This window comes from Agrobacterium sp. O3.4, assembly GCF_041414895.1.
GTDB classification, from domain to species: domain Bacteria; phylum Pseudomonadota; class Alphaproteobacteria; order Rhizobiales; family Rhizobiaceae; genus Agrobacterium; species Agrobacterium cucumeris.
Genome location: NZ_JALPZP010000001.1, coordinates 1,757,865 through 1,815,535 on the forward strand (window position 1 = coordinate 1,757,865; position 57,671 = coordinate 1,815,535).

A 57,671-nucleotide genomic window follows, 5' to 3' on the forward strand; every position below is an offset into this window, starting at 1 on the left:
GCCCCTGGTGACTTCGACGGTAACGGAATTGTTCATGTTCGCAGCCTCAAAAAGTTCTGATTTTATGCCGTTGATACCGCAATTGATTTTTCGATGCACGGGGCTATCAGTGAAATTTGCAAAACGTCTGCTGCTGGCGATTGCCATTATCTATCTGCTTCCCGCTCTGGCATCCGCCGGCTTGTGGGCCATGCGGGAACATCCGCAGGGCTGGCGCGATGCCCGCTGGTCCTCCTCCGGCACCCTTCCGCAAGCCGGAGCCGACAAGCAGGCTGCGGTTTACGTGTTTTCCGCCATGACCGGCGGCTTCAAGGGTTCCGTCGCCAGCCATGCCTGGATCGTGCTGAAAAAGCCGGGTGCGACGGCGTATGATCGTTATGACAAGGTGGGTTGGGGAACGCCCATCCGCCGCAATGGCTATGCGGCCGATGCCTATTGGTATTCCAACACGCCGCGCCAGGTGGTGGCCATTCATGGTGCTGAGGCGGAAAAGCTGATCCCCAGGATCGAACAGGCGATTGCCGATTACCCCTATGCCAAGCCGGGCGGCTACCGCATCTATCCCGGCCCCAACTCCAACACCTTCGTCGCCCATGTGCTGCGCAGCGTGCCGGAACTCGGCGTCGTTCTGCCGCCCGATGCGGTGGGGCGCGACTACCTGCCGAACGGCGCGTTCTATCACATTGCCGACGACTGGAAGGATGCGAGCGTGTCGCTCGGTGGCTTGTTTGGCGTTTCGGCGGGTGCGCGCAGCGGTTTCGAGATCAATTTTCTGGGTCTGGTCGCCGGGGTCGATTTCAGCAGGCCGGGGGTGAAGATACCGGGGTTGGGTTACTTTGGGGTGGCGGGGCCGGAGGCCTGAAATAGCGGGCTTTACGGCACCTCTGCCGAGTTTGAAATTGACTCCACCTCATAACTGAGACATCCTTCGCATCGCAATTGCAACGCATGGAGATGCGACATGAAAACGGCAACATTGCCTTCGCTGCGGGTAACGGCGGATTTTCGCGAGGCGGCGGAAAGCGTGCTGAAGGACGGCGAGACGCTCTCCTCCTTCGTTGAAGATTCCGTGCGCAGGCAGGTGGAGATCCGCAAATCACAGGCGGAGTTTATCGCACGCGGTTTGGCATCTCTCGAAGAGGCGGAGCGTACTGGGATTTATTATACCACAGACGATGTTCTCTCGATGATGCAAAGAAAACTTGATGCTGCGAAAGCCGCGAAGCGGAAATGACGTATGAGCTTCGCTATACTGAAGAAGCGCTGGGTGATTTTGACCGAATTTACGACTTTCTGATTGCCTATGATATCGATGTGGCGGAGAAAGCGATCCGCGCCATCAGGGCAGGATTAGAGATCCTTAGCGACTTTCCCTTCAGTTGCCGCAAGGCATCTGCGGAAAACAGCCTGATGCGCGAACTCCTCGTTCCTTTCGGCTCCTCCGGATATGTCGTGCTGTTCCGCATCGACAGCCCGGAAACCGTCACCATCGCCGCCGTCCGCCACCAGCGCGAGGATGATTACCATTGATCCTCACCGGTCGCTGACGGCCGCGCGCGGGTTCGCCCACGGTTCCTGATTGGAACGCGGCAACGGGGTTTTGCCGAGAATATGATCGGCGGCCTTTTCGCCGGTCATGATCGACGGGCCGTTGAGGTTGCCATAGGTCACATGCGGGAAGATCGAACTGTCGGCGACACGCAGGCCCTCCACGCCGATGACCCGGCATTCGGGATCGACGACAGCCATCGGATCGTCCCTGTCGCCCATCCGGCAGGTGCCGCAGGGGTGATAGGCGCTTTCCAGATGCTCCCGCAAAAAGGCGTCGATCTCATCGTCGCTCGCCACTTTTTCACCCGGCTGGATTTCCGGTCCGCGAAAATCGTCGAAAGCTTTCTGGCTGAAGATTTCGCGGGTCAGACGCACGCAATGGCGGAATTTTTCCCAGTCTTCCGGGTGGCTCATATAGTTGAAACGAATGACCGGATCATCCTTCGGATCGGCTGAGCGCAGCGTGACGTTGCCGCGTGATTTCGACAGGTTGTAGCCGACATGCACCTGAAAACCATGGCTTTTCGCCGCCGCCTTGCCGTCATAGGAAATGGCGACGGGCAGGAAATGATACTGGATATCAGGCTGCTTCAGGCCCGGTGCGGAGCGCAGGAAGGCGCAGGCCTCGAACTGGTTGGAAGCGCCAAGCCCGCCTTTCGACAGCAGCCATTGCGCGCCGGCCACGCCCTGCCAGAACCATGGCAGCCAGGAATATAACGAGACCGGTTTGGTGGAGACCTGCTGGAAATAGAACTCCATATGGTCCTGGAGGTTTGCGCCCACACCCGGACGATCCGCCTTCACCTCGATGCCCATGTCCTTCAGATGCGCAGCGGGGCCGATGCCCGACAGCATCAGCAGCTTCGGCGAATTGAATGAGGATGCGGACACGATGACTTCGCGATTGGCCTTGATGGTTTCGACCACGCCCTTGCGCTCGATCTCCACACCCACGGCGCGGCCATTGTCGATGACGATCTTGCGGGCGAAACCGCCAACCAGCGTAACATTGCCGCGCTTCAGCGCCGGCCGCAGATAAGCATTGGCGGCGGACCAGCGACGGCCGTTGTGGATGGTCTGCTCCATCAGGCCGAAACCTTCCTGCTTGGAGCCGTTATAGTCGTCGGTCAGCTCGAAGCCGGCCTGCGCGCCGGCCTGAATGAAGGCGTGGAACAGCGGATTATTCACCGGGCCGCGCTGCACATGCAGCGGCCCATCCGTGCCGCGCCAGCCTTCTTCGCCGCCATGGCTGTGTTCCATGCGCTTGAAATAGGGCAGCACATCCGCATAGGCCCATCCCTGCGCGCCGAGTTCTTCCCAGCGGTTGAAATCCTCGGCATGGCCGCGCACGTAGACGAGACCGTTGATGGAGGACGAGCCGCCGATGACCTTGCCGCGGGGTGCGGTGATGCGGCGGTTGTTGAGGTTCGGTTCGGGTTCGGAGTGGTAACCCCAATTGTAACGCTTCATGCTCATCGGCCAGGCGAGTGCGGCCGGCATCTGGATGAAGGGGCCGAAATCCGACCCCCCGGCCTCGATGACGATGACGGAATAACGACCGTCCTCCGACAAGCGATAGGCGATGGCGGAACCTGCGGAGCCGGAGCCGACGATGATGTAATCTGCTTGCATTACCGTTTCTTTCCCAAGGGTTCCGGTTTTGGGTGGGGCTTACCCCCCTCTGCCCTGCCGGGCATCTCCCCCACAAGGAGGGAGATCGGCAAGACGCGCGTTTGTCACTTCAATCTCAAACGTGGAGATGGGCGGGACCTCGCCGCAGATCGATCTCCCCCCTTGTGGGGGAGATGCCCGGCAGGGCAGAGGGGGGTAAGCCCCACCCGCCAACCGTCAATAAGGCGCGTCCACCTTCCCCGTGCTCACATAAACCGTCTTCAACTCGCTATAATGCTCGAGCGCCGCCGCCGAATTCTCCCGCCCGAAGCCGGATTGTTTCGAGCCGCCGAAGGGGATTTCCACCGGGCAGAGATTATAGGTGTTGATCCAAAGCGTACCCGCCTCGAGCGCATCGACCACACGGTGGGCGCGGGCAAGATCGGCGGTGAAGACGCCGCCGGCCAGCCCGAATTCGGTGGCGTTGGCGCGGGTGAGAACCTCATCCTCGTCATCGAAATCCAGCACACACATAACCGGCCCGAAGATTTCCTCACGGGCGATGGTCATGTTGTCGGTCACGTCGGCAAAAACGGTCGGCTGCACATAGGCACCCTCGCCCGAGACATTGTTGGGAATGCCGCCGCCGGTCACCAGCGTCGCGCCTTCCGCCTTGCCCTTTTCGATATAGGCGAGAACCTTCTCCTGCTGGGCCTTGGAAACCAGCGGGCCGAGATGGGTGGCATAATCGAGCGGATCACCGAGGATCATCGCTTCGGTGCGGCGCTTCAGATTTTCGAGGAAACGGTCCTTGGCCTTTTTCTGCACGAAGACGCGCGTGCCGTTGGAGCAGACCTGGCCGGAGGAATAAAAATTGCCGAGCATGGCCCCGCCGACGGCGCTTTCGATATCGGCGTCGTCGAAGACGATCAGCGGCGACTTGCCGCCGAGTTCCATGGTCACGTGCTTGAGATGCCCGGCGGCGGCGGCGGCCACCTTGCGGCCGGTCGGCACCGAGCCGGTGAGCGAGACCTTGGCGACATCGGGGTGATTGACCAATAGCGGGCCGGTATCACGATCACCCTGAATGACGTTGAACAGGCCCTTGGGCAGACCGGCCTCGATCAGGATTTCGGCGATCTTCAATGCGCCGAGCGGGGTGTTTTCCGAAGGTTTGAAGACCATGGCGTTGCCGGAGACCAGCGCGGGCGCCGCCTTCCAGCAGGCGATCTGCTGCGGATAGTTCCATGCGCCGATGCCGACGCAGACGCCGAGCGGCACGCGCTTGGTATAGGCGAAATCGCCGCCGAGCGGGATGTAATCGCCGTTCAGCGCGGAAGGCGCGATGCCGCCGAAAAATTCGAAGGCATCCGCGCCGGACGTCGGGTCGGCGACAATGGTTTCCTGGATCGGCTTGCCGGTATCGAGTGTCTCCAGCGTCGAAAGCGCATCGTTGCGTTCACGCATGATATCGGCGGCACGCTTGAGGATACGGCCACGGGCCATGGGGCTCATTGCCGCCCATTCCTTCTGGGCGCGTTTGGCCGAGGCGATGGCGCGCTCGACAATCGCCGGGGTTGCCGCATGCAGCCTTGCGATAACCTCGCCGGTGGCCGGAAAGATGCTCTCGATCACTGTGCCGGCAGTGTCTTCGACATAGGTGCCGTCGATGAAATGCGAGGCTTTGGGCTGCGCCTTGAGCGGCGTCGCGATGGTCATGTCGAAGTCTCCTTAAAGAACGCGGATGGACGGCTTGGGGCGCTGTCCATCTGGATAGTGTTTGAGCTGCATGTCGAAATAATCCTCGACAAGCGCCGGCGCGGAGGCGATGCCAAGCGGGGCCGAACGCAGGCTGTGCCTGATATAGAGCCCGTCGATCAGGGCCGCTGCCCCCTCGGCGATCCGCGCCGCGTCATCGGGCGGGCAAAGCCGGGAGAGGCTTGCCATGAGGTTGGAGCGCAGGCGGCGGGAATAAATCACCAGCAGCCGCCGGGTCTCCTCCGAACGCTGCGCCTCGACATAAAAGGCAAGCCATGCCGCCACCGTTTCCGGCGTGAACTGGTCGCTCTGGAAGGAGACGTGCACGATGGCGCTCAGCCTCTCGCGCGGGCCGGAAGCGCGGGTCAGCGCCGCCACGGCATCGCGCCTAAGGTCGCGCAGCAGGCTGCGGATGGTTTCCAGAAGAAGCTGCTGCTTGCTGCCGAAATAATGATGCGCAAGGGCCGCCGACACGCCCGCTTCCCGGGCAATGTCAGACATCGTCACATTCAGCGAACCATGGTGGCCGATGGTGCGCAATGCCGCATCCACAAGCGCCTTGCGGCGCAAAGGCTCCATTCCGATCTTGGGCATAGTCGTCTCCTTGACGGATGGCAAATTATTCTTGATTGATCGATCAATCAATAAAAAACGCGCCATTTTATGTCGCGGATTTGCGATGGATCATATTTTCCGCCGCCTTGTTCCGATAATCTCATAAATACCGAGCAACCTGATGAACCTTGCGCTGCGGCGCGGCTCGCATCCGGCTCGCTTTCCCTCCTCACAGGGGAAAAACTAAACCGTGATATACTGCGAATTGGGAATGAAACGCGTTTCGTGCTAATATGGGAAGTGATACAAATTTCGCTGGAAGCGGCGCCAGACGAAAAACGATAAAAACGCCCGCCATAGACCACGACGGTACCCGGTCCGCAAATTGGACATCAAGGGCTCGATCGCAGCGTTTAAAGAAGGGAGTGATATCATGCCAATGGTAACAGTATCGATTTCCCCGGAACAGGCAGCAAGAATGCGTGAAGCCGTGAATTGCGGCGCTTACGCATCCGGCAGCGAGGTCGTCAGGGCCGCGCTGCGGCTATGGGCGGCCTCTGCCCAACACAATAACGAAACAAGGCCTTCCGCCCCGGTCGAAGCGGACCGGGAACGCATGAATGTTGCGGAACTTTACGCCGCTCACACCGGGCATGCGCGCCGGGCCTGAGGCCCTGTCCGGCAACCCCGTTATATTGAGGGGGTTGTGACAAAACGTTCATCAAAGCTTCACAGTCGTGAAAGCTTTTGTTGACCTGTCATCTGCAATTGTTCGCCGTAAAAGAAACGGCCCCGTTGTGGCGGATTTTTCACGCCATGCAATAACGGGGGGCCGGCCAATTGTGGAGAACGAAATGCAGGCCGTCACGATGGAGAACGATGTCATAAGGCGGTTTGCCTCCGGGCATATGTTTCCCATGGCGAAACTTGCGCTCGAAACCGCGTTTCAGCCGATTGTCGAGGCGACGACGGGCACGATTTTCGGTTATGAATCGCTGATGCGCGGCCATGACCGGCTTGGTTTTGCCAATCCGCTGGCGCTTCTCGACCAGGCTGCTGCCGATGGCGAACTGAAGGCTTTCGAGCAGATGCTGGCAAGCCGGGCGCTGGCAAAGTTCTCCACCCTGCCCGACTTTTCCTCCACCACGCTGTTCCTCAATCTCGATGTGCGGCTGATCCCGCATGGCGATGCCATTCTCGACAAGCTGGTCGGCCATCTGGCGCGGGCAGGCATTCCGGCCTCCTCCATCTGCTTTGAGCTTTCCGAACGTTTCGACAATACCAGTGTGCCGGAATTCACGGCGCTGATTGCCCGCATGCGCAAGGAAGGCTTCAAGCTGGCGATCGATGATTTCGGCGCCGGTCACGGCGAGATGAAGCTTTTGTGCGACTATCCGCTGGACTACCTGAAGATCGACCGGCACTTCATCAGTGGCGTCGATCATCTTCCGCGCAAGCAGCACCTCGTGCGCAATATCGTCAACATCGCCCATGTTCTCGGTGTGCGGGTGATTGCCGAAGGCATCGAAACGGAAGCGGAGTTCCTGACCTGCCGCGAATATGGCGTCGATCTGGTGCAGGGCTGGCTGATCGCCAGGCCGACGGTCTTCACCAGCGAGCTACCGGAGAGCTTTCCGCATCTCAACCGCATGGGTGTGGCGCGGCGCAGCAGCCAGTCGCTGGACGAAATATTGATCCGCCGGGAAATCGAGCGTCTTCCCACCGTCTATGAACATGACAGCGTCGACAATGTCTTCGAGTTGTTTCGCAGAAACCCGCAGCAGGCATTTTTCCCGGTTCTCAACGCCAATGGCGAACCGCGCGGCGTCATCAACGAATATCACCTCAAGGAATATATCTATCGGCCTTTCGGCCGCGACCTGCTCAAGAACAAGATTTATGAGCGCACGATTTCCCATTTCGTCGATCCCGCGCCGATCGTCGGCCTCGATGCGGATGCCGACCAGCTGATGAACATGTTCGCCAGCATGGGCGGCAGCGCCTGCATCATCCTGACCGAGAACATGCGTTATGCCGGCATCGTCTCGGCGGCCTCGCTCATCAAGGTCATCAATGAGAAACAGCTGAAGATGGCGCAGGATCAGAACCCGCTGACCGCGCTGCCCGGCAACCGCGCCATTGGTGGCTTCATTGCCGACAGCTGCGGCGACGGCGACGAGACGCGGTTCTTCTGCTATTGCGACTTCGACAATTTCAAACCCTTCAACGATAAATACGGCTTCAACGCCGGCGACCACGCCATCACCCTGTTTTCAGCGCTGATGCGCCGCTACTTTTTCGCTGGCGACTGCTTTCTCGGCCATATTGGCGGCGACGATTTCTTCGTCGGCGTGCGTGACTGGACGGTGGAAGAGCTGACGGAAATCCTCGAACGCCTGCTCAGCGATTTTCACGACGACGTGGCGGAACTCTATTCGCCCGAGGACCGCGAGGCCGGCCACATGGTCGGGCTCGACCGCCGCGGCAATGAGCGGGATTTTGCCCTGCTGCGCTGCTCGATCGGTGTCCTCACCCTGCCGAAAGGCCTGATCATCGCCAATCCCGAGCGTATCGGCAGCGAAATCGCCAGTGTGAAAACCGCCGCCAAGGAAAGCGAAGGCGGGCTGGTCATCCGGGTGTTCGGCGAGACAAATTGAGAAACAAGGGGCGAGTTTAGAATCCGGTTGGCCCGGAGTGTGCGGCTTTACCCCCCTCTGCCCTGCCGGGCATCTCCCCCACAAGGAGGGAGATCGGCAAGCGGCTCTTTCTCTGTTCCATTCTCAAACTTTTTATAAGGGCGAAACCTCGCCGCGCATGGTCTCCCTCCTTGTGGGGGAGATGCCCGGCAGGGCAGAGGGGGGGTAAAGCCGCTCACTCCACGCCCATGCGAACCAACAACGCCCAACGTACCCCAGCGTCAAAGAGCCGCCTTCCCTAAAGGACGCATCCGGCCTACATTTTAAGGTAACGCCAATCCTCAGGGAGTTGCCCTCGCCCATGTCCGATCCCACGACCCTGCCCGAAACAATGCGCTTCATCGACCTTCCTTCCCATGGCGGCCCGGAGGTCATGCGGCTTTCGCAGATGGCTTTGCCGAAACCGGCCAAAGGCGAAATTCTGGTCAAGGTCGAGGCGGCGGGCGTCAACCGCCCCGATGTCGCGCAGAGACAGGGCATCTATCCGCCGCCCAAAGATGCAAGCCCGATCCTTGGCCTGGAAATTGCCGGTGAAGTGGTTGCGCTCGGCGAAGGTGTGACCGAATTCAAACCGGGCGATAAAATCTGCGCGCTCGCCAATGGCGGCGGCTATGCGGAATATTGCACCGTGCCGGCCGGGCAGGCGCTGCCCTTCCCCAAGGGTTATGATGCCATCAAAGCCGCAGCGCTGCCGGAAACCTTCTTTACGGTCTGGGCCAATCTCTTCCAGATGGCGGGCCTCACCGAAGGCGAAAGCGTGCTGATCCACGGCGGCACCAGCGGTATCGGCACAACAGCCATCCAGCTCGCCAAAGCCTTTGGTGCTGAGGTCTATGCGACGGCCGGCTCCGCGGAAAAATGCGACGCCTGCGTCAAGCTTGGCGCCAGACGGGCGATCAATTACCGCGAAGAGGATTTCGCCGCCGTCATCAAGGCCGAGACCGGCGGCAAGGGTGTGGATGTGGTTCTCGACATGATCGGTGCGGCCTATTTCGAAAAGAACATCGCCGCACTCGCCAGGGACGGCTGCCTCTCCATCATCGCCTTTCTGGGTGGCACGACGGCCGAGAAAGTCGATTTGCGCCCCATCATGGTCAAACGCCTCACCGTCACCGGCTCCACCATGCGGCCACGCACCGCCGACGAAAAACGCGCCATCCGCGACGACCTCACCGAACTGGTCTGGCCGCTCGTCGAAAGCGGCAAGGTCGCGCCGGTCATCAACCGGGTCTTTGCGCTGGATGAGGTCGTGGAAGCGCACCGGCTGATGGAAAGCAGCAATCATATCGGCAAGATCGTGATGCGAGTGTCTTGAACCACATGTGTTGTTTTCATTGACAACAAGCCTTCATGTTGTCATGAATAACAACATGAAGGCTGTTTTGCTCCAAAAGACGCGTAAAGTGATCGATGAAACGGCCTTCTTTGAGGTTGTCCTGTGGCATTTGCCTGAGCCTGTTCCCGGAAGTCTCCATCCGTTCAAATATCGGCTCGCGCTGGTGATCAAAGGGAGATGTGTTTTGCGTTATGACAATGAACGCGGCAAAGGCGATCATCGTCATATGGATGGACGTGAAGACGTAATCACATTCACCTCACTTGAAGCCCTGTTCGACGCTTTTGAAGCGGATATGGAAAGGATCTTGTCATGACAGCGCTTACTGTCCGTCTCAGCACGATCAAGGACATAAAGAGCCGCTTTGTTACCGCCGGAAATCTGGCGATGTCTGGAAAGCCGATGGAGGCGAAACCATCAGTCGAATTTTCCAGTTACGAGGATTTGCACCGCATTCTCGCGCCATTGCGCCTTGCCATCGTTAAGGCTCTCGCCGGACAGGGACCGCTTTCCATCCGGGAGGTTGCCCGTCGGGTCGGGCGGGACGTGCAGGCCGTTCATCGCGATGTGACGTCGCTCCTCCATGCCGGCATTATCGACCGGAACGAGACCGGCGTGGAGTTTCCCTATGACAGCATCCACTTCGAATTCGACGTGAAGGCTGCAGATGCGGCATAACTGTCCGGCGGCAGATTAAAGCAACACCTCTTGCATTACTCACGAATCGTACTACCTTCTAGTTATGTTCAACGTATCGGAAGGAGGTGATCCAATGTCTAGTGAGATTTCGGTCTCTGGTGCAGGCAATGGAAAGGGTGTGTTTTCGACGGGGCAACCCTCGTTGTAAACCTCTTCTGCCTTCGGAACGTTGAGAAACAGTCCCGGGTCTGTAAACAGGACCAAACTCATGGAAGGGTCGCTTCAGCGGCCCTTTTCCGTTTCTGCATTTGTGGGGCCGGTACGTGTGCCTGGCTCACCTCCGTGTAGCTTCTCCCCCTATCTGTGTGCATCCCCTCCCTCATCTCTGTGCTTGTCACAGAGATCCAGCCAGACCAAGTCTTTGGGCTGGAGGAGTCTTTTTCGTCGCGCAGACGCGCGTCGGCTGGATTCCTGTGACAAGCACAGGAATGAGGGTGTGGGTAATTTGGCGCTATAAATTCGGCGTCTTGTGTTGCTGGTTACATCTTTCCCGTCATGCCGGTCCCCGGACCAAGCCCGAAGATGACCCGGCATCCAGCTGGCGCGCATCTGCGCGGCGGGGAGATTCCTTTCAGCCCAAGGATTTGGGCTGGCTGGATACCGGCTCGAGGCCGGTATGACGGGGAACTGAGGGCGACTGCAGAACCAACGCCGCCAATCGCGCCGCTTCTGCCTACTTCTTCCCAAACACCTTCCACCGCGTCGGGCGGAAGCGCAGTTCCGCGCCAACAGCCACGGCGGCGTTGAGCGGCACTTCGATTTCGAGGTGATAGGGCTCGTGGCCGTTATTGGCGATGTCGATTTCGGCGATACGGGTGCCGGCAAGGCGGCGACAGGTGGTGACCTTGCCGTAAAGCGCGTCCTTCTCATCCGTCAACACCACATCTTCCGGCCGGAAGAACAGCTCGCCCTCGCCCGTGCCGCTCTCATCGATGCCGATGCTTTCGCCCTGGAACAGCACATGGCCATCGCGGATCGTCACCGGCAGGCTGGAGGATTCGCCGATGAAGGAGAAGACGAAAGGAGAATTCGGTGTGTCATAGACGTCATCGGCCGTGCCGACCTGTTCGATCTTGCCCTGGCTCATGACGACGACGCGGTCGGCCAGTTCCAGTGCCTCTTCCTGATCGTGGGTGACGAAAACGGTGGTGTGGCCGGTGCGGTCGTGGAATTCGCGCAGCCAGCGGCGCAGCTCCTTGCGCACCTTGGCATCGAGCGCGCCGAAGGGTTCATCGAGAAGCAGGACCTTCGGCTCGATGGCGACAGCGCGGGCCAGCGCCACGCGCTGGCGCTGGCCGCCGGAAAGCTGGGTTGGATAGCGCTTTTCAAGACCGGAGAGATGCACCATGTCGAGAAGTTCGGATACGCGTTTGCGGATCTCGACTTTCGGCGGGCGGTTGGCGGAGGGGCGCACCTTGAGGCCGAAGGCGATATTGTCGGCCACCGTCATATGGCGGAACAGCGCATAGTGCTGGAACACGAAACCGACGTTGCGCTCCTGCACCGTGCGGTGCGACGCATCCTCATCGCCGAAAAAGATTTGACCCTGCGTCGGCTGTTCGAGGCCGGCGATCAGACGCAGCAACGTCGTCTTGCCGGAGCCGGAAGGACCGAGCAGCGCGATCAACTCACCGGAACGAATGTCGAGCGACACGTCGTTCAGCGCCGGAAACCGATCGAACTGCTTGGTGATGCCGGAAACTTTCACTTCCATGAAGATGCCTTTCAATGCTTGCCGGCTGCGTTGCCCGCGCCAAAGCGTATTTCGAGAATGGTTTTGAGAACGAGCGTCACCAGTGCCAGACCGGCCAGCAGCGTCGCCACAGCGAAGGCCGCGCCGATATTGTACTCATTATAGAGTATCTCCACATGCAGCGGCATGGTGTTGGTCTCACCGCGAATATGGCCTGACACGACGGAAACGGCGCCGAATTCCCCCATGGCGCGGGCGTTGCAGAGCAGCACGCCGTAAAGCAGGCCCCATTTGATATTCGGCAGCGTGACATACCAGAAGGTCTGCCAGCCGGAAGCGCCAAGCGAAATCGCCGCCTCCTCATCGCCATTGCCCTGATCCTGCATCAGCGGGATCAACTCGCGCGCGACGAAGGGAAAGGTGACGAAGATGGTGGCGAGCACGATGCCCGGCACCGCAAACAGGATTTCGATGCCGTAACTCTTCAGCCATGGGCCAAGCACGCTGTGGGCGGAAAACAGGATGACATAGACCAGACCTGAAATAACCGGCGAAATCGAAAATGGCAGGTCGATCAGCGTGATCAGGAACGCCTTGCCCTTGAATTCGAACTTGGCGATCGCCCAGGCGGCGGCAACCCCGAAGACCACGTTGAGCGGCACCGAAATAGCGGCGACAAGCAGCGTGAGGCGAATGGCCGACAGCGCATCAGGCTCGACGACGGCTTCCCAGAAGGCTTCCCCGCCTTTGCGGAAGGCTTCGAAGAACACCGAGACAAGCGGCAGCACGAGGAAGGCTGCAAGGAACAGGAAGGCGACAGTTATCAGCGCCAGCCGGGCGGGAAGGCTCTCGCTGGCGGGATCGCGAAACGGCCGGGGCGAGGTGCGGGAAGCGGTCTCAGACATAACCGTACCTCTTGCGGCTCCAGGCCTGAATGAGATTGATGAGGAACAGCATGGCGAAGGAGATGATCAGCATGATGGTGGCGATGCCGGTCGCGGCCGCATAGTTGAACTCCTCCAGCCTGATGACGATGAGGAGCGGCGCGATTTCCGAGACATACGGAATATTGCCGGCGATGAAGATGACCGAGCCATATTCGCCGACGCCGCGCGCGAAGGCGAGCGCAAAACCGGTGAGGATGGCGGGCGTGAGGCTTGGCAGCAGAACGCGGGTGATGGTCTGGAAGCGGTTGGCGCCGAGCGTTGCCGCCACTTCTTCCACCTGACGGTCGATCTCCTCCATGACCGGCTGCACCGTGCGCACCACGAAGGGCAGGCCGATGAAGATAAGCGCGATGACGATGCCGGTCGGCGTGAACGCGATCTTGATGCCGAAGGGTTCGAACAGCGAGCCGACCCAGCCGCGATTGGCATAAAGCGTGGTGAGCGCAATACCGGCCACCGCCGTTGGCAGGGCAAAGGGCAGATCGACGATGGCATCCACGAAGCGGCGACCGGGAAACCGGTAACGCGTCAGCACCCAGGCGACGATGACGCCGAAAACGGCGTTGACCAAAGCGGCGATGAAGGCGGTGCCGAAGCTGACGCGCAGCGCATTCAGCGTGCGGCTATCGGTGGCAATCGCGATAAAATCTGCAAAACCAAGTTTCGCCGTGGACCAGACGAGGCCGCCGAGCGGAATAAGAATGATGAGAAACAGATAGGTGACGGTGTAGCCAAACGTCAGGCCGAAGCCGGGTATGACGCTCGACTGCCGCCATTTCCACCTGTTTCCGGATGTATTATTGCTCATCAAGGCTCCGGATAATCTTTGTTTTTGTACATTTCCAGGACAGGAAACCGGGGTCCGCTTTTCCTGGAAATGCCCTCTGGGAGCCGGCGTTCCCCGGCGTTTATTATAAAGTATCGACCGGCACGGCGTCCGGTCGATCAGGCTCTTATTGTCTTGTCCCTGCGGACGGGTGATCGCGTTTCACCCCATCATCCGCTTACTTTGCGGGCTTGTAAATCTGGTCGAAGATGCCGCCATCGCCAAAATGTTCCGGCTGCGCCTTGGCCCAACCACCGAAGATCGGATCATCGATGGTGACGAGCTTGATATCGGGCAGCTGCTTCAGCAGGTCCTTGGAGACCACGGCGGGATTGGACGGACGGTAGAAGTGCTTGGCCGCAATATTCTGTCCTTCGTCGGAATAGAGATATTGCAGATAGGCTTCCGCCGCCTTGCGGGTGCCCTTGGCGTCGACATTGGCGTCAACCACGGCAACCGGCGGTTCGGCAAGGATCGAGATCGGCGGCACGACGATATCGAAGGCATCAGCGCCGAATTCCTGGCCAGCGAGATAGGCTTCGTTTTCCCAGGCCAGCAGCACGTCGCCGATCTGGCGCTGTGCGAAAGTGACCGTGGAGCCGCGGGCGCCGGTATCGAGAACCGGGGCGCGCTTGTAGAGATCGCCGACATAGGCCTTGATCTTTTCCTGATCGCCCTTGAATTCTTCATTGGCCCAGGCCCAGGCAGCAAGATAGTTCCAGCGTGCGCCGCCCGAAGTCTTGGGGTTCGGCGTGACGATCTGGATATCGCCCTTCACCAGATCACCCCAATTATGGATGCCCTTCGGGTTGCCCTTGCGCACCAGGAAAACGATGGTGGAGGTGTAAGGCGAGGAATTATGCGGCAGGCGGGTGCGCCAGTCCTTGTTGATCTTGCCGGAATTTTGAACGATGGCGTCGATGTCGCTCTGCAGCGCCAGCGTCACCACATCCGCCTCCAGACCGTCGATGACCGAGCGCGCCTGCTTGCCGGAGCCGCCATGCGACTGCTGGATCGTGACATCCTCACCGGTATCGGCCTTCCACTTCTTGGCGAAGGCCTCGTTGAAATCCTTGTAGAGCTCACGGGTCGGATCGTAGGACACGTTGAGCAGCTTGGTCTGCGCGGCGGCCGAGCCAGCGCCGCCAAGTGCCAGTGAAAGGCCAAGCGCGACAACGCTCAAACCGGACAGAAGCTTGGACATCGGTATTCCCTCCTGATTGCGATGGCTTAACTCTACCGGTTGAGTAGAGTTGGTCAATGAGGCCGAATACGATCGAAAAAGTGTTTCCCGAGAGCGTTTTCCCGGGCAACAAATACAGCGCAGCATAAGCGAAAGGCGCAACAAGCGTCGTGTAAAACTTTGCTGAATGCAAAACCGTTTCACATTTTTGCCGATTTTTTGCCGCGATGGCGAAAAATATTATGGGGTTTTAGACGATTTTTTCGTTTGGGGGACGCAGGAGGGCGACAGCTAAGGGCTCTGCCGCCTGTTTCGTTGTTTGAGCATCCACCACTGCGAAACTCGTGTCACAAGTTGCAAGACCATGTGCCGACAGGCCGGTATCCCTCTCCCCCGGTCATCCTCGGGCGTGACCCGAGGATCCACAACCCAGCCTGACCATGGATCCTCGGGTCAAGCCCGAGGATGACGATGGAGGTCGTGGGTGGAGGTCGTGGATGGTGTGGTGCTAGGCCGTCAAAAGCTCGGGCACTTCGACACCCGCCACCGCATCGGCGATGGTGGTGTTGAAAAGGATGTTGCGCGTCGCGTCGGCCACGCGGGCAAAGACGTGGCGGATTTCGCACTGCTTTTCGCCATCGCAATCCTCGCAGCGGCGATAGGCGGTCTGCGACAGGCAGGGCAAGGGGGCAAGCGGCCCGTCGATGAGGCGCAGCACCTCGCCGAAGGTGATGTCTGCGGCCGGGCGCGCCAGAAGATAACCGCCCTGCTTGCCACGCCGGCTTTCGACGAGACGTTCCTTCTTCATTTCGAGAAGGATCTGTTCCAGAAACTTTTTCGGGATGGCCTGTTCGCGGGCAATGTCGGAAATCTGCACAGGACAGGCGCCGTCGGCCTTAGCCAGCGAAAGGAGCGCCCTTAGCGCATATTTTGCCTTCTGCGAAATCATTGTAAAACCAGTAGACCACAAGCCCGGAAACCCGGCAATTCCGGCTTAGCGTAGAAGTTGTCACAATTCAAATCCAAGCTGCGAAGAAGGTGAACGGGTATCTTTTGCTCATACCCTGCACGCGTGAGGCATTTTTGCTCTGAAGTGCAGCGCACAAAGACTGTCATTTCTGTTCGCAGGGCCGAATTTCCACAATAATCGGCCATGGAAATCCCGGACGTGACAATGACGATCAATTCAGCAAATGCCTTAGCCGATACCGCCTCCCTCGATGCCACGCTTGCCGGGCTCGATCTGGCGGGTCGGCTTTCGTTTATCGCCAGTCTTGGCGGGCGCGCCGTCTTCACCACCAGCCTCGGCATCGAGGATCAGGTCATCACCGCTGCCATCGGCACGCATCGCCTGCCGATCGATGTCGTGACGCTGGAGACCGGGCGGCTGTTTAAGGAAACCGTCGATCTCATCGATGAAACCGAAGAGCGTTTCGGCATCGAAATCCGGCGCTTCCGCCCGGAACAGGACGATATCGACGCCTATGCCGAAAAATACGGCCTGAACGGTTTTTACGAGAGTGTTGAAGCGCGCCACGCCTGCTGTCATGTCAGAAAGCTGATCCCGCTCGGCAAGGCGCTTGATGGCGCTGCCTTCTGGATCACCGGCCTTCGCCGCGGCCAGTCCGGCAATCGCGCCACGACGCCGTTTGCCGAATTTGATGCGGAGCGCAATCTCATCAAGATCAATCCCCTGGCGGACTGGGATATCGACCTCATCAAGGCGCATGTCGCCAAGGAAAACATCCCCGTCAACCCGTTGCATCAGCGCGGTTACCCCTCCATCGGCTGTGAGCCGTGTACGCGCGCCATCAAGCCCGGCGAGCCTGAGCGCGCCGGACGATGGTGGTGGGAAAACGACGAGAAGCGCGAATGCGGTCTTCACGTCGCCGGTGCGGAGCAGACATCCGCCATTTCCGCCATCCCGCAACGATAATCATTCAGTACATCTCCCGGAGTTCACAATGTCCAACGCAGTCCACGAGACGGACAGCAAGAATACTGTCGCATCCAAGCCGCCGCTCGATCCCCATCTGAAGGCGCTTGAAAACGAAGCTATTCATATTTTCCGCGAAGTCGCCGCCGAATTCGATAACCCTGTGATGCTCTATTCCATCGGCAAGGATTCGTCCGTGCTGCTGCACCTGGCGCGCAAGGCGTTTTTCCCGGGTCGCATCCCCTTCCCGCTGCTGCACGTCAATACCGGCTGGAAGTTCAAGGAAATGATCGAATTCCGCGACAACATCGTCAAGGAATATGATCTCGACCTGATCTCCCACACCAATCCGCGCGGTGCGGCGGAGAACGTCACACCTTTCTCGCATGGATCGGCGCTTTACACCGACATCATGAAGACCGAAGCGCTGCGTCAGGCGCTGGATGCCGGCCAGTTCGATGCCGCCTTCGGCGGCGCACGGCGCGACGAAGAAGCGAGCCGCGCCAAGGAGCGCATCTACTCCTTCCGCACGCCCGATCATAAATGGGACCCGCGCAACCAGCGTCCGGAACTGTGGAACATCTATAACGGCATGGTTCGCAAGGGCGAAAGCGTGCGCGCCTTCCCGCTGTCCAACTGGACCGAAGTCGATATCTGGCGTTACATCGAGGCGGAAAACATTCCGCTGGTGCCGCTCTATTACGCGGCCGAGCGCCCCTATATCGAGCGTGACGGCATGATGATCCTTGCCGAAGACGAGCGGCTGGAACTGCTGCCCGGCGAAGAGATCAAGCACGGCTCGATCCGCTTCCGCACGCTCGGCTGCTTCCCGCTGACCGGCGCCATCCGTTCCGAGGCGGCGACGCTTCAGGACGTGATCGCCGAGCTGGAAATCGCCACCGTTTCCGAACGGCAGGGCCGCGCGATTGACCGCGACCAGTCCGGCTCGATGGAGAAAAAGAAGCGCGAGGGGTATTTCTGATGAGTGCCGCCGCTATCAATCCCCCCTCTTCCGCCACCATTCTGCCGTTTGCCGAACACTCGAAGGCAACGCGCGATACGCGTCCGCTGCGCCTCATCACCTGCGGCAGCGTCGATGACGGCAAATCGACCCTGATCGGCCGTCTTCTCTGGGACACCAAGGCCGTCAAGGAAGACCAGGCCGCCACCCTGCACCGCGACAGCGGCAAGCAGAACGATCTCGGCCTGCCCGATTTCGCACTGCTGCTGGATGGTTTGCAGGCCGAGCGCGAACAGGGCATCACCATCGATGTTGCCTATCGTTATTTCGCCACCGACCGGCGCGCCTTCATCGTCGCCGACACCCCCGGCCATGAGCAATATACCCGCAACATGGCGACCGGCGCTTCGACGGCCGATCTCGCCGTGCTGCTCGTCGATGCGCGCACCGGCATTCTCGAACAGACCCGCCGTCACGCCACCATCGCGGCGCTGATGGGCATCCGGCAATTCGTGCTGGCGATCAACAAGATCGACCTGACGAATTACGACAAGGCCGGTTTCGAACTGATCGCCCATGAATTCCGCGAATTCGCCTCCAATCTCGGCATCAAGCAGATCACCGCCATTCCGATGTCGGCGCTGAAGGGCGAAAATGTCGTGCTATCAGGCAAGGCCTCCATGCCCTGGTATGAAGGCCCGACGCTGGTGGAAACGCTGGAGCTTGCCACCGTGCGCTCCGCGCAGTCCGGCGGCTTCCGCCTGCCCGTACAGCGCGTCTCGCGGCCGGGTGAGAGCTTCCGCGGTTATCAGGGCACGGTTGCCGGCGGTTCGGTGAAGCCGGGCGACAGCGTCGTGGTTTTGCCCTCTGGCATGGTCGCCAATGTCAAGCAGATCGTCACTTTCGATCTGGTGCGCAACGCTGCCGTCGCCGGTGATGCCGTCACCCTCGTGCTTGACCGTCAGGTGGATGTCTCGCGCGGCGACATGATCGTTTCCATCGAGGCGCAACCGCAGACGGGCCTTGCCTTCGATGCGCAGATCGTGGCCTTGCAGCCCGGCGGCATCGAGGCCGGCAAACGCTACTGGCTGAAAAGCGGCAGCCGCCGCCAGCGCGTCAGCGTACAGCCAATCAGCCAGCTGAACCTGAAGGAAGGCGAATGGCAGACGCATGAGACCTCGCTGCCAATGAATGCCATCGGCAAGGTGCGGCTCTCCTTCGACGAGACGGCGATCTTCGATGCCTATGAACAGAACCGGGCGACCGGCTCCTTCATCCTGATCGACCCCGACACCAACAATACGGTTGCAGGCGGCATGATCGCCGGTAAACGCAGCGTTGGTGCGACGGAAGAAAAGGGCGACCGGGTCATTCTCTCGCTGCCCGCCGATCTTGCGGAAAAGCTGCTGGCAAGCGAGCTTTTGGCCAGACACCGCGACGAGATCGACATTCGCCGCACGGATGTGGCCACGGCCTCGCGGCTGATCAGCGATCTGGACTGAGAAAGTTTCCGATACAAACAAAAAGGCGACCGCAAAACGGTCGCCTTTTTTCGTTGCGGGCCGTTGGTGTGAGGCGCCGCTTAAAACACGAACATATAAAGCAGAATGATCACGAAGATCGGAACGCCCATAGCCCACAATGCAATACCCTTCAGCATATTATCCTCCATCGTTGTTGTGAATGGATAACGGCTGAAGTGCTTTTGCGTTCCCTGCGGCTGAGCCGACATTGGCTTCCTCGCAGTTGATAACGTCAAAAGCATCAGGTTTGCGAAGGCGGGAAAAACCGAGAAGATGGCTCGCCATGGTACCCCGCCAAATCGGCGCTGGAGCCTGCGCCGTCATCCATCGCGCACCCACGGACCTTATCCTCAGGCAACCCCGTGGAACCGCGTTCAGGCCCGGTTAATGGCCGACACGTCACTCTCTCAACCATGGAACTACGAACTCCAGCGCGCGTTGGGGTTCGTCATTGGGAGATAAAGATCATGAAAATTTTAACCGCAGCGATCTGTCTGGTTTCGGTTGGCATCCTGAGCGGCTGTGTTGACGACAGAGGATACCGGAGCGGCGGATACTACACGACCGGCGTGTATTACCGCACCTATGACCGCGATCGCCACTACCGCGACTATGATCGTCGCGACTGGCGCGACCGGAGGGATTGGCGTGATCGTCGCGACTGGCGTGGTGACCACCGCTACCGCTGATAATGGTCGACTGGATTAGACCTACTGCCTCTTACCGGCGTCCCGCCGTTGTTTACCTTTCTCATTCTCGCACTGACGAGAATGAGAAATGCTCGTGCAATTGCTAATCGAGGGCACAAGCGGGCGTCGGTACCGAGCAGTCGGCGACTGCATACCAAACGGCCGGGGTCTCAAACGTCAGTTCGACACGAGACTTTGCATCAGGGATTTTCAGGAAATATCGGGATGAGTTGCAAGCCATCGTAAATACAAGGCTTTCAGCTGGTCGGAGTGAGAGGATTCGAACCTCCGACCCCCACGTCCCGAACGTGGTGCGCTACCAGACTGCGCTACACTCCGTGACCAGCGGCGCTTCTATAGACCAGCCTCCGGCATTCGACAAGCGGCTTATTGCATTTTTTATGACAAGTTTCCTCCCCGCAGTGAAGCAGCCTCGCCAAGCGCTTGCGGCAAGGGGCGCAGGGCCGAAAAACGTTACAAAAAAGCAATTGTGGCAGGAAATTTTCGTCAAGCCGCATACCTCCCCTGCCCGCCGCCGCCAAATCTGCTAGGGGAACGGTATGACCGGCGGGATGCCGGACACGGCACAAAGGACATTTCACCATGCTATTTCGCAGCGTAACGCTCGCAGGGCTCGCCATTGCGCTCTCCGCCTGCACGACATCGGAAGGCTCCGTGCCTTCCTTCACCCAGAAGAGCCCCGTGGAAACACGCTGGGTCGGTCAGTCGGCAGGCATTTTCTTCGCAAAATTCGGCCCGCCGCTGAGCGACACGGAATCCGGCAGCTCCACCGTCTATAACTGGCGCGGCGGTTACAAGAAGGCCACCATTCCGGCGAAGTTCGAAGAAGGCAAGGACGGCAAGAAGGGTCGCCAGATTTCGCCCGCCCGTACCGCCTCGCTCTCCTGCACGGTGCAACTGGTCGTTTCCAGCAATTATACGATCACCTCGGTGCGCACGGTCTCCGACCGCCCCGGCGTCAACGGCCCCAGCTACTGCGCGGAATTCCTCGCCGCAAACTAAGATTTCGGCCCAAAACCGAACGAACGAGGCCCGCCCGCAACGGCGGGCCTTTTCACTTTTTCGGGATTATTGTCATTTTCCTGAAAAAAACTTTTGCCTAAAATCACGGGGCCCGTTCCATTGCGCCCCGCAGGCACTGGATTGTGGGCCGTTCCGCGATATTTGGCCCAGAGACCGCTTTCAACCGTTTGAAAGACCTGTCTGGTCTTCGCAGTCATAAAACTGACAATCCGCAAGACCGCAAAAAATGCCGTTGCGACCATATGTCCCGACGAGCCACCTGCAAAAGTGCTTGAACTGGAGTGAAAAAGTCCGGGTTGTGCCGCTTTGCGCTTTGCTATAACGGGGCGGTCGGGAGGAATGTTTTTAACACAAAACAAGAATCAGGTATGGCCGTGACTCCCATCAATCAAGACAAATCCCAGCTCACTGATCTCTCCCAGGACACTTCCCTTTCCCACGCTTTGAACCGCCGTCAGGTTCTGGGTGGCGCGCTTGCCGGGATTGCCGCAGCGGCGCTGCCCTCCTCTCCGCTTCTCGCCAACACGACCGCCAAGAAGGTCGATGTGCTGTTGATCGGCGGTGGCATCATGAGCGCGACGCTCGGTGTGTGGCTGCGCGAACTGGAGCCGACCTGGTCGATGCAGATGCTGGAGCGGCTGGATGGCGTGGCGCTTGAAAGCTCGAACGGCTGGAACAATGCCGGCACCGGCCACTCGGCGCTTGCGGAACTCAACTACACGCCGGAAGACGACAACGGCAACATCAAGATCACCCAGGCGATCAACATCAACGAATCCTTCCAGATTTCCCGGCAGTTCTGGGCCTGGCAGGTGCGCAACGGCGTCTTGAAAAACCCGCGTTCCTTCATCAACCACACGCCGCATATGAGCTTCGTCTGGGGTGATGAGAACATCGCCTATCTGGAAAAGCGCTATCAGGCGCTCAAGGCCAGCCCGCTTTTCGCCGGCATGGAATATTCCAGCGACCCCGAGCAGATCAAGAAGTGGGTGCCGCTGATGATGGAAGGCCGCGATCCTTCCCAGAAGATCGGCGCGACCTGGTCGCCGCTCGGCACCGACATGGAGTTCGGCGAAATTACCCGCCAGTTCGTGTCGCATCTGCAGGGTGACCAGAATTTCGACCTGCAGGTCAATAGCGAAGTCTCCGACATCCAGCGCAATGCCGATGGCAGCTGGCGCGTGACCTATGCCAACACCAAGACCGATGCCGAACAGGTGGTGGATGCGAAATTCGTGTTCATCGGCGCCGGCGGCGGCGCGCTGCATCTGCTGCAGATGTCCGGCATTCCGGAAGCCGATGATTATGCCGGCTTCCCGGTGGGCGGTTCGTTCCTCATCAACGAAAACCCCGATGTGACGATGCAGCATCTGGCCAAGGCCTATGGCAAGGCCTCGGTCGGCTCGCCGCCCATGTCGGTGCCGCATCTCGACACCCGCGTGCTGGGTGGCAAGCGTGTCATTCTGTTCGGGCCTTTCGCCACCTTCTCCACCAAGTTCCTTAAGGAAGGCTCCTATTTCGATCTCGTCTCCTCCGTCACGACCAGCAACGCCTGGCCGATGGTGCGCGTGGGCATCGATGAATATCCGCTGGTGGAATATCTCGCCGGCCAGCTGATGATGTCGGATGACGACCGCTTTGCCGCGCTGAAGGAATATTTCCCGAATGCCAAGCAGGGCGAATGGCGCCTGTGGCAGGCGGGCCAGCGCGTGCAGATCATCAAGCGCGACGAAGAAAAGGGCGGCGTGCTGCGGCTCGGCACCGAAGTCGTCTCCGCACAGGACGGCAGCATCGCCGGCCTGCTCGGCGCTTCGCCGGGTGCATCGACCGCAGCCCCGATCATGCTCAGCGTCCTGGAAAAGGTGTTCAAGGACAAGGTGGCGACGCCGGAATGGCAGGCCAAGATCCGCCAGATCGTGCCGAGCTACGGCACCAAGCTCAATGACGATCCGGAAAAGGTACGTGAGGAATGGGCTTACACCGCCGAGCACCTGCAGTTGCCGACCCCGCCGCAGATCGATCTTGATGCGCTGAAGGGTGCCGGCGCGACCCCTGCGGGTGCGCCAGTGAAGAAGGTGCCTGATATCGCGCTTTAAGGCATCGTCGCGAGATTTAAGATTGGACGCCGCGTGTCTCTGGATGCGCGGCGTTTTTTATGAAATCTATACAGAAAACTCGGTGCCTAGATCACATGACTTCTTATGAGGCTATTATCGCTTGATAAACTTGAAATAGACAAAGAGCATCGCGGCAATTCCCCCTCCGATTATAAACGCCCATTTCCAGTCACCGAGATATGCAATTACGGCAAACACGATGATGGGAAGCACCCAGAAAATCCATTCGAAATCGGGCTTGTTTGGGAGTTCGTTGTGGGATGGACTTGGTTCTAATGTTTGGGTCACTACTGTACACTCCTGATATCTGAATTAGAAAATCATAAAAGTGTTGCGGAATCTGCAATATTCAATCTAAAATTGTTTCTATTTGCACATTCTCGCAAAAAGCGTGAAAACTATATATGATAAAAGTCAGGAATGGCTGGGGCGCCAGGATTCCCAGCTAGGGATTTCGCCCTCTTTCAAGCCTCTGAGAAGGTTAACAAATCTTGATCACCTAATATGCTTTTACGACACTCTTGTACGACATTCCAGAACGGCAGTCCGGGGAAATATGGAAGCATGCGGAAATTATTTCCGCGGGGCGACAGTCGTTCGCAGTCCCTATAGCCCCGATAGCGGATCAAAGGCTAAAGCTGCTCGACATCGCCAGCCAAGACGGGAAGTCTACGTCGTCTTTTTCATCAGCCATGCTTCGTAGCGTTCGTCTTTTTTTGAAATCCGCGCCAAGTGCCGGGCTGCCTTTTCTGCCTTTTTGCGCTCACGCTCTAATGGGGCGCTTCGTTCCCGCTCGCGATGGCTACGTATGCGCTTCTGGACTGCTTCATAGTGGGCCCGCATTTTGGCCAGGACAGTTCCCGCCCACGATTCTTGGAGCATCTCATCGAGTCGATTTTCGTCTCCTCGCCGCGAATAGGCGCTGTGAAGACCAAGGATAACAAACATTGTAGTCTCAACCGAAGCGGTCTGTCCGGGGTGCGGACGTACAGCTGCTAGGCTCTCTGCCAGAAATTCGAGGACTTTTGGCTCCAATTGAGGAAGATGCTGCGCGAAAATCATCTCGGAAGTCTCCCGGCTTGAAGTCTCCCGGCAATAATAAGCTTTGCGCAATTCGCCTATAAGCTTAGCGCGGATTGGATAATAACATTTTCCGCAGGCAAAATTTGAGCATCCCCTTTCATTCAACAAGAATTCAAGTAGCCAATCACCGCGAGATTGTCTGCTGCTCATCTTCTTTTCCAAATAAATAGTAAGGGTCGTGAAATAGCTGCATCCGGGAAAGGTATAACCCCTAACAAGACAACGTCAACCAAGAGAGCCTGCCTCACCTCACCGTAGGATGCGAACTCTGTAACTGTAGGGCGCTCCCTCTTCGACGATAACGCGGTCGCCGATACGCGCACCATTGTAACGGAAGAAGGAGCCTAGCCACCCCCTTGCGCGAAAGAACCTTTTCGAGCCATCCAGATCAGTAACAACAAGGGGCCCGCCATCCCACATGATCGATATTTCGCGAGAGGCCATCTCCGCCTTGTTCGAGCCCCCTACTGCATCTTTCGGGAAGCGATGGAAAAACTCGCGTAGATAGATGTGATTGTGATCGAGATTGCCTTGGGTCAGCACGCTTTCGCCGATTTGACGCCACACGGCTTCCGATTGCATGCCATGGGCTTCCAGTTTGACCACCGGCGCCGGCTCCGGGAGGGGCTCCTGTAGCGCTGCAATCTGATCCTTGATCGCAGAGCTTACATTCTCGCTGAATTCGACCCAGGTCACGGCACCGTTTGGGTGCTTGTAGCGCACTGGCGTGGGAAGCCTTATGACGTCAGCCAGAAACCAGGGCCTGTTCCATTTAGCAACCGCACCCGAACGGATCATCTCTTCTGGAATACGGTGGTGTTCAAAAGCCTCGATCATTTCCTGCGGGCTCATAGGACCGCCGGCGCCGGCCAATCGTGCGACGCCATAGACGCTCCCCATCCCCTTCCAGATCAAGCCAAACCATCCGCGGTGGCTTGTACCGGTGGAGCGCATCTCCCAATCTTTCTGGCCACTCAAGATCAAACTGATCCAAGGCGCGTCGATGACCAGCCCTTTGCTCACCCAAATGTCATTCATGAAAATCTGCCATTCTGTATCAATGGATGGGGTAGGAACCGTCAGCTTCTCGCGGCGGCAGCTCCAGCTCGTCGCGGGCAAACATGGCCGCCATGGTCTTGCCAAGAGGGTCAGCCTCCATGCCTAACCGCTCGGACGCCATGCCCTTCTGAAGGCCAGCAACGTCGTCATCGACGTCCCCCATGGGCCAAAGCGCCGAACTGGCGAGGCGACGCTTGCGCATCATCAAGCTCTGGAGGAGGCAGTCAAAAGACTGCTCCCGATAGCCTTCGTGAATGGCCATGGGCAAATGCACTGTAACAGGCCGCGTCTGGCCAATCCGGTGTACGCGATCGTTGCACTGTTCCTCAACTGCCGGATTCCACCATCGAGATAAGTGGATGACGTGGGTCGCCGCCGTTAGCGTCAGCCCGGTGCCCGCTGCCTTCGGACCGAGAACTAGAAGGTCAAACCCCTGGTCGTCATCCAGATGGCGCTGGAACCGGTTCACAATTGCCTGACGTTGAGGAATGGGAGTGTCGCCGTTGATGAGATCGACTCGCGGCAGACCTAATTCACTGCGAACCAACTCGATGAAGCGATACTGCATCTGGCGGTGCTCGATGAAGACAAGGGCACGTTCGCCATTCGCTTTGATGCGATTCAGGATATCCATGGCAGCCTGTAGCCGCGCAGACGATACGACGAACTCATCGTTACTTGCTTTGATTTCCAGCGCCGGGTGGACGGAAACGCTGCGAATGTGATGAAGCATTTTGAGCTGCGCGCCCATGCCTCCTCGCGCAAGCTTCAGTCGGGCATCGTCATATGCCAAGGCCTGAACATCCGGCATCAGGCGGGGGTGAATACGACGGGATTTGGCGGGCAGATCGGTTGCGACCGTTTCCTTCAGGCGGCGGACAGCAAGAGGCGGCGTGCCGCCACGGGGCAGAAAAACCCTGCCGTGCAGCTCGGCCATGTTGTCTTCCTCTGGCTTCGCATAGCGTTGACGGAAATCTTTGAGGCTGTCGAGCGATCCCGGTGCGAGCTGGTCCATGATTGCCCAGAGGTCAACAGTGGCATTCTCGATGGGTGTACCGGTGAGGCCAATTCGAAAATCAGCATTGATCGAACGGGCAGCAACTGCGCGGAGGCTGACAGGGTTTTTCAAGGCCTGGATTTCGTCAAAGACAACGGCGGAAAAGGGTATGCGAGCCAGAGAATGCTGATAGTTCGTCAGCGTCGTATAAGTGGTGAGAAGCCAGTAGCGATGCGCCCGCCCCTCTGCCACGGCTTCATGCAGCGCGCCCAAGTCAAGCTTGGCCTCCCCATCGTCCGTGTCCTTTCCCTTCGCTCCCGTCAGCTTGCGTCCACCGATACTCGACCCATAGAGGCGGATCAGATGACCCAGCCCAGGCTCGTGCATGTGTCGGGCGACTTCCTGCTCCCAATTTTCGAGAAGGGATGTTGGCGCAACAACGAGAACAGGCCCCCGGCTCTCGGCTTGAGGACGAGCGATCACTTCCTTGAGCCAGGCCAGGAAAGAGATGGTTTGGAGAGTTTTGCCGAGGCCCTGCTCGTCGGCATTGAGGACGCCCGGCAATCCGGCCCGCCACGCGCCAACCTGCCAGCTGAAACTCTCCTTCTGATGCCCTTTCAACGGCGTTCGAATGCCCTCGGGTAGGGTGTCCGGCAACTCGGACATGCGCGGCCTGAGCTTAGCGAGCCATTTGAGATCGTCGTAGTTCACTTCGGTATCGAGAACGAATGGGCCCACCTTTTCTGGTTTTGCCTCATCCTCGCCACGGTCGTCAGCGTCTCCCGACACCATCCGCTCGTCGATGAGCTGCAGCATTTCCGGTCGAGCGGGGACCTCCAAATCCTCGAAATCGACGGTCGGCCTTCCAGCCTCAATTGCTTCCTGGACGCGCTCGCGCAGGGTCTGCAGCTCGGCAGTACCCTGCCTATCGAGGATATCGATCAGGCGCGCGCTGAAGTCCTCCGGCAGCCAGCTTGTCCCGCTATCCTCGAACTCGCCGAGACCCGGCTTTTCATACTTGACGACGCCAGTAACCCGTTCGGAAAATTCCCGGGTTTCAACAAGTACGGGACCAACCGCTGCCTCTATGGCTTCCTGCTCGGCCTGGGGCGACAAACCATCCAATTGCCCGGAAGAACGGAGCTGCGCCTCCACTGCTTCCGTTACTCGTGGCAAGGGATTACGGATGAAGGCGCGCCGCTCCTCGGCTGCTGCCTTCTGCATTTCAGCCATCACGGCAAGGGCCGGTGACGCTGACTGTTCTACCACCACGTAACGACCAGGAGATAATCGATAGGCGGGCAGGGCCCCCCTTCCTCTTACCAATGTCTGAAATCGCTGCAGGTCTAGTCCCTGTACCTCGCTCATGGACTCGGAAACCTCGGCGGCTTCAGAAGCGCTACCATGCACCTCCAAGGTATAACCAGAGAACGGCACCACGTCGAAGTCCGTCTCCCCCTTTGGCGAGAGTGAGAAGCGGTCGACGAGACGCACCTCCAGACCGCTCAGAAAATCTGTCATCGAGATACGCGACGCCTCGTCCGAGGCTCCGCTGACAGCACCAGGATCAAGTGCCTTGCGGAAACGTCCTAGCGCCTCCCAATCGGCGGCGTCGTTTCCATCCGGCCGGTAGGCGTCGGCGATGGCGATGGCGTCCATCATCCACATAGGAATTCGTCGCAAACCGTTTGCGGTTTCCAGAATGGCTCCAGTTCGACGTGGCATTTGCCGTTGGCCATTGCGCGACCATTCGTACCTAAGTCGGAAACCTGACGAACCGACAATTCCCTCCGCATCGGTTTTCAGCGTCATCTCTACCAAAGGCGGCAGACCGAGTACTGCGCCTGTTTCACCGGTGACGGACGCAGCGATGCGATGGGACATGACGATGCGATCAGAATCGATCGAAAGTTGTTCGCCGAGCGTGTCCGCTGCGGCCCGTAGATCGGCAATTGCAAAGGCCAGTGAACGTTCGTCGGGACTCAGGTTCTGAAGATCAGATTTGACACTACGGCGCACCAACCGGTGCAGTAGACCCGCGCGCTCGTTCTTTGCGGACAGAGTGATTGCATCTGGAGAGAAAGAAGCTTCCAAGTTCATTTTTTCACCTAGATGTGTTCCAAGACCCAACTCTGCCAGTCGCCGTTGTGCGATTTCGCATTGGAGCCGGGAATGAACCTGATTGCTTCACAGTCATATCGCCACTGGTAGAGCGCAGGCGCACGCTGGTTGGACTCGTCGAAAATGTGGACCTTATAGCTGTGAGAGCCCTCAACGACGATCTTCCTGCCGATCTTCAGTATAAGCAGTGATGTATTCGCGCGACCGTAGCCTGCCGTTTGAACGCCAAATCTCAACGTCCCCTTACCTCCCGCCCCGCGTCGCCTTGCCTCTTTCGCGGCGGAATCGCTGAAAGCAACCCAGGCTGCATCGATACGGCCACGATCATGCAGGCCGAGCCAAAATCTCCTGCGAGGCTCCCACATGTGGCTGTCTTCCACCTCAGAGACGACATCAAGGAAGAACCGGATGTTCTCGCCCGTCAGCCAGCGCAGGATAACCGCCATCCTGTCTTCCGGTACTGCTGACCAAACGCCGCCACGCTGGACACGAGGATCACCGTAAATGCCGATGATGTTCTCTGTGAGGTAGCGTAGGTCATCGGGCTTCGGAGAATGCTTGACCCAGTGTCCAAGCAGAGCCGAGATCGCTTCGCCGGCGCCGGTCGTCTTCGCCTCCCTGCCCTCCGGCTTCAACCACTCGATCAGCCGCTCCATCTCCACCCGCTGATCGAGGTGCGGCTCGATCTGCTTCACATAGGCCAAGTGGACGGCATTCATCAGACCGGGTGCATGAGGGCTGCGAATACCGAGCTTCTGCAGTCCGATCCAGAGGTCGTCCATCAACACCATCTGTCGGCCGACGGCCTCTGCCACAGCGTCGGGTGAGAGCATCTCCGGGATGGCATCGAGCATCATACGCCAGCGAGCTCCGAGACGCCCCGCCGCTGCCGACAATGCACCGGCCAATTGCCACGTATGTTCCGCCTTGGCATCAAAGCTGTCCATGTAGATGGAGAACATTCCGCCGAGAAACCCCGCCCGTGTCGAGGCGCGGGTCTCGCTGTAATAAAAATCTCGCATCTCCACCAGGTCAGGTCTAGTGCGACGATCCTCGTCGAACAACGCCCTGCCAGCGCTTGTAATCAGCGAGAGCTTCGTGTCCTCCCAGCTATTATTCTCCAGTTTGTCCCGCACAATGGCCACGAGTTTTTCACGGTCTTTCTCGGGCGGATTGGCGACAACATCCGGCCAGCGGGATAGAATTCTCTCTGTCCGAGATGCGAGTGAGTTCAAAGCTGGCAAGGCGGGCCTGGCGAACTGAAGGTTCTGGGAGAGGCTCTTGCTGAGGGTCAATTCGCGACACCCCCGGGGTTGTTTTCATTCAACGCCTGCCGAATGCGGTCGATTTCCGCAGACTGGCTTGGTGTGTACATGATGATTCGCAGGTCGACGCGGCGGTTCGTATCTCGTCCCTCCTTCGTCGAGTTGTCCTTAACCGGGCGCATTTGGCCGTATCCTGCGACGGACAGAACGGGTTGATGTCGGAAGTTCAGAAAATCGACTAGCTCGCCCGATTTGCCGAGAATTGTAGAAAAAGTGCTGTTTGCGCGATTGGTAGATAGAGCCAGGTTGGCCGTAAAATCCCCGGTCGAGTCGGTATGTCCCTCAATCTGCAAAGCTTCAATAATCGCATTGCCTGGATTGCATTCGGCCGTCCACTTCGAACGCGGGCCAATCGTATAGCAGGGCAAAATCTGCGATAGCCTCGTTGCGACAGTTTCCACGATTGCCCTCCGGTCGGGGCGCAACGTGGACGATCCGGTTGCAAACAGGCCGTCGCCCTGAAAGCGCAAAGCGTCGGTTTCTTCACTGATAACCACCTCGAGATCAGGAAAATCAATCTTCAACTGGTCGCGTAGAGTTTCGAGAATTCGTCGTCTCTCGATCGCCGACGTGGCTAGGTAGGCTTCCAGTGGGTCAACTTTCCGAAGCTTTTCGAGCGCCTCTTTTAGCTCTTTGATCTCGGCCTGCAGTTTCGCGATATCAGCCTGCAACCGCTCGATCTCCACCTGCTTCTCGTTAATCTCCTGCTTGAGGGTAGCGATCGTTTTCTCATGAACAGCGATGATTGCCTGCAGTCGGACTATCTCCCGTTGCGCGTCATTCCTTTCTTTAATGACCTCCTCATGTATGGGTCTGGGGACGGTGTCCTTTTCGCTATATTGCTGGGCGAAGTAAGCCAGCAAAAGGATGATGATGAAGAGGAAGCTGACGGTCATGTCCGTCATGGACACAAATGCGCTCTCCTCCTCTTCCTCTTTGTAACGCGTCCGGAAACCGCCGCGCATCAGGCTCTCCGCGACTCCGGAGCGAATTGCTCGGCCTGTTCAACGATTTCACGCATGGTATCGAGGGCAGGATTTAGCCTTTCCTGCAGATCGCGCACGTGGCCGAACATGCCTTGGACGGCCTTCTCCACATTTTCCGTGTAGAGATCGAAAGCCTGGCCTAGCTTTCCATCCATCTCATCCAGGCGGTCACCCTGCCCCTTTAGACGTTCCAGCATCACGGAGACACCGCCCAAAGCGTTCTCGATGGATTTCGCTTCCGCCTGGAGGATTTCCTTCGCAGCGGCAAGAGCCGAAGCGGCAGACTCGGCGGTCGCCTCCGCAGACCTCGAAACAGTGCTCGCCGCGTGTTGTGTGCTGTCGGTAAGTTGCCGGATCGAACCTTCCATGCGATCCACGACGGCTTTTACTGGAGTGACAGCGGCAACAAGGGAGCTAGCCGCTCCATTGAAGGTACCTGCAGCCTTTTCTGAAGCGTCGGCACCCGCCTTCACCCCATCGGCCATGCGTCGCATGTTGGACGTACCGTCGTTCAACTGCTTGACCAGCCCCTCCAACCTGGAGCCTATTTCAGCCAGCGGAGCGAGCAAGCCGGCGCCGGCTTTCTCGGAGACCTCTTCCGCAACCCGAGCAATCTCCGCACTGGTGCGGCTGAACACTTCTGCCACGTCCTTGCCGGCATCGCCGATAGCCGAGCTCACCTGCTGACCTGCAAGTTTCATGCGTTCCTGCGCGGCTTCTGTACCTGTTCGCGCTGCGGACTCGATCTCCTGTTTGAAGGATTCAGCCGCCTGGCGCATGTCCTCAGCCGCTGCCGACATGGCGCGCGCACCTTCGCCCGTATTGTCGCGAATTCCCTCAAGCGTACGGTTCATGACCGCAAGGAGCTTCTCGGCACCTTCGTTAAACGTCCCCCCGGTTACCTCAGCCGTATTCGTGATAGCCGCACGGAGGTCTTCCACAGCTTGAGCGACACGTTCTGTCACGCCCTCCATCTCCGAGCCTATCCGCCCCGAGCTCTGATCCAGCCGATCAGCAAGCAACCCAAGCCTTTCACCTGCATCAGAGATTTTCTGGCTCGCCTCGGTCAGCGCGATACCGATAGAATCCGTTAGCTTGTCCGAAATCCCGGACACCATATCTCCGACGCCCTCTGCGCCGAGTTTACCCACTCTTTCTACAATAGGCGCCATGGCCCCAGCAATCGAGCTCTGGATCGCCGCTGGGAGCTCCTCCCTCAAGGGACGGCCAATCTCCGCGACCAACTCCATGCCGATCAATCGGAAATGTTCCCGCTGTTCCCGGGTTGCCTTCAGTTGTTCTGTGGCAAGGGCCTCCAGACTGATATAGGTGAGACGCTGCTCAATGGCGGCACACAGTTCATGGATCGACTGCTCCAGTCGCCCGTAGATGCTTCTAAGAAGGATCGTGAAGACGATTGAGCAGAAAAGCCCCGTCAACGACATGATAAACTTCGCCGAGGCCACAGAAAGCAGCTGTCGCATGACACCGCTATCGATCTCGGCTCCTTGCGCCATAGTCGAGAGAGCGGCAATCAACCCCAGGAACGTCAGAAAAAGCCCAACCGAAACAAAGAGACCGGGTACGATGCGCCAAAAGCCAACCCCAAAACCCAAGTCCTCTGGATTGAGAAACATGGACGGTCGGACGGCATTGCGAAGCACAACCTTGCCGTCTTCCTCGTGAGGTACAAGGGTCTCTCTGTATTTCTCCCACGCAGCCGCCAATTGCCGGCGATACCTGTTCGTGCCTGTCTTCTTGATTGAGGCGGAAAGAACGTCGATATCACGACTAAAATCAGCGCCTGTCGGGCTGTTCTGAATTTCACGTTTTAGCCACTGAACTGCTTTCCTGCGCTGAACGACTTCTCGAAAGAAAGCCGCAGTAAAAACTACCAGGAGAACGACAATTCCTAGAGCGACAATACCCGGAGCAGCCGCATCCTTTACAAGATAATTCGCCGCGCCAAGAATCGAGGCAACGACGAAACTTCCAATTTCCTGAATCACTTAATCCGATCCCCAACCACTACCCTTGAGTGGTAACGAATTGGAAACTATTAGAGGCACGGCCTTGCAATCAAGCGGACCTGGGCGGTTTGGCCAAAACTCCACAAAATTGAACTGCGATGTGATTTAATTTCCACAACTTACGAAAGAGTGCGCGACCCGCGCATGTGAAGCCCGCGAAACCGCGCCATTCCCATGCGACTACCGGGATGCAAGTCCAACTTCTTGAATACCGTTGCAATGAGGAAATAATTTCCGTGTGCAATTCTTCGCGACATGCAGCAATCTGCATCGTAAGAGTTGCATCACCCTCGCGGGGGCGATTGAATGGCGATGCCGATTCTGGGACAGATTGCATGACCAAGCCATTTTACGCCGAGCCAATTCTCAATTCGCCGTATGACGTTCCCACGCGCCATCATGCGCTGTCTGAAAGTGGCGAGCCGCTCAATCAACCGCCCATTGAAGGCCGGCGCCGGTCGAAATACGTGACCCCCGTTCCGAAGAGCCGCAAGATCAAAGCAGACGCCAAAAAGCAGGCTACGCTTGATCTCGACCAGACCAAGGACGGTAGCAGCCACTACAACCCCACGCCGATCATCAATGAAATTCGCGGCCACATCGCGTCATGGCGTTCAATTCCCAATCCAAACGACTGGGGTGTCACGCCCGTTACCCAGCGATTGCTCCAATATTGGCGAAGTGACAACTTCTCCGGCCCCCGCCCCTTTTATTGCCAGGTGGAGGCCGTAGAAACGGCGATCTGGCTTGCGGAGGTGGCACGCAAAAACAAGCAGTACGCTCACATCTTCCGCCATCTCGAAGAAGCAAACCGAGATGCTAACCCAGAAATCTTTCGCCTTGCGCTGAAGTTGGCCACCGGCGCCGGCAAGACAACTGTCATGGCCATGCTCATTGCCTGGCAGGCGATCAATGCCGCTCGGCAGCCGAACTCCAGTTTGTTCTCGAGAGGTTTCCTTATCGTTGCGCCCGGTATCACCATCAAGGACCGACTGCGCGTACTGAAGCCTTCTGACGGCAATAGCTACTATCGTTCTCGGGAACTTGTTCCACAGGACATGATGCCCGACTTGAACAAGGCGAAGATCGAAATCGTCAACTATCATGTTTTTCAGCGGCGCAAGGCTCACGAGCTGAACGCAGTGGGTCTCCGTCTGATGAAGGGCTGGAAAGGCGAAGCAATCGAGGAACTCGAAACCGAGGGACAGATGCTTCAGCGGGCCTGCGGCGATCTCCTGCAGATGAAGAACGTCGTGGTGATCAACGACGAGGCACACCATTGCTATCGCGAACGTCCGGGAAGCCACGAGGAAGATGAACTGAAGGGGGAGGAAAAGGACGAGGCCAAGGAAAACAATGAGGCTGCACGGCTTTGGATTTCCGGCATCGAGGCTTTGAAGCGGAAAGTCGGCGTTCGCGCGGTCTATGATCTCTCGGCGACACCGTTCTTCTTGCGCGGGTCGGGTTATGAGGAAGGCACCCTCTTCCCTTGGGTTGTCTCCGACTTCTCTCTCGTAGATGCAATCGAGTGCGGCATCGTAAAGCTGCCCCGCGTTCCGGTATCGGACAATGCCGTCAATGCCGCCACTCCGGTATTTCGCAATCTATGGGATCACATCGGCAAGAAGATGCCGAAGAAGGGGGCGGGCAAATCCGGCGATCTTGATCCGTTGAGTATACCTGCCGAACTGCAGACCGCGCTCTACTCGCTCTACTCCCATTACGAGAAGGAATACGATGCCTGGCAAAAGGCCGGCATTGGCGTCCCCCCGGTGTTCATCGTCGTCTGCAACAACACTGCCAGTTCGAAGCTCATTTTCGAATGGATTTCGGGCTGGGAACGGGAAGTTGAAGGTGAGCGCCAGACAAAGCACTACGGGCATCTGGAGCTGTTCCGGAACTACGATGACCGCAATGGCAATCGGCTGCCGCGCATGAACACGCTGCTGATCGACTCGCAACAGCTTGAGTCCGGAGAGGCGCTGGATGCCAAGTTCCGCGACATGGCCGAGGCAGAAATCGAGCAGTTCCGTAGGGAAATCAAGGAGCGCGAGGGTGCCGCGGCGGCCGACAAGCTCTCGGACTCGGAGCTATTGCGTGAAGTGATGAACACCGTCGGGCAGAAGGGCCGTCTCGGCGAACAGGTGCGGTGCGTTGTCTCCGTGTCGATGCTGACGGAAGGCTGGGATGCCAACACGGTCACCCACATACTTGGCGTCCGCGCATTCGGAACGCAGCTCCTCTGCGAGCAGGTGATTGGTCGAGGCCTGCGCCGCCAGTCCTACGAGCTGAATGACAACGGATTGTTCAATACCGAATACGCCGACATCCTCGGCATTCCCTTCGACTTTGCCACCGAGCCACAGGAAGTGACGCGCACGCCGCCGAAGCCAACGACACGTGTCCATTCGCTCAAGGAGCGCAACGACCTTTCCATCCGCTTTCCGCGCGTTGCCGGCTATCGCGCCGAGCTCCCCTCTGAGAGCTTTTCGGCCAATTTCTCGGCGGACTCAATCCTCGACCTGACGCCAGAATTGGTCGGCCCCTGTACGGTCCGTCTCGAAGGGCTGGTCGGCGAAGGCCATGACATTTCTCCGGATGCGCTCGATGACATGCGGCCGAACACCGTCGCGACGCATCTCACCAAGAAGCTCATCGAGATGTATTTCCGTGAGCCGGATCAAGACGTTCCCTATTACCTCTATAACCAGCTCCAGCCCATTACGCGACGCTGGATTGCCACTTGCCTGAAGCTCACTGGTGGCACCAGGGCGGGCATGCTGACCTATGCCGAGTTGGCGGAGAAAGCATCCGAACTCATCTACCAAGCCATAGTCCGCAGCGCCGGTGAAGATGGGGAGAGTGTCGTGAAGGCCATGCTCGATCCGTACAATCCGCACGGCTACACCGACCACGTGTCCTTCATCACGACCAAGCAGACGCTCTGGGAAACCCGGCTTTCCCACGTGAACTACGTCGTCTGCGATAGCGATTGGGAGGCGGAATTTGCCCGCGTCGTGGAAGCGCACCCAGCTACGATCTCCTACGTGAAGAACCAGGCACTTGGTTTCGAAGTACCCTATCGCTCAGGCAGCGTGCCGCGCCGCTACCTGCCGGACTTCATCATACAGGTTGATGACGGTCACGGACCGGATGACCCGTTGAACCTGATCGTCGAGGTTAAGGGCTTCCGCGGTCTCGATGAGCAGATCAAGGCTGAGACAATGACGAACTTCTGGGTCCCCGGCGTCAACAACCTAAAGGTCTATGGCCGCTGGGCCTTTGCCGAATTCCGCAATGCTTTTGCGATGGAAGAAGACTACAGCAAGTTAGTAGCTAACTTTAGCGCGAGAATCCCCGAGGAGGCATGATGACTGGCGCAACGTTTAAGACGAATCCATTTTCGCTGCACGAATTGCTCAGCAACTGCCAAAAAGGCAATCTCCAACTTCCTGACTTTCAACGCAGTTGGGTATGGGACGAAGATCGCATTAAAAGCCTGATTGCTTCCGTCTCGCGCGCGTTCCCGGTGGGCGCACTAATGACGTTGGAGACCGGCGGCGAGGTCAACTTCAAACCTCGCCCCGTTGAGGGCGCGCCGGATTCAGCAAAGCATGTTTCGCCTTCTTCTCTCCTTCTCGATGGCCAGCAGCGGATGACGTCGTTGTACCAGGTCACCCTTCGTAACAAGGTGGTCGAGACCGTCACACCGAAGAACAAGCGAGTGAAGCGGTGGTTCTACATCTATATCGAAATGGCGCTCGATGCAGAGGCCAATCGAGAGGAAGCCATCGTAGGCGTGCCTGAAGATAGGATTGTTCGGACTGATTTCGGCCGGGAGATCAAGCTCGACCTCTCGTCGCGGGAACACGAATATGCGTCGATGATGTTCCCGCTGACTGAAGTATTCGATTGGGACGACTGGCAGGACGGGTTCAACGACCATTGGCAGGGTGACGAGGGCAAATCCGCAAAGGAGAAATGGAAAGCCTTCAAGAAGGATGTCCTCGATAATTTCAAATCGTACCAGGTGCCGGTTATCACCCTGGACAAGGCCACGACCAAAGAAGCTGTTTGCACCGTCTTCGAGAAGGTCAATACCGGCGGCAAGCCGCTCGACGCCTTCGAGTTGGTAACAGCCATGTATGCAGCGGATGGTTTTGAGCTACGCAAGGACTGGTATGGGGCCGACGGGCAAAAGGGCCGCCACCAAAGGCTTGCAGAGACTCTACGGCCGGCTGGGCGGGACACGGGCATCCTCGCCAACGTGACAAACACCGATCTCCTACAGGTGATTTCGCTCTTCCATACACGCGACAAACGACGTGCCGCCGAATCTGAGGGAAAGCAGGGCAAGGACCTGCCCCAGGTGACGGGCAATCGACAAGCCCTCCTCAATCTACCGCTAAGTGCGTACACCGCCTATTGCGACAAGGCCGAACAGGGTTTCGAGCGGGCTGCCAAGTTTCTGTTCGAACTGAACATCTATAAGGTCGAGGACCTGCCTTATCAGTCGCAGATAGTGCCGCTGGCCGCGATCCTCGCAGAAAACGAGGGAGCTCTTCACCACGCCACGCTGAAACAGCAGCTTCAGCAGTGGTATTGGAACGGCGTCTTCGGCGAACTCTATGGCTCGGCCGTCGATACCCGGATAGCGAAGGACTTCATGGAGGTACCTGTGTGGCTGCAGGGCGGCGCAATGCCTTCAACTGTCAGCGACACAACGTTCCGGTCCGATCGCCTGAAAACCATGCGCATGCGCCTCTCGGCGGCCTACAAGGGCATGAACGCCCTGCTGATGAAGGAAGGCGCTCTCGATTTCCGATCCGGTCTGAAATTTGACCATATCGTCTTTTTCGGCGAGAGCGTCGACATCCACCATATCTTTCCGAAGAAGTGGTGTGAGGACAACAAGATCAAACCGGAAGTTTACGACTCCATCATCAACAAGACACCGCTGACCTATCGCACCAATCGCATTATTGGCGGCGTTGCCCCTTCGGACTATCTGGCTACCCTGGAGAAGGGCACCAGTGCCACCCCACCGATCGAGGCTGCGGAGCTCGACACTTATTTGTCTTCACACCTTGTCGATCCGTCTTTGTTACGGGCAGACAGGTTCATCGAATTCATGGCCGAGCGGCAGAAACAGCTTCTCGCGCTGATCGAGAAGGCAACAGGCAAACAGGCTTATCGCGGCAATCAGCCGGAAGAAGGGATCGACGCCGAGAGCGAGGGCGATGAGGCCGAAGCGCAGCTGACAATCGCGGCGGAGTAGCAGATGAATACGTTCATAAGGGTCCAGCGGGAAAGTCAATCCAAGTTCTTCGCCGACTCCGAGCCCGGGCACGGAGGATACCGTGGTTCAGCCTATCGCCTCGATCCGGTGAGCTTTGAGCGGAATCTCGCTCCGTCGATCAGGAGCGTCGTCCCCGCGTATTTCACACACAAAGGCATCCAGTGGCACACGCACAGCAATCATGGTCTGTCATCGCAGGTTTGCTGTCTGAATTTTCTGGCACCTCTGGCTCGAAAGCCAGAAATGCTTGCGCGTCTAGTTCAGGCGGCACTTGGGGGTGAAAAGCCGACCATGCGGCCGATCGAAGAAGGTCCGGATGGTGAGTGGTTTGTCGGATTTGAGTGGATCGGCGGAGACTATCTGAACGAGTCAGGTAAAAATGGTTCTCGCTCGCGTGGCGCGAACGCGACATCCGCTGACGCGGTGTTGATGTTCGAGCGAGATGGCAAACTGGAAACGCTGTTGATCGAGTGGAAGTACACCGAGTGCTACGGTGCTCCGATCAGCGCGAACGGAAATGCTACGCGTCTGAAGCGCTACGAAAAACTCGCCTTTTACCCAGAGGGACCAATCCGTGCTGACCTTGGCTTGGCATTGGAGGATTTTTTCTGGGAGCCGTTCTACCAGCTTCTCCGTCAGCAGATGTTGGCATTCCAGATGGAGAAGGCCCGAGAATATGGCGCGGACATCGTGCGAGTGCTGCATCTCTCGCCCGCCGGCAATTCGGCTTTGAAAGCGGTAACCGCTCCCAGACTTCGGGAGTACGGATCGGATTTCGCATCGGTCTGGCCGAAACTGCTGCAGTCCCCCGACCGGTTCACAAGCCTCGATATTTCGTCAGCCTTCAAGCCGATCCTGCAAAGTGCAGGTGGCGCGGAATGGGCTGCATACATGACATCGCGCTACTCGAGCCTCTTCTCCGCCTCGACGGTGAGCCAGATTCCGACATGAAACAGCTCGAGCAACCACGATCAATCGCAACAATGACCGGGAACTGAAAATGGCAAACTTCAAGGACGGTGTGATCCGCGACGGAAACACCATCGGTTCTGGCAAGGCGCTAGGCAATCTGAAGAATGGTGTGATCCGGAATGGCTCCACGCCCGGCGCGGGAACCGCGCTTGGCAATGTCAAGGATGCCGTCATTCGAAGTGGCTCGACGCTTGGCGCAGGAAGCCCTTTGGGGAACGTCAAAGATGGTGTTGTAAGAAATGGATCGACACCCGGTACCGGTACGATCCGGGGAAAAGTCTCCGATTTCACCATCAAGGGTATTGAACGAGAGTATGACGCCGAGATCGTCGCCGTCCATCATTCCTGATCAAGAAATTTCTCTGAAAGAACATCGTCCACATGGCCAAGACCCCGCGCGAAAAAGATGTCTCCACCCTCACACACGACAAGGCGGTGCGGCTGAACAACCCGACGGCCGAGATGGCGTCGCTCTATGAGCAGCAGATGGAAATGCTGGGCGAGAGTTCTCGCGAGATGCGCATCCCACGCGATCGGCCGCTGGCGCATGGCGAGGAGCGGGATCGGGACATGGACCGCGACCCCCAGGTCATCTGGAACGGCGCGAAGATCAGGATCACGCAGGCGCAGATGAGAAAGCTGGCCGAGACAGGCGAGATCGAGATCGGCGACGCCCAACTTGTCTGGCGCGGCAAGGACCGTCAGGACTGGTCCGATCTCGTGGTCAATGCGCCGCCGCTTTACATCCAGGAAAAGGTGCATCCCAAGGCGATCATCGACGATTTGAAGCGTCGGACGAACAAGGCCCGCGAGGAGAAGTCGGACGCGCCGGACCTGTTTGCCGATTTCAACGGCATTGCCGATCCGGAGGCTCGGGCGGAATTCTACCAACACACCAAGCATTGGCAAAACCGCATGATCCTCGGCGACTCGCTGCAGGTGATGGCGAGCCTTGCCGAGCGGGAGGAGATGCGCGGCAAGGTGCAGAGCATCTTCTTTGATCCGCCCTATGGCATCAAGTTCAACTCGAACTGGCAGGTCTCGACCATGAGCCGGGACGTGAAGGACGGCAAGAAGGAGGATGTCTCCAGAGAGCCAGAACAGGTGAAGGCCTTCCGCGACACCTGGAAGGATGGCATCCACTCTTACCTCACCTATCTTCGCGACCGGCTGATGGTGGCGCGGGAACTGCTCGCCGAAAGCGGCTCGATCTTCGTGCAGATCGGCGACGAGAACGTGCATCGAGTGCGGGCTCTGATGGATGAGGTATTTGGCGAGGAGAATTTTGTCAGCGAGATCACCTTCCAAAAGACTGGCGGCCAAACAAGCGACCTCCTACCCGCTGTTCAGGACTATCTGATTTGGTACTGCCGAGACATCAGCAAGATCAAATTCCGCAGACCCTATTTTACAAAGGAACTTGGTGTTGGTCACGGTTCGGGCGCTCGATACGATCAAATGGACGAGGATGGTCGCGCCTTTCAGCTCACGAGCCTAACTTCAAATAGGCCGCCTGGTTCATTTCCGGTTAAATTTGAAGGAACAACCTTTGGCCCGAGCGGAGGATACTGGAAGACAGGACAAGCTGGCTTTGAAAAGCTTCTAAAGGCAAGCAGGATCAAGAAGGCGGGGCGCACTCTACGTTATGTGCGCTACATCGATGATTTTCGCGCCTATCCCGTGTCAAACATCTGGACTGACACGGCGGGCAGCCCAGACAAAACATACGTAGTCCAAACCAGCCCGTCTGTTTTGCAGCGATGCATTCTGATGACCAGTGATCCAGGCGATCTGGTCTTTGATCCTACCTGCGGCTCGGGCACGACAGCCTATGTCGCCGAACAGTGGGGCCGACGCTGGATCACCGTTGATACATCACGTGTGGCGCTGGCTCTTGCCCGCACGCGGCTGATGAGCGCGCGCTTCCCCTACTACCTTTTGGCTGACAGCCGCGAGGGTCGCGCCAAGGAGCAGGACGTCTCCGGAAAGATTCTAGCCGATACCCCAGTCACGGGCGATATCCGGCAGGGCTTCATCTATGATCGTGCAGCTCGTGTGACGCTAAAAAGCATCGCCAACAATGCCGAGATCGACGTGATCTGGGAAAAGTGGCAGGACGTGCTGGAGCCGCTGCGGCGGCGGCTCAACGAGGCGCTGTCCACCGCCTTCGAGGAATGGGAAATCCCCCGCGATCTCGACGCCTGGCTTGACAGCAAGGACGGGCAGGCCAAGGTGCATCTGGTGACCGACGCGGTGCGCAAGCTGCATGCCGCCTGGTGGGAGGGCCGCATCAGCAGGCAGCAGGAGATCGACGGCTCGATCGCCCGCGCCGCCGATGTCGAACTGCTCTACGACCGCCCCTATGAGGACAAGAGCAAGGTGCGCGTCGCCGGGCCTTTCACCGTCGAGAGCCTGTCGCCGCATCGCGTCGTCGCCGCGCGCGAGGACACGCTGGGCGCGGAACTGGCCGCAGCCGGTGCAATCACGTCCCGCGCGTCCGCCCCCGCTAATATGCCGGAGGCCGATTTCGGCGAGATGGTGCTAGCGCATCTTCGCAGCGCCGGCGTCCACCAGCAGGCAAAGGCCGATACGATCCACTTCAATTCCATCGAGCCCTGGCCGGGCAACTATATCGCCGCCGAGGGCCGCTATACCGATGGCGGCGCGGCGGAGAAGCGCGCGGCGATCCTTGTTGGACCTGAATTCGGCACGCTGACCCGCAGTCAGATCACCGCTGCAGCTCGGGAAGCCTCCGACGCCCGCTTCGACGTGCTGATCGCCTGCGCCTTCAATTTCGATGCGCAAGCGACCGACCTCAACCGGCTCGGCCCACTCGCCATCCTGAAGGCACGCATGAACCCCGACCTGCACATGGCCGAGGACCTGAAGAACACCGGAAAGGGCAACCTCTTCGTCGTCTTCGGTGAGCCGGACGTCGAAATCCTCGATGCGCCCAGCGGCGAGATCAGGGTGAAGGTCCACGGCGTCGATGTCTTCGACCCCTCCACCGGCGAAATCCGCTCCGACGACGTCAAGGGCATCGCCGCCTGGTTCATCGACACCGATTACGACGAGGAGAGCTTCTTCGTCCGCCACGCCTATTTCCTCGGCGCGAACGATCCCTACAAGTCGCTGAAGACCGTGCTGAAGGCGGAGATCGACCCGGATGCGTGGGGGACGCTTTATGCGGACACGTCGCGGCCGTTCGCTCGGCCGAGCACGGGGAGGATCGCGGTGAAGGTGATCAACCACTTCGGGGACGAGGTGTTGAAGGTGTTTGGGGTGTAGGCGATGAGGGAAGAACTGTGTCTCAACGGAAACGAAGAAAGCGTGGTCTAAAGACATCGTCACTGGTAAGCAAACACGGCCTGCAAATGACCCCGGACAGAGCTTTGGCCATCCGGGTGAGCAGAGCCCTTAACAAAAAGAATGTGCCTTCTCCCAAGGCTCCTCAACGATTGCGGCCGTTGCCTGAGCTGACGAAGCAAATACTCGTTTTCAATCGAGATGAGTTCCGTCACCTGATGCACGGTTTCGTTCTTCTTAGGATGCCAGATGGAGAACTAGGTGTATCGAGCCGCAAGGTCGTTTATCCCATCCGGTATTCCGGCGAGTATCTGTTCATCGATGTTTCTATCCGGGGGAAGCCAAAGACGAGTTGCTCGGTTGTCAGTTCTACTGCAATCGCTTCCGAGCGCTTCCCTGTCACTCCCTCACGTCCCTTTCAGACGTTAGCAAAAGAACATTCAGACCACGCGGACGGCGCAAAGCTGGAGACGCTTGCCTCCAAGTTCCCGTCAGCCCCAGACGCAAAAAGAACGGCCAAGGTCAGTACAAAAATCTCTGCCATGAGCTTTGCTGAACGCTGGTTAAGGCAGTTGAATTTATCTCTTAATCAAACAGCAAGTGAGGAGGTCAGAAAGAAGGCGCTCGAGCAGCTTGCGAGGATTGAGGAACAACTACTCGCACTCGACGGGGAATATTTCAAATGGCCGTCCACAGACGCTCTAAAGGGCAACGGAAGCTTAAACTCGTTTGATGCGCCTGAAGATGGCGTTCTATCCTTCTTTGGATACAAAGTAGGCCAACTAAGCGTGCTTACCCCTTCGATGAGATACGCGATACTCGATCGGGTATTCAGAATTGCTCTGCCTCCTGTCCTGCCGAGTCCGCATATGGCACTCTGGGGCACGCCAAATTCGCTACGCAGGCTACACAAACTGGCGGAAACCATCGCCGCGTTTGTTCGAAACGCCAAGCGCCGGCAAAACCCCTCCTATCGTCGGGCGATTGGCGAATGGGAACATGATCTGCAGCGTCTGCATGACACGCTATACGTCGGCCGATTTGATTTTTCATGGCCAGCAACCCACTGATCGGCTCACGTTTGCGTTCGGTAGAGAATAGTCAACTGCGGCAGTGGCGGCGGTACGAGGCGTTCCAAGAGGATTATATCTTAACGGATTTTGATCAATCCTAAGATGCGATTGGTCTGGATATATAAGGTCTGATGTTTAGGGATGGAGGAATTTCCCCAATTACCTGTTTCAATCCCCGACTGGCGAGAGCCGAGTCACCCTTTCTCCCGCGGTCAGAACCCAAAATTCTACACTCCAGAGACGCTCGGGGATAAGGCGCTTGGGAAAACGGCCCGAACCGACTTCTTCGAGAAGGTTTTCGTCGGCCTCTTCTGGAAGCTCGGCGCTCCCGTCCCCTATGCCTTCAGGACGATTGACGGCGAGGTACGATCCCTCGATGCCGGCTGTATCAAATTTCTCGCCAACCGTGGAAGCGAACACATTCATTTTCACTTATCGTCAGATCGGACGATCTTGGCAGCGACTCCAGGGCCCCGCCTCCTGTCGAGACTCGAACTTCTACGTCGCGAGTTGGTGCGGCGGGTGTCGCCAGGACCACTCCCTCTTCTATCCGGCCTGGATTTCGACTTGGCTGATCCAGTGGATGAACGCAGGCGAACCGAGTCTCTCAACGTTGTTCGCGAAGGCCAGCGAGATTTCCGCAAGCAGGTACTATTGGCCTGGAAGCGATGCGCAGTTACTCGGTCTCGGACCTCAGCAGTTGTCGAGGCCGCACATCTCTTCAGATACCTTGGTCCGAAGACAAATGACGTCCGCAACGGGATTGCGCTCCGGGCAGATGTGCATGTGCTCTTTGACAAACAACTGATCGGCTTTGAGCCGATCAACAATCGCCTGAAGGTGGTTGTTTCCAAGCGCATCGCGCGATCTGAATACGCAGCTCATGATGGGCTGTTGGTAAATGCGATCAACGATGAGGCATCTCGCCCCGATCCAGACATTTTACTGTATCGATTCGAAGAGTTTCGAAAAGCCGAAGAATCACGGGGACCATACTGATGCCCACCATCCTCGCCGACAGCTTTACCGCATCCTTGGCCAAGCTGACCAATGACGAGCAGAAACAGGTGAAGCTGACGGCGTTCGACCTGCAGACCGATCCGAACCGGCCAGGCCTGCAGTTCCACAGGATCGATGCGTCCAAGGACCCGAACTTCTGGTCGGTCCGGGTCAATCGCGATCTCCGGATCATCATCCATAAGACCGGCGACAGCGTCATGCTCGCCTATGTCGACCACCACGACGACGCCTACAAATGGGCAGAACGACGCCGGATCGAGACCCATTCGCGCACAGGTGCACTTCAGATCGTCGAAGTGCGCGAACGGGTCGAAGAGATCGTGGTCCAGCCGGCGCCGGCACGACAGCCAGAGTTGCCGTTCCTCGTTCCAGCTACGCCGTCGGTTTCGACACTGCCGCTTTTTTCGAAATTATCCACCGACGACGCACTGTCGATCGGTGTCCCAGAGGACTGGATCAGGGACGTCCTCGACGCAAGCGAAGACAAATTCTTCACGCTCGCCGGTCATTTACCGCAGGAAGCCGCCGAGGCCTTGCTGGAATATGCCGCAACAGGTGTTCTGAGTAAGCCGGCGCCGGTTACCACCGATCCCTATAGCCATCCTGATGCGCAACGGCGGTTCCGTATCCTGGAAGGGCATGAGGAACTGGCCGCGGCGCTCGACCAGCCATTCGAAAAATGGTCGGTGTTCCTTCATCCGTCACAGCGGGCGTTGGTGGACCGGGACTTTTCTGGACCGGTGCGCGTGGTCGGCTCGGCTGGCACCGGAAAGACCGTGGTCGCCTTACACCGGGTCGCACGCATTCTCCGCAACGAGCCTCAGGCGAAGGTGCTCTTGACGACCTTCTCGGAGCCGCTTGCCACCGCGCTGAAGCGCAAGCTTGGCGTGCTCCTTGCCGACAGCCCCTCTCTCGCCGACAGGGTGACCATATCGTCATTCGAACAAGCGGCAGCTGACCTGTTCGCGCTCATGACGGGTCGGAAGGCCTATCTGGTCGGCCGAGAAAAACTGAGGGCACTTATCGCCGACTCCACGAAGGCGGTGAACGTGACGAGGTATACTCCTCAGTTTCTCAATTCAGAATGGGAGCATGTGATCGACGCTTGGCAGATCGACAGCGCCGAAACCTATGCAACAGTACCGAGGATGGGACGTAAGAACCGGCTTGGCTCGAAGCAACGCGAAGAGCTCTGGACAGTCTTCTCGGAGGTCTGCAAGCAGTTGCGAACGAAAGCTCTACTGACCTCTGCGGACCTGTTCACCGTGGTCACCAAGCATTTCGAAGACCGCACCGAAAAGCCTTACACGCATGTAGTCGTCGATGAGGCCCAGGACCTCGGCGTCGCCGAACTGCGGTTCCTGAGCGCCATCGTGCCCAACCGACCGGACTCGCTCTTCTTCGCCGGAGACATCGGCCAGCGCATCTTTCAGCAACCATTTTCCTGGAAGGGGCTGGGTATCGACGTGCGCGGGCGGTCTTTCACGCTCAAGGTCAACTATCGCACCTCGCATCAGATAAGAAGGATGGCGGACCGGCTGCTTCCCGAAAGTGTCCGAGACGTCGACGGTGAGGAGGACCTGCGCAAGGGTACGGTATCGGTATTCGATGGCGTCGAGCCTGTTATCGTCGTCGCACCAACAATTGAGGAAGAGGCTACGGCTGCCTCGCAATTCCTTCGCAACCTTCTGGAACAGGGAATTAAAGCAAACGAGATCGGCATCTTCTGCCGATCAAACGAGCAGATAGCTCGTGCATCGAAGGTCGCCGAACTGGCAGCCGTCGAGACAGTTTCATCGCTTGCTGGGCGAGGCCCTGAAGAGGCAATGCTCATCGGTACGATGCATCTCGCAAAGGGATTAGAATTCCGTGCTGTATTAATCGTCGCCTGCGATGAAGGTGTGTTGCCGTTGGCGGCGCGCATCGATGACGTCGCCGACGAGTTCGAGTTGGACGAGGTCGTGGCGACAGAACGACAACTGCTCTACGTCGCCGCAACCCGCGCCCGGGATCATCTCTTCGTCTCCGCGGTTGGGCCCGGTTCAGAGTTCCTGGAGGACTTGCTTCACGTTTGATCGGATTGTCTCCGCCCGCGATTCCTCTGCAAACGCCGTGATCGGGAGTAATGGGGGGAAGACGTTGGGCAATAAAGGAACGCCGTTTGCGGGAGGATGCTGCAAGCCTTCAGGGAAAGCGAACTGACATCGCGGCACCGCGCCATCAACGTCATGGCTGGCAGACCGTAGGCTGAGACTTGAGATGCCATTTAGGCCGGAACGGAAACAGGCCATCCGAGTACCGATCGGCCAGCTCCTCGAAGACATCCTCGCTTTCGCGGGCATCGAATCCCTGACGTTCCAGTCCGCCGACGATGGCTTCGCTGAGCTTATCCAGGGCGAGCCGCGCATCTTCTCGTCCGTGAGCGGCCGTGATCATCTGCCAGAGCAGCACCCTCGCGAAATCGTCGCGAGACGGCCGACGTCGGACCTTGGCCGCATCCCTCACTCGCTGCTGCCGGGCGACCTGTTCTGCATTGCGTTGTTTCTTCGATTTCCGGGGCATTGCCTGTCTCCTTGTTGTGGAGCCTCAGCCTCGGTGCCGGCCATGCAAGGGACAAGCGTCGTCTGCCTATGTTGACATTTCGGACAGGGAGGGCTGGCTCGTCTCTAATCGCCAGCCAGACGGCTTCGGCCTGCAAACGCGGTTTGCCGGAATCACTGATTGGGACGTTGGCAACGAGAAAACTGGAACAGGAATCGCGGAAGCGTAAATTGAGATGATGTATTTCGAGTTGCCCGGAACGTAGGCCAAGGCATGGTACTTTGATCTGAGAGGAATTGATTTGCAGAAGACTTGATCCGGCGTGAAGCGCATTGCCGCACGTTGAGATGCCGCTTTCGCGGGGTGGACAGCATCACAACTCTCGACAACATCCTGAACCTTTCCAACTGCCTTTCCGGCTGTTTTGTGGTGGTGTATCGACCGGGTCACTCGATGCACCGCGTCATCGTCTTCTTGCAACCATCGCCACCTCGGACGGCTGCCGATGGCAGGTCACCCGAACTCGTCCCCGCGGTGCCGGTACCGGAGCGGGAATCGAACTTCCGCAGATCGGAATCGATTTCCGCGACTTCGGAATCGGCATTTGGGAACGGTGAATCGCCGTGGCGCCGGCAGGAATCGCGGTTTCAGAGCTCCCCGTCGGGTTTCGTCAGGTCGGTGGACCAGCGGACGCGACGAGCAGGTGCGTGATCTCCTCGCCCGTCATGACCCCGACGTCCTTCAACCGCGTGGCGATGGCGACCAGCGCGTCCCGCCTGTTCTCCAGCAGACTGCGGGCCATCGCTTCGGCTTCCATCAGGCGACTGTTGACCCGCTCAGCCAGATGCCGGTCGAGACTGAGCTCGTTGATGCTTCCTGCCACTGACCGATAGAGCAACGGCTGATGATTGGAGAATCCGAGCCGGGTCTCGGCGGCGACCGCATGTTCGGTGGCCCTGGCCAGATCGCTATCATCGTATCCACCTGCCCCGGCCACCGTGTCGCCAAAGATGAGCAGCTCTGCCGTACGCCCGGCCAGCATGCAGGCGATGCTGCGCATCAGCCAGTCCTGCGTCTGCGGGAGATGTTGACCTTGCCGGCTGACCACCTGCCCCATTCCTCCGATCCCGATGCTTGCGGTGATGACCTCTGCGATCCTCATGTCACAGAAGGCGATCGCATGTCCCGCCTCGTGGATGGCGGTACGCCAGCGCACATCGTCGGAGAGTTTCACCTGGCCGGCCAGCAAGGCATGCTCAAGATCGCCCCAAGTCAGCGACCGCTGCTGCCTTCTGGTTTTCCGGCGAACGTCACGCACAAGTCGTTCTATGTCGGCTCCGGTGCTGCCGGTCGCCAGCAAGGCCAGCCGTCGAAGATCGGGATGCTGCTCAGGTGTAATCGTCTGGCTGGCTTCAGGCATCTTGGGATACTCCGCGATTGGACTGGTCGATGACATCTGCATCACCGCCGACATGGACCTGTTGTTGCCGTGCTGTTTCGATCGTTTTGGGACGGCATGACGGCGCAGACGCCAACACACCAGCCAGATCGTCACCGAGATGATGAGCGAGGATGCCGGCCAGTGCCTCCATATCCGGCAAAGGGATCGCGACATGCTTTTCCAGTCGGCCCGATCGCAACAGTGCCGGATCAATCTTTTCGGGGAGGTTCGTCGCGGCAATGACGATCACGCCATCGGTCTTCGAGGTTCCATCGAGAAGCTCAAGCAGCCGATTGATCAGCGAGTGCCAGTAGTCATCGTGCTGCTCCCGTCGACCTGCGGACCGGCTTCCGATGTTGTCGATTTCGTCGATGAACAGGATGACCGGAGCATTTTCCCGTGCCAGCTCGAACGCCTTGGACATGCGCTTGAGAACGTCACCGAGATAACCAGGCTCAAGCCAGGAGGCTACCGACGTCACCAGCAGCGGAACCTGCAACGTATTGCAAAGCGCGCGGGCATAGGTCGTCTTGCCGGTGCCGGGCGATCCCGACAGCATTAGTTTCGTACTCATCTCGCTCCAGGCCAGCCCACCGTCGCGCCAGAGCTGAAGGTCTGTCTTGAGGTCGAGCGCCCAACCGTGTGCGTCGCCATAGCCCGAGAGTCTCTCGACCCGCAGCTGACGCAGCCGGCTGTGTTCCGGATTGGCCGGATCAACGGATGCGCTGCCGCTGCCCTCCTTCCCGGATGTCTCCGCCAGCTTCTCCGGCTGAACGACATCGATCCCATCCACGGATTTTGGTGGGTCATCACCGTCCTTGATCAAAAACCGGCTCTTGACCTTCGGCCGCCCCGACCGATCGCTACCGCGCCCGGAGTTGCGACCGTCATCGTCATCATCGTCCGACTTGTCGGAGGAGCGCGCCCGTTCGCCGAGGACTTCGAGGATTGACAGGATGCTATCGAGACCACGTCCGGGACGAACAGCCAGCGCCAGCGCATCGATCGAAAGCCCTTCAAGATCAAGCGCCATCTTCTCCATCTGCCGCAGCGACTGCTTCGGCGCGATACCGCAACACGTCTGCAGGAGTTCCGCGATCAGTTCATGATCGAGGCCACCGCTCTCGAGAACGAGATCGGCCGTCATCGACACAAAGGGCGGAAGCGCGGTCTTTGTCTCATCGGCAAGAACCACGGGCGCTGACCGCTCCAGCAGGACATCCACGAGGAACCGGCTCAACGATCGCTCGACCGCCTTCGGCACATCGGTGCCGGCTAGTGTCTTGATCGTCTTACGGGTCTTTCCCCGGCGGCGATCACCGTATCCGTCCGAGAGCGGGCTGCTGCGATGAACGTCTTCGAGTTTCGTCCAGTACGGCAGGATCAAGCCATCTTCGAGCATCAGACCGAAGCGGCGTTCGAAACGGCCAACCGGTGCTTTGATCAAGACGAAGGCTCCCGGGTTCCGAAGTGCGGCCGAGAGCACCGACAGGTCGGGAACGCTTGAACCAACGGCACGGGCGACCAATAGGGCGACTGCGACATGGGCGACGCTTGGCGGAGCAAGCTGCTCGCGAAGCAGCGCCAGAAATTCGCTGGACGCCGATGGTGCTTCAGAAACGCTCGATGCAGCATCGGCTCCCGATTTCGGGCGGCGGCATGCGGCATGGTTTTCCCGATCGGTCCTGCCCTTCGGGGCGGAACGGACGTTTTCATGTGGCGGTTCTCCTGGAATGTCCCGGATCAGCACGTCGATTGCCGTCGTCCTATATGGCGCTTTCCCGAGACGCCGCATGAGTTCGGCGCGCGCCCAAGCCGGGTCGGCGTCGAGCAATCGCAGGGATTGCTCCGGGACACGCCAGACCGTACCGGTCGTCTCATCCCCAGCGACGATGAAGTCCGCCTCCAGCAATCCGACGACTGAGGCGCGCTCGTAAAGATCGAGGATGGCCAGCCGGCGGATGCGGGCAAACAGATAACGCGTGATGCGATCAGTGAGCGTTTCCATCACGCGCCCTCCTCCGTTCCATGAATACCGTGAGGTGTCGGCATACCAATGACGCCCAGCAGCTTGCGATTGCCCTCAAGCCAGTCGCGTAACATCAGCGCAGTCGGATCGCTGACCGCACACAGCGTGAGGAGTTGTTCACGGAAGATTTTCGGGACGCTGGTCATGGCGATACCTTTGCGTCGGGCAAAACCGATCACGACCTGGGCGACGATCGCCGGATCGGGCGAGGCATCTGGCTTTGCCGCGCACATGGCCATGGCCTGAGGAATGGCTTGTGACATGGAAGTCGCCCCGCAGCTCGTCGCCTCTTGCAACTTCGCCAGTCGCTTCATCCGGCTGGATGGCTTCGGCGTCGGAGGTGCTTCGTGCGGGAGGTTGTTTGGGAAAGGGATCACGTTAGAAGTGTGTCGGCTCATGACAGGCGTCTCCTGTCGCCGAACAGCACGGTTCGGCGCGAACGAATGGAATAGAAAGCGGAAAGGAACGTGAGAGGGCCGGTCAGCCCGTGCCGGCCCGTGGGATGCGGGCGAAGCCGACACGGATTTGGCCACGACCGGCTGGCTGATGGACCTCCGTGGTCGAGCCAGCGGCGGGATCGGTCGTCTCGTTTTCATTCACGCCAGTGATGTCCGCAGAGCCACCGCGACGTACCCGTTCCTCCATCGGTCCGGCAAAGGCATTCCTAGCCAGTTTCCAGTTCTCGTCGATCCGGCCATGGAAACGTTCACGCAGCATGCCGATCGCCTTCCCCGCCCCGCAAACCTCGACGAGATGATCGAGATCGCTAAGGGGCCAGACGCCACCGGCAATGTCCGAGCGCTGGTTTTCTGCATTCAAGATGACGACGCGGACTTCTTCGGCCACCAGCCGATGATGTTCGCGGTAGAGAAGATCGGGAACGACGAGTGCTGCGGCCAGCATGCGGCTCTTCAGCTCGTTGATCCGCGAGACTTCGTACGAGCCGAGGCTGCGCTTGACGTCGATGACGTGGGCAAGCTTCGTCTTCCGGTTCACGATGATCAGGTCCGGCGTATACGTTTTGCGTCCGCCGATGTCGGCGTCGAGCGTCAGCGATCGAAAGTGTTTCGGATCGTTTTTCTCGACCAGCTCGAGCGCCGTCTTCGTGACCGGCAGCCGCAGATTTTGCGTCAGCACCACGAGGTCCGGGTTCAGGTCGGCGATGATACCGATGCCGCGCTCGAGCAGCCTCCCTTCCTGGATGGGAATGGCGCGCAGGATTGCCGCGGCTTCAGAGACACCGCCGGCAAGCGCCTTGGAAAGAGCGACGGCGGAGAAGGACTGCGACGAAAGTGCGTCGATGAGGACGTCGAAACGGGACTGAAGGGTGTCGAGATCGACGGCATGCGGATAGGCTGGCGCGCCAGGCGCACCGGAAAGAATGGTCGTCATGATATTGCTCCTGTTGACGGAGGCGACCGGCCGGCAAACTTCAGGCGCACGGCGTCCGATGCGGAAATGATTTCCCCATCCGGTGGCCGGCTGGCTTCAAATGAAGCTGTGTCCGAAGTCAGGGATGATCAGCCGTTAGAATCTGGCGAGTGCCAGTCCGAAGGCGCACTGGATCGTGAAGCACGCCAACCGGCGCCGCGGCGACGCACGATCGTCAACAGGATCAGGAGACGAGAAAGCTTCCCGTTCGGAAGCGAAGCAGATATGGGTCGACATAGCCCAATTCCTTAGAACACAAGGTTGCGGGTCAGGCCCTCGTTCGGTGTTCCACCACCGGCGGGGGCCGCTAAGTGTCTGCAGATATTCGGTTTCTGCTGACCCTGTCGACATAGCCCGGAGAATTGTGTCCGGCAAGCCGGCAAGAACACTTCCGGAACGACAGAGCTCCGGTATGGTTAACGGGACACGCGGCGACCAGCGGACAAAAAATAGCCCCGCGCGAGCGGGGCCATGGGTGTCGTCTTTGCCGGGATCGTTACGCCGCGACCGCCGAGGGTACGGAACGGCGCTCCCGGGATTTTCCGACCGATGACGCCTGCGCGATCATCCCATTGAACACGCTGTTGATGCGAGCCAGCGTCGCCTCTTCTCCCCTTTGCACCCGGTCGCTGGCCTCTGCCGGTTCCTGTGACGCAAGGTCATCACCCGCATCGGCGCTCTCTATTTCCTCCTCCGTCGAGGTAAGCGCCTCCCCATGGACCACGAAGCGTAACGCCGGAATGACTTCGTCCTGAAGCCAGCTGACAAACTCGGTCCGATCCGGCCAGTCGTCAGCGCCGCCCATACGGTGAAGCAATGCCTGTACCGTGCGCCATGCGCTGCCTTCGGGCAGACGCGCCGGCCGCCAGTTCACATGTGAAACCATTTCCACCTTCATCGGCGCGGCGATGCTGTTGAGAAGATCGTGGGCGTGACGGCAATCGTACACAATCGCATCCTGGAGCAGCCCCTTCTTCACCGCCCTGCCTCTGGCGATCGGCTCCATGGCCTTCTCAACTCGCTTGAGGACTGCGGACATTAGCCCGTGGAACTCAGTAACGTCCTGCGTGATCTTCAACTCGGCAGCCTTACGCAAGCCGGCGAGGCCGCCAACATTGAGAGCATCGTGGGTGGTAGCGACCTTTCGCTTTGCCTCGACGCCCACCGTCGCTTTGACCTGAGCCACAGTCAGTTGTTCGCCAGCCTCGATCGCCGAGATGACCCGTTCGACCTCCGGCTGTTCGGCGTAGGCCAGCACGAAGAGGACCGTCGGAGCAACCGCCGCTGCCTCGAGCCGCTCTTTATAGTCCGCCAGGCTCGCCTGGACTGCCATGTAGTTGCGGCCGGTCTTCGGCGTGAACTTGCACACCGCCTTGATCCATGCGCCCAACGCCTTGTCCGGGAGAATGGACTTTGCGCGCACGAGGTAGCCGCCGATCTCGAAGGCCTGCGCTGTCGTCCGGCGTCCGAGCGACTGGAACGCGTCCCGTAGCCACTTCAGTTCGTCCTCCTGGGCAGGGCTGATGGTCGGCCCCGGCTTGGTCTGGGCAACAGCCGCCCTCTTCTTATGGGTGTATTTTGTCATTCGTTTCTTGTCTCCGTTTTCATCCGGTCTTCATCGCGACCGTGAGATAATGGTGACACGAATTTCAAAAACGCGTTACAACCGAGATTGCCAACATTATGTAATTTAAAGATTTTTCTCTATATACAAGAGTTTTCCGCCATTTGCCGCGCTGGATTCCTCAATGAATTCAACGCGGCATTTTTTTTAGTTCGCATTTTAATTACGTGATTACTAATTCAACCTTTGATTGATTCAATTCCCTTACGTCGCAGTTTTCTTGGTTCGTGCCGGTCGGGAAGAATGCGTCAGGACTGACTCGATCGGTCGGATTGGATGAGCTTTCAAATGCGCGGTCGGTAAAGGCAATGTTGACAGTGCATCGGCCATGACACGCAGCCGCGCCGGATCGGTGTAACGCCCCTCATTCACACCCTCGTTGGTGTGCCCCAGGATGTCCTTTCGGTACTCCTCCCGAATGCCGGCCTGCTTCATTTCATTGTTGCACCAATGGCGCAGCGAATGCAGGACCTTCCCATCATCCTTGGCCTTGGGCAGCGCTGTCGATCGTATTTTTTGCCAGCTGTCATCAAACACGTCACCCATCGGCGTCGTAGGGGATGCAGCCTTCAGTTCGGGGAACAACAGGACGTGACCGAGATTGCGAAGCTCATCAACGTATTCAAGGAATCCGAGGCGAAGCAGCTCTGGGTGGATGGGCACGCGCCGCTTCGATTGAGCGTTTTTCAGCTTGCGGACGAAGTTTTCCTCAATGCGGATGCACGGAAGCTCAAAATGGGTCTCGACCTCATCGAGGAGCAAGCCACACATCTCTTCACGACGAGTTCCGACATAGATCGCCAGTAACGGAACCCAATAGGCCGCGTCATGGAAGATTTCGTCTCCGCCGCCGAAGCGCTCGTCGAAGCTACTCGACCCCTCCCACACTGGCAGCGAGAAGATGGTCTGCAGTTCCTCGGTTGAGAAACGTCCACGCTCGTTTCTGACGTCGCCCTTCCTCTTGGTTCGCAGGCCGGAAACGCCCTCGAAATTCCCGAATGGAAATCCGGCGTGTTTGCAGATGTCCACGATGTTGCCCATTTGGGTCATGTAGCGATTTATCGTCGCGGGCGACAAGCCAACCTCCTCGGGCGGCAACGTCGTGGCACGAGCCAGAAGCTCGCTGAGGGGCATGATATGGTCGTTCGGCGACTTTCCATGATTTTTCGGAAGCTTGAACAGCATGCTTCGGAATTCCGAGATGTTTCGCTGCCTCAAGCGTGCCGGCTGGTCGTGTCCGACGAATCGAACCAACAACTTGGCAATACTCACGTGTTGCTTAATCATCTTGTGACGCCATTCTTTGGTTGCGACCCTCTCCTCCGCTGCCAGTTGGACGATTTCGACAAGTCCCTTGTCCGAATCCTGCAGTTCCAGTTCCGCTTCATCCTCATCGTCGAGATCGAATTCGTCCTCGGTTTCAACCGGAGGGGCGGCAACCGCGATCGTACGAACAGATGCAGGCACCTTCTCAAGAGGTGTGTAAGGTTGCGAAAACGACGGTACAGTTCGACTTCCAAATGGTGCTACCGACGTTCGCTGCGACACGGATTGAGACGAAGCAGCGTGCGATACAGCCGTCGCTGCGGTATCGCCGACAAGCGCCGCATTGAGGAGGGCAATATCATCAGGTCGGACGCCGGACCATCGCCGTTCGGTATTGAGCAACGCTGCCGACATGCCGCGCAAGCAAAGCTGCTCTGCTTGGAGGATGTGCGTTTCCGCCGGCGCGATGTTGTGGTCCTGGAGGATAGCCTCCAGCTGACGGCGACCGATTTGGCCAAATCCATTGGTACTGAGGAACCCCATTGTCTCACGAACGCCGTGGATCATCTCGTCATCAAGTCCGGCAGCGCGCATTTGGCGCTCTTCGTCGGGACCAATCCTTGCATTGATCCCTTGGGCGGCGAACAGGCGTAACGCCCAACCGCTCTGAATTTCCGTTAAACGCTTACTTGCTGCGTCGACGCCTGTTCTGGAACCGGCCGCCATCATCGAATCCAGATGGAAGCTGTGCTGCTTGGCGGCGTGTATCAGGATTTTCTTTGCGTCTTCCGGCGATATCATCTTTTGTCTCAGGCTGGGCAGGAGACGATGGCTGGCAAGCGTCACCTCCGGAGCGACGACCCGCGCCCGTTCCAGTTCCTTGGTGTGCAGGCTGATTTCGAGCCTCACCCAAGCATGGACACCTGTTCCAAGTGGTAAACGCCGTCGCCACCAGTAGACCGAACCGCGCTTGTAGACGTGTTGAATCGTTGCCATGCTAAACCCTTTCCTAAGAGGGTGAGCAGGACTTGGTTCGCCTTCCCGTAAGACAGCTGTGTACGACAGTCGTGTAAGACAGTCCGGTACGACAGTGCCTCGAATTCGATTCCCAGCTAACTCGGATGTGCTGAGAAACCGTGATTCTGGCTTGAAAAGGGAAACTTGGCTGGGGCGCCAGGATTCGAACCTGGGAATGCCGGTACCAAAAACCGGTGCCTTACCGCTTGGCGACGCCCCAACAGGGCAGCGAAAGAAAAACGCCGCTGCCTGAACCGCGCCTGATTAGCAAAGCCGGACCGGCGCGGCAATGACCCGGCGACCAATTTTTTCACAAAATCCAAGCTTTTTGGATGCTGCGTCGCAGACGGCATGATAGGGCTTGGCGATTGTGCGGCGGGCGCCGTTGGCACTTGCGGCATGGCATTCATTCAGGAGGTCTTGATGGCGGACCCGGCATTCGATCTCGATTTCAAGCCGGCCTATGGCGAGGCGGTTCCTGTCGCCCCACTGATCCAGCGCCTCACCGTCAACAATCCTTCCGCCTTCACCTTCCATGGCACCAACTCCTATATCGTCGGCGACCGTTCCGTCGCCGTCATCGATCCCGGCCCGGAGGATGAGGCGCATTTTCAGGCGCTGATGACGGCGCTTGACGGCCGCGAGGTCACTCACATCTTTGTCAGCCACACCCATCGCGATCACTCACCGCTTGCCCGGCGGCTGAAGCAAGCGACGGGAGCGATAACGGTTGCGGAAGGTCCGCACCGCGCCGCCCGGCCGCTCTATGCGGGTGAAACCAACCCATTTGCCGAAAGCTCCGATACGGCTTTCGTGCCCGATATCGCGCTTGGTGACGGGCAGAGCCTTTCCGGCGATGGCTGGACATTGACCGCGCTGCATACGCCGGGCCACACCGCTAATCACGCCGCCTTTGCGCTTGATGGCAGCGGCATCGTCTTTTCCGCCGATCATGTGATGGCCTGGGCCACCACCATCGTTGCACCGCCGGACGGGGCGATGAGCGATTACATGACCTCGCTGGAGCGACTGCTCACCCGCGACGATCGGCTGTTCCTGCCCGGCCATGGCGGGCCGGTCACCGATCCCGCCGCCTTCATGCGGGGCTTACGCGCCCACCGCCGCATGCGGGAAAAGGCGGTTCTGAAGCGTATCCGGGACGGCGACCGGCTGATCGCCGACATGGTGAAGGTGATCTATGCCAGCACCGACAAGCGCCTGCACGGGGCAGCCGCACTTTCCGTGCTGGCGCATATCGAAGACCTGATCGAAAAGGGCGAGGTGCGGACGGATGGTACGCCTTCACTCTTGGGCGAGTATTTTCCGGCCTGACGGGGTTTTGAGGCGCGAATTCTCAAGATGCTTTAGCCGCTTACGCCCCGTTGGGGAACGAGCGGATGCCACTTGTTTCTTCTCCCCGCCGGGGAGAAGTCCGCGGCAGCGGGATGAGGGGGCAAGGGTAGATATATTCGGCAACGTTGCCCCCTCATCCGGCCCTTCGGGCCACCTTCTCCCCCTCGGGGAGAAGAAACCAAGCCGCAGCGCCATGCGCTATCTCACATCAAAAACGTCTCAATTGTCGTTCAACCCCTGCATTTCCGCATCCAGCGCATCGAGATAGGCCTCGGCGATCGCAGCCCCCATGCCGAGATCATGCGGGGCATAACGCGAGGCGACGCGGATATCGACGATGGTGGTTTCCGCCTCTTCCCTGAGGCGGATGAGGATATCAAAACGCAGGCCCCAGATGCGGGTGCGCGTTTCGCCCTGCATCAGCACCACGCCGCTGCCATTAAAGAAGGTGGGCTGCGGCGCCTCAGCCGGCCGGGCCGTGGGCACCGGCACGATGGAGGGCAGGTCTTCCACTGGGCCCTCTTCAGCCGGGGGAGTCTTGTCCTGTTCTGGAATGCCGGTGGAGGGCGCTTC

Annotated in this window: 48 protein-coding genes and 2 tRNA genes (2 of these 50 cut by a window edge); 23 read left to right on the top strand and 27 right to left on the bottom strand. The window is 58.6% G+C overall.

What is annotated here, in order from left to right; genetic code table 11:
* Positions 1 to 36, bottom strand: partial view of an asparaginase gene (locus tag M0412_RS08580; RefSeq protein WP_269698518.1) — the 5' end (the start) only. Its footprint begins 963 nt before the window's first position; 36 of the gene's 999 nt are visible here — the first part of the coding sequence; the start codon lies at positions 34 to 36; its stop codon lies off the left edge, out of view.
* Between the two features lie 73 nt (positions 37 to 109).
* On the opposite strand from M0412_RS08580, the gene M0412_RS08585 reads away from it, so the two are divergent.
* The 3 genes from M0412_RS08585 to M0412_RS08595 all read left to right on the top strand — a co-directional run bounded on the left by M0412_RS08585 (position 110) and on the right by M0412_RS08595 (position 1,530).
* On the top strand, positions 110 to 862 hold the full coding sequence (locus M0412_RS08585) for a DUF3750 domain-containing protein (protein WP_269698519.1): 753 nt from the start codon (positions 110 to 112) through the stop codon (positions 860 to 862).
* 99 nt (positions 863 to 961) lie between these two features.
* A complete protein-coding gene (locus tag M0412_RS08590) occupies positions 962 to 1,234 on the top strand; it encodes a YlcI/YnfO family protein (RefSeq protein WP_142839300.1) in 273 nt (90 codons plus the stop codon).
* Positions 1,231 to 1,530: a type II toxin-antitoxin system RelE/ParE family toxin gene (locus M0412_RS08595; RefSeq protein WP_142839299.1), complete on the top strand. Its 300-nt coding sequence runs from the start codon at positions 1,231 to 1,233 to the stop codon at positions 1,528 to 1,530. Before M0412_RS08590 ends, M0412_RS08595 begins: the two co-directional genes overlap by 4 nt.
* A 3-nt stretch (positions 1,531 to 1,533) precedes the next feature.
* Here M0412_RS08595 and betA read toward each other — a convergent pair whose 3' ends face one another.
* The 3 genes from betA to betI all read right to left on the bottom strand — a co-directional run bounded on the left by betA (position 1,534) and on the right by betI (position 5,514).
* Complete coding sequence (gene betA / locus M0412_RS08600) at positions 1,534 to 3,183, bottom strand: choline dehydrogenase (protein WP_142839298.1); 1,650 nt, start codon at positions 3,181 to 3,183, stop codon at positions 1,534 to 1,536.
* 216 nt (positions 3,184 to 3,399) lie between these two features.
* Complete coding sequence (gene betB / locus M0412_RS08605) at positions 3,400 to 4,881, bottom strand: betaine-aldehyde dehydrogenase (RefSeq protein ID WP_142839297.1); 1,482 nt, start codon at positions 4,879 to 4,881, stop codon at positions 3,400 to 3,402.
* A gap of 12 nt (positions 4,882 to 4,893) precedes the next feature.
* On the bottom strand, positions 4,894 to 5,514 hold the full coding sequence (gene betI, locus M0412_RS08610; RefSeq protein ID WP_142839296.1) for a transcriptional regulator BetI: 621 nt from the start codon (positions 5,512 to 5,514) through the stop codon (positions 4,894 to 4,896).
* A gap of 394 nt (positions 5,515 to 5,908) precedes the next feature.
* On the opposite strand from betI, the gene M0412_RS08615 reads away from it, so the two are divergent.
* From M0412_RS08615 to M0412_RS08635, 5 genes are all read left to right on the top strand, one after another.
* Positions 5,909 to 6,145, top strand: a complete 237-nt coding sequence (locus M0412_RS08615) for a type II toxin-antitoxin system ParD family antitoxin (RefSeq protein WP_269698520.1) — start codon at positions 5,909 to 5,911, stop codon at positions 6,143 to 6,145.
* Positions 6,146 to 6,329: 184 nt separating this feature from the next.
* Complete coding sequence (locus M0412_RS08620; protein ID WP_269698521.1) at positions 6,330 to 8,132, top strand: GGDEF domain-containing protein; 1,803 nt, start codon at positions 6,330 to 6,332, stop codon at positions 8,130 to 8,132.
* 340 nt (positions 8,133 to 8,472) lie between these two features.
* On the top strand, positions 8,473 to 9,486 hold the full coding sequence (locus M0412_RS08625; RefSeq protein WP_161991148.1) for an NAD(P)H-quinone oxidoreductase: 1,014 nt from the start codon (positions 8,473 to 8,475) through the stop codon (positions 9,484 to 9,486).
* 55 nt (positions 9,487 to 9,541) lie between these two features.
* Positions 9,542 to 9,823 carry a DUF6516 family protein gene (locus M0412_RS08630; RefSeq protein WP_142839292.1) on the top strand — a complete coding sequence of 94 codons (282 nt, stop codon included), beginning with the start codon at positions 9,542 to 9,544 and terminating at the stop codon, positions 9,821 to 9,823.
* Positions 9,820 to 10,185 carry a helix-turn-helix domain-containing protein gene (locus M0412_RS08635; protein WP_142839291.1) on the top strand — a complete coding sequence of 122 codons (366 nt, stop codon included), beginning with the start codon at positions 9,820 to 9,822 and terminating at the stop codon, positions 10,183 to 10,185. The genes M0412_RS08630 and M0412_RS08635 overlap by 4 nt, the downstream gene beginning before the upstream one ends.
* A 694-nt stretch (positions 10,186 to 10,879) precedes the next feature.
* Here M0412_RS08635 and M0412_RS08640 read toward each other — a convergent pair.
* The 5 genes from M0412_RS08640 to M0412_RS08660 all read right to left on the bottom strand — a co-directional run bounded on the left by M0412_RS08640 (position 10,880) and on the right by M0412_RS08660 (position 15,804).
* Positions 10,880 to 11,920, bottom strand: coding sequence for a sulfate/molybdate ABC transporter ATP-binding protein (locus tag M0412_RS08640; protein WP_142839289.1), 1,041 nt, complete (start codon positions 11,918 to 11,920; stop codon positions 10,880 to 10,882).
* 11 nt (positions 11,921 to 11,931) lie between these two features.
* A complete protein-coding gene (gene cysW / locus M0412_RS08645) occupies positions 11,932 to 12,804 on the bottom strand; it encodes a sulfate ABC transporter permease subunit CysW (protein WP_142839288.1) in 873 nt (290 codons plus the stop codon).
* Positions 12,797 to 13,654, bottom strand: a complete 858-nt coding sequence (gene cysT / locus M0412_RS08650; protein WP_010971172.1) for a sulfate ABC transporter permease subunit CysT — start codon at positions 13,652 to 13,654, stop codon at positions 12,797 to 12,799. The genes cysW and cysT overlap by 8 nt, the downstream gene beginning before the upstream one ends.
* A 196-nt stretch (positions 13,655 to 13,850) precedes the next feature.
* On the bottom strand, positions 13,851 to 14,876 hold the full coding sequence (locus tag M0412_RS08655) for a sulfate ABC transporter substrate-binding protein (protein ID WP_142839287.1): 1,026 nt from the start codon (positions 14,874 to 14,876) through the stop codon (positions 13,851 to 13,853).
* A 487-nt stretch (positions 14,877 to 15,363) separates the two neighbouring features.
* The gene (locus tag M0412_RS08660; RefSeq protein WP_003520468.1) at positions 15,364 to 15,804 is read right to left on the bottom strand and encodes an Rrf2 family transcriptional regulator; all 441 of its coding nucleotides are present in this window, start codon (positions 15,802 to 15,804) and stop codon (positions 15,364 to 15,366) included.
* 204 nt (positions 15,805 to 16,008) lie between these two features.
* On the opposite strand from M0412_RS08660, the gene M0412_RS08665 reads away from it, so the two are divergent.
* The 3 genes from M0412_RS08665 to cysN are packed head-to-tail and all read left to right on the top strand — an operon-like array spanning position 16,009 to position 19,254.
* Entirely contained in the window at positions 16,009 to 16,791 is a 783-nt protein-coding gene (locus M0412_RS08665; RefSeq protein WP_269698522.1) for a phosphoadenylyl-sulfate reductase, read from the top strand.
* A gap of 28 nt (positions 16,792 to 16,819) precedes the next feature.
* Positions 16,820 to 17,773: a sulfate adenylyltransferase subunit CysD gene (gene cysD / locus M0412_RS08670; protein ID WP_137037238.1), complete on the top strand. Its 954-nt coding sequence runs from the start codon at positions 16,820 to 16,822 to the stop codon at positions 17,771 to 17,773.
* Positions 17,773 to 19,254, top strand: coding sequence for a sulfate adenylyltransferase subunit CysN (cysN, locus tag M0412_RS08675; RefSeq protein WP_269698523.1), 1,482 nt, complete (start codon positions 17,773 to 17,775; stop codon positions 19,252 to 19,254). The genes cysD and cysN overlap by 1 nt, the downstream gene beginning before the upstream one ends.
* Positions 19,255 to 19,413: 159 nt before the next feature.
* On the opposite strand, the gene M0412_RS08680 is transcribed toward cysN, so the two are convergent.
* The gene (locus M0412_RS08680) at positions 19,414 to 19,560 is read right to left on the bottom strand and encodes a hypothetical protein (protein ID WP_283159196.1); all 147 of its coding nucleotides are present in this window, start codon (positions 19,558 to 19,560) and stop codon (positions 19,414 to 19,416) included.
* Positions 19,561 to 19,742: 182 nt separating this feature from the next.
* Here M0412_RS08680 and M0412_RS08685 point away from each other — a divergent pair, with 182 nt between their 5' ends.
* Positions 19,743 to 19,964 (top strand): hypothetical protein, encoded by a 222-nt coding sequence (locus tag M0412_RS08685; RefSeq protein ID WP_142839283.1) that lies wholly within the window; start codon positions 19,743 to 19,745, stop codon positions 19,962 to 19,964.
* 262 nt (positions 19,965 to 20,226) lie between these two features.
* On the opposite strand, the gene M0412_RS08690 is transcribed toward M0412_RS08685, so the two are convergent.
* Positions 20,227 to 20,303, bottom strand: a tRNA-Pro gene (locus tag M0412_RS08690).
* Between the two features lie 264 nt (positions 20,304 to 20,567).
* Between M0412_RS08690 and M0412_RS08695 the strand changes: the two genes are divergently transcribed.
* On the top strand, positions 20,568 to 20,987 hold the full coding sequence (locus M0412_RS08695; RefSeq protein WP_142839282.1) for a hypothetical protein: 420 nt from the start codon (positions 20,568 to 20,570) through the stop codon (positions 20,985 to 20,987).
* 389 nt (positions 20,988 to 21,376) lie between these two features.
* A complete protein-coding gene (gene mqo / locus M0412_RS08700) occupies positions 21,377 to 23,104 on the top strand; it encodes a malate dehydrogenase (quinone) (protein WP_269698524.1) in 1,728 nt (575 codons plus the stop codon).
* Between the two features lie 690 nt (positions 23,105 to 23,794).
* Here mqo and M0412_RS08705 read toward each other — a convergent pair.
* The 6 genes from M0412_RS08705 to zorA all read right to left on the bottom strand — a co-directional run bounded on the left by M0412_RS08705 (position 23,795) and on the right by zorA (position 32,705).
* Positions 23,795 to 24,358 carry a hypothetical protein gene (locus M0412_RS08705; RefSeq protein WP_142839281.1) on the bottom strand — a complete coding sequence of 188 codons (564 nt, stop codon included), beginning with the start codon at positions 24,356 to 24,358 and terminating at the stop codon, positions 23,795 to 23,797.
* 99 nt (positions 24,359 to 24,457) lie between these two features.
* Entirely contained in the window at positions 24,458 to 25,246 is a 789-nt protein-coding gene (locus M0412_RS08710) for a hypothetical protein (protein ID WP_142839280.1), read from the bottom strand.
* A 19-nt stretch (positions 25,247 to 25,265) separates the two neighbouring features.
* Positions 25,266 to 28,364: a DEAD/DEAH box helicase gene (locus tag M0412_RS08715; protein WP_269698525.1), complete on the bottom strand. Its 3,099-nt coding sequence runs from the start codon at positions 28,362 to 28,364 to the stop codon at positions 25,266 to 25,268.
* Between the two features lie 8 nt (positions 28,365 to 28,372).
* Positions 28,373 to 29,680, bottom strand: coding sequence for an EH signature domain-containing protein (locus M0412_RS08720; RefSeq protein ID WP_142839278.1), 1,308 nt, complete (start codon positions 29,678 to 29,680; stop codon positions 28,373 to 28,375).
* Positions 29,677 to 30,675, bottom strand: coding sequence for an OmpA family protein (locus M0412_RS08725; protein ID WP_142839277.1), 999 nt, complete (start codon positions 30,673 to 30,675; stop codon positions 29,677 to 29,679). The genes M0412_RS08720 and M0412_RS08725 overlap by 4 nt, the downstream gene beginning before the upstream one ends.
* Complete coding sequence (gene zorA / locus M0412_RS08730; protein WP_269698526.1) at positions 30,675 to 32,705, bottom strand: anti-phage ZorAB system protein ZorA; 2,031 nt, start codon at positions 32,703 to 32,705, stop codon at positions 30,675 to 30,677. The genes M0412_RS08725 and zorA overlap by 1 nt, the downstream gene beginning before the upstream one ends.
* Before the next feature lie 356 nt (positions 32,706 to 33,061).
* Here zorA and M0412_RS08735 point away from each other — a divergent pair, with 356 nt between their 5' ends.
* The 6 genes from M0412_RS08735 (at position 33,062) to M0412_RS08760 (ending at position 43,373) form a co-directional block, all read left to right on the top strand.
* Positions 33,062 to 36,097 (top strand): BPTD_3080 family restriction endonuclease, encoded by a 3,036-nt coding sequence (locus tag M0412_RS08735; RefSeq protein ID WP_269698527.1) that lies wholly within the window; start codon positions 33,062 to 33,064, stop codon positions 36,095 to 36,097.
* Positions 36,097 to 38,004, top strand: a complete 1,908-nt coding sequence (locus M0412_RS08740) for a DUF262 domain-containing protein (protein WP_142839274.1) — start codon at positions 36,097 to 36,099, stop codon at positions 38,002 to 38,004. Before M0412_RS08735 ends, M0412_RS08740 begins: the two co-directional genes overlap by 1 nt.
* Before the next feature lie 3 nt (positions 38,005 to 38,007).
* Positions 38,008 to 38,976: a hypothetical protein gene (locus tag M0412_RS08745; protein WP_142839273.1), complete on the top strand. Its 969-nt coding sequence runs from the start codon at positions 38,008 to 38,010 to the stop codon at positions 38,974 to 38,976.
* Between the two features lie 49 nt (positions 38,977 to 39,025).
* A complete protein-coding gene (locus tag M0412_RS08750; protein WP_269698528.1) occupies positions 39,026 to 39,346 on the top strand; it encodes a hypothetical protein in 321 nt (106 codons plus the stop codon).
* A 32-nt stretch (positions 39,347 to 39,378) separates the two neighbouring features.
* Positions 39,379 to 42,285 (top strand): site-specific DNA-methyltransferase, encoded by a 2,907-nt coding sequence (locus M0412_RS08755; RefSeq protein WP_269698529.1) that lies wholly within the window; start codon positions 39,379 to 39,381, stop codon positions 42,283 to 42,285.
* A gap of 104 nt (positions 42,286 to 42,389) precedes the next feature.
* A complete protein-coding gene (locus M0412_RS08760) occupies positions 42,390 to 43,373 on the top strand; it encodes a hypothetical protein (protein WP_142839270.1) in 984 nt (327 codons plus the stop codon).
* A gap of 171 nt (positions 43,374 to 43,544) precedes the next feature.
* On the opposite strand, the gene M0412_RS08765 is transcribed toward M0412_RS08760, so the two are convergent.
* Complete coding sequence (locus M0412_RS08765; protein WP_161991145.1) at positions 43,545 to 43,802, bottom strand: hypothetical protein; 258 nt, start codon at positions 43,800 to 43,802, stop codon at positions 43,545 to 43,547.
* A gap of 141 nt (positions 43,803 to 43,943) precedes the next feature.
* Here M0412_RS08765 and M0412_RS08770 point away from each other — a divergent pair, with 141 nt between their 5' ends.
* Entirely contained in the window at positions 43,944 to 44,375 is a 432-nt protein-coding gene (locus M0412_RS08770; protein WP_161991144.1) for an HNH endonuclease, read from the top strand.
* Positions 44,375 to 46,471, top strand: a complete 2,097-nt coding sequence (locus M0412_RS08775) for a 3'-5' exonuclease (protein WP_269698530.1) — start codon at positions 44,375 to 44,377, stop codon at positions 46,469 to 46,471. Before M0412_RS08770 ends, M0412_RS08775 begins: the two co-directional genes overlap by 1 nt.
* Before the next feature lie 151 nt (positions 46,472 to 46,622).
* Here the strand turns inward: M0412_RS08775 and M0412_RS08780 are convergent, their stop codons facing one another.
* From M0412_RS08780 to M0412_RS08815, 8 genes are all read right to left on the bottom strand, one after another.
* The gene (locus tag M0412_RS08780; protein ID WP_142839267.1) at positions 46,623 to 46,958 is read right to left on the bottom strand and encodes a hypothetical protein; all 336 of its coding nucleotides are present in this window, start codon (positions 46,956 to 46,958) and stop codon (positions 46,623 to 46,625) included.
* Positions 46,959 to 47,607: 649 nt separating this feature from the next.
* Positions 47,608 to 48,357, bottom strand: coding sequence for an ATP-dependent Zn protease (locus M0412_RS08785; RefSeq protein WP_269698531.1), 750 nt, complete (start codon positions 48,355 to 48,357; stop codon positions 47,608 to 47,610).
* The gene (locus tag M0412_RS08790) at positions 48,350 to 50,386 is read right to left on the bottom strand and encodes an ATP-binding protein (RefSeq protein ID WP_142839265.1); all 2,037 of its coding nucleotides are present in this window, start codon (positions 50,384 to 50,386) and stop codon (positions 48,350 to 48,352) included. Before M0412_RS08790 ends, M0412_RS08785 begins: the two co-directional genes overlap by 8 nt.
* A complete protein-coding gene (locus M0412_RS08795) occupies positions 50,386 to 50,805 on the bottom strand; it encodes a hypothetical protein (protein WP_142839264.1) in 420 nt (139 codons plus the stop codon). The genes M0412_RS08790 and M0412_RS08795 overlap by 1 nt, the downstream gene beginning before the upstream one ends.
* Positions 50,806 to 50,887: 82 nt before the next feature.
* Positions 50,888 to 51,799, bottom strand: coding sequence for a hypothetical protein (locus M0412_RS08800; protein ID WP_142839263.1), 912 nt, complete (start codon positions 51,797 to 51,799; stop codon positions 50,888 to 50,890).
* 535 nt (positions 51,800 to 52,334) lie between these two features.
* Positions 52,335 to 53,423 (bottom strand): hypothetical protein, encoded by a 1,089-nt coding sequence (locus M0412_RS08805; RefSeq protein ID WP_269698532.1) that lies wholly within the window; start codon positions 53,421 to 53,423, stop codon positions 52,335 to 52,337.
* Between the two features lie 243 nt (positions 53,424 to 53,666).
* Entirely contained in the window at positions 53,667 to 55,724 is a 2,058-nt protein-coding gene (locus M0412_RS08810; protein ID WP_269698533.1) for a site-specific integrase, read from the bottom strand.
* 166 nt (positions 55,725 to 55,890) lie between these two features.
* Positions 55,891 to 55,965, bottom strand: a tRNA-Gln gene (locus M0412_RS08815).
* 203 nt (positions 55,966 to 56,168) lie between these two features.
* On the opposite strand from M0412_RS08815, the gene M0412_RS08820 reads away from it, so the two are divergent.
* Positions 56,169 to 57,077, top strand: coding sequence for an MBL fold metallo-hydrolase (locus M0412_RS08820; protein WP_269698534.1), 909 nt, complete (start codon positions 56,169 to 56,171; stop codon positions 57,075 to 57,077).
* Between the two features lie 240 nt (positions 57,078 to 57,317).
* Here the strand turns inward: M0412_RS08820 and M0412_RS08825 are convergent, their stop codons facing one another.
* Positions 57,318 to 57,671 carry the final stretch of a DUF1499 domain-containing protein gene (locus M0412_RS08825; protein WP_142839259.1) on the bottom strand. It continues 567 nt past the right edge of the window, so the window shows 354 of its 921 coding nt (coding positions 568-921); the start codon falls outside the window, past its right edge; the stop codon is at positions 57,318 to 57,320.

What these genes read in the sequence shown, in the direction of transcription:
- M0412_RS08680 (WP_283159196.1), bottom strand. Translation starts at nt 19,560, where the DNA reads ATGGCGAGCCATCTTCTCGGTTTTTCCCGCCTTCGCAAACCTGATGCT.
- M0412_RS08785 (WP_269698531.1), bottom strand. Translation starts at nt 48,357, where the DNA reads ATGCCTGAAGCCAGCCAGACGATTACACCTGAGCAGCATCCCGATCTT.
- M0412_RS08595 (WP_142839299.1), top strand. Translation starts at nt 1,231, where the DNA reads ATGACGTATGAGCTTCGCTATACTGAAGAAGCGCTGGGTGATTTTGAC.
- M0412_RS08590 (WP_142839300.1), top strand. Translation starts at nt 962, where the DNA reads ATGAAAACGGCAACATTGCCTTCGCTGCGGGTAACGGCGGATTTTCGC.
- M0412_RS08800 (WP_142839263.1), bottom strand. Translation starts at nt 51,799, where the DNA reads ATGACGACCATTCTTTCCGGTGCGCCTGGCGCGCCAGCCTATCCGCAT.
- cysD (WP_137037238.1), top strand. Translation starts at nt 16,820, where the DNA reads ATGTCCAACGCAGTCCACGAGACGGACAGCAAGAATACTGTCGCATCC.
- M0412_RS08810 (WP_269698533.1), bottom strand. Translation starts at nt 55,724, where the DNA reads ATGGCAACGATTCAACACGTCTACAAGCGCGGTTCGGTCTACTGGTGG.
- M0412_RS08655 (WP_142839287.1), bottom strand. Translation starts at nt 14,876, where the DNA reads ATGTCCAAGCTTCTGTCCGGTTTGAGCGTTGTCGCGCTTGGCCTTTCA.
- cysW (WP_142839288.1), bottom strand. Translation starts at nt 12,804, where the DNA reads ATGTCTGAGACCGCTTCCCGCACCTCGCCCCGGCCGTTTCGCGATCCC.
- betB (WP_142839297.1), bottom strand. Translation starts at nt 4,881, where the DNA reads ATGACCATCGCGACGCCGCTCAAGGCGCAGCCCAAAGCCTCGCATTTC.
- cysT (WP_010971172.1), bottom strand. Translation starts at nt 13,654, where the DNA reads ATGAGCAATAATACATCCGGAAACAGGTGGAAATGGCGGCAGTCGAGC.
- M0412_RS08630 (WP_142839292.1), top strand. Translation starts at nt 9,542, where the DNA reads ATGAAGGCTGTTTTGCTCCAAAAGACGCGTAAAGTGATCGATGAAACG.
- M0412_RS08615 (WP_269698520.1), top strand. Translation starts at nt 5,909, where the DNA reads ATGCCAATGGTAACAGTATCGATTTCCCCGGAACAGGCAGCAAGAATG.
- M0412_RS08620 (WP_269698521.1), top strand. Translation starts at nt 6,330, where the DNA reads ATGCAGGCCGTCACGATGGAGAACGATGTCATAAGGCGGTTTGCCTCC.
- M0412_RS08740 (WP_142839274.1), top strand. Translation starts at nt 36,097, where the DNA reads ATGACTGGCGCAACGTTTAAGACGAATCCATTTTCGCTGCACGAATTG.
- M0412_RS08635 (WP_142839291.1), top strand. Translation starts at nt 9,820, where the DNA reads ATGACAGCGCTTACTGTCCGTCTCAGCACGATCAAGGACATAAAGAGC.
- M0412_RS08805 (WP_269698532.1), bottom strand. Translation starts at nt 53,423, where the DNA reads ATGACAAAATACACCCATAAGAAGAGGGCGGCTGTTGCCCAGACCAAG.
- M0412_RS08820 (WP_269698534.1), top strand. Translation starts at nt 56,169, where the DNA reads ATGGCGGACCCGGCATTCGATCTCGATTTCAAGCCGGCCTATGGCGAG.
- M0412_RS08685 (WP_142839283.1), top strand. Translation starts at nt 19,743, where the DNA reads ATGAAAATTTTAACCGCAGCGATCTGTCTGGTTTCGGTTGGCATCCTG.
- M0412_RS08640 (WP_142839289.1), bottom strand. Translation starts at nt 11,920, where the DNA reads ATGGAAGTGAAAGTTTCCGGCATCACCAAGCAGTTCGATCGGTTTCCG.
- M0412_RS08735 (WP_269698527.1), top strand. Translation starts at nt 33,062, where the DNA reads ATGACCAAGCCATTTTACGCCGAGCCAATTCTCAATTCGCCGTATGAC.
- M0412_RS08765 (WP_161991145.1), bottom strand. Translation starts at nt 43,802, where the DNA reads ATGAATGTGTTCGCTTCCACGGTTGGCGAGAAATTTGATACAGCCGGC.
- M0412_RS08725 (WP_142839277.1), bottom strand. Translation starts at nt 30,675, where the DNA reads ATGCGCGGCGGTTTCCGGACGCGTTACAAAGAGGAAGAGGAGGAGAGC.
- M0412_RS08780 (WP_142839267.1), bottom strand. Translation starts at nt 46,958, where the DNA reads ATGCCCCGGAAATCGAAGAAACAACGCAATGCAGAACAGGTCGCCCGG.
- mqo (WP_269698524.1), top strand. Translation starts at nt 21,377, where the DNA reads ATGGCCGTGACTCCCATCAATCAAGACAAATCCCAGCTCACTGATCTC.
- M0412_RS08695 (WP_142839282.1), top strand. Translation starts at nt 20,568, where the DNA reads ATGCTATTTCGCAGCGTAACGCTCGCAGGGCTCGCCATTGCGCTCTCC.
- M0412_RS08790 (WP_142839265.1), bottom strand. Translation starts at nt 50,386, where the DNA reads ATGGAAACGCTCACTGATCGCATCACGCGTTATCTGTTTGCCCGCATC.
- M0412_RS08625 (WP_161991148.1), top strand. Translation starts at nt 8,473, where the DNA reads ATGTCCGATCCCACGACCCTGCCCGAAACAATGCGCTTCATCGACCTT.
- betA (WP_142839298.1), bottom strand. Translation starts at nt 3,183, where the DNA reads ATGCAAGCAGATTACATCATCGTCGGCTCCGGCTCCGCAGGTTCCGCC.
- M0412_RS08710 (WP_142839280.1), bottom strand. Translation starts at nt 25,246, where the DNA reads ATGAATGACATTTGGGTGAGCAAAGGGCTGGTCATCGACGCGCCTTGG.
- M0412_RS08755 (WP_269698529.1), top strand. Translation starts at nt 39,379, where the DNA reads ATGGCCAAGACCCCGCGCGAAAAAGATGTCTCCACCCTCACACACGAC.
- M0412_RS08750 (WP_269698528.1), top strand. Translation starts at nt 39,026, where the DNA reads ATGGCAAACTTCAAGGACGGTGTGATCCGCGACGGAAACACCATCGGT.
- M0412_RS08715 (WP_269698525.1), bottom strand. Translation starts at nt 28,364, where the DNA reads ATGAACTTGGAAGCTTCTTTCTCTCCAGATGCAATCACTCTGTCCGCA.
- cysN (WP_269698523.1), top strand. Translation starts at nt 17,773, where the DNA reads ATGAGTGCCGCCGCTATCAATCCCCCCTCTTCCGCCACCATTCTGCCG.
- betI (WP_142839296.1), bottom strand. Translation starts at nt 5,514, where the DNA reads ATGCCCAAGATCGGAATGGAGCCTTTGCGCCGCAAGGCGCTTGTGGAT.
- M0412_RS08705 (WP_142839281.1), bottom strand. Translation starts at nt 24,358, where the DNA reads ATGAGCAGCAGACAATCTCGCGGTGATTGGCTACTTGAATTCTTGTTG.
- M0412_RS08665 (WP_269698522.1), top strand. Translation starts at nt 16,009, where the DNA reads ATGGAAATCCCGGACGTGACAATGACGATCAATTCAGCAAATGCCTTA.
- M0412_RS08745 (WP_142839273.1), top strand. Translation starts at nt 38,008, where the DNA reads ATGAATACGTTCATAAGGGTCCAGCGGGAAAGTCAATCCAAGTTCTTC.
- M0412_RS08775 (WP_269698530.1), top strand. Translation starts at nt 44,375, where the DNA reads ATGCCCACCATCCTCGCCGACAGCTTTACCGCATCCTTGGCCAAGCTG.
- M0412_RS08795 (WP_142839264.1), bottom strand. Translation starts at nt 50,805, where the DNA reads ATGAGCCGACACACTTCTAACGTGATCCCTTTCCCAAACAACCTCCCG.
- M0412_RS08660 (WP_003520468.1), bottom strand. Translation starts at nt 15,804, where the DNA reads ATGATTTCGCAGAAGGCAAAATATGCGCTAAGGGCGCTCCTTTCGCTG.